This window comes from Mycobacterium sp. C31M, assembly GCF_053345865.1.
In genome coordinates, this window is the sequence record NZ_JBKFAX010000003.1 from 168,656 (window position 1) to 226,326 (window position 57,671).

The 57,671-nt window shown below is 67.4% G+C and carries 45 protein-coding genes (1 of these 45 cut by a window edge); 15 read left to right on the top strand and 30 right to left on the bottom strand.

Going from position 1 to position 57,671, the window contains the following annotated elements:
- Positions 1-146, top strand: the end of a protein-coding gene (locus tag ACLBYA_RS05705) for a TIGR03564 family F420-dependent LLM class oxidoreductase (RefSeq protein ID WP_447708382.1). 769 nt of this gene lie to the left of the window's left edge; the window shows 146 of its 915 coding nt (coding positions 770-915); its start codon lies beyond the left edge, outside the window; its stop codon occupies positions 144-146.
- A 250-nt stretch (positions 147-396) separates the two neighbouring features.
- Entirely contained in the window at positions 397-705 is a 309-nt protein-coding gene (locus ACLBYA_RS05710; RefSeq protein ID WP_447708383.1) for a helix-turn-helix domain-containing protein, read from the top strand.
- On the opposite strand, the gene ACLBYA_RS05715 is transcribed toward ACLBYA_RS05710, so the two are convergent.
- The 3 genes from ACLBYA_RS05715 to ACLBYA_RS05725 form a co-directional block, all read right to left on the bottom strand.
- Complete coding sequence (locus ACLBYA_RS05715; RefSeq protein WP_447708384.1) at positions 687-1,292, bottom strand: ClpP family protease; 606 nt, start codon at positions 1,290-1,292, stop codon at positions 687-689. The genes ACLBYA_RS05710 and ACLBYA_RS05715 overlap by 19 nt on opposite strands.
- Positions 1,289-1,888, bottom strand: a complete 600-nt coding sequence (locus ACLBYA_RS05720; protein WP_447708385.1) for a ClpP family protease — start codon at positions 1,886-1,888, stop codon at positions 1,289-1,291. Before ACLBYA_RS05720 ends, ACLBYA_RS05715 begins: the two co-directional genes overlap by 4 nt.
- Before the next feature lie 184 nt (positions 1,889-2,072).
- Positions 2,073-3,908, bottom strand: coding sequence for an acyl-CoA dehydrogenase (locus ACLBYA_RS05725; protein ID WP_447708386.1), 1,836 nt, complete (start codon positions 3,906-3,908; stop codon positions 2,073-2,075).
- A 259-nt stretch (positions 3,909-4,167) separates the two neighbouring features.
- Here ACLBYA_RS05725 and ACLBYA_RS05730 point away from each other — a divergent pair, with 259 nt between their 5' ends.
- Positions 4,168-5,247 carry an NAD(P)H-dependent amine dehydrogenase family protein gene (locus ACLBYA_RS05730; protein WP_447708387.1) on the top strand — a complete coding sequence of 360 codons (1,080 nt, stop codon included), beginning with the start codon at positions 4,168-4,170 and terminating at the stop codon, positions 5,245-5,247.
- Between the two features lie 60 nt (positions 5,248-5,307).
- On the opposite strand, the gene ACLBYA_RS05735 is transcribed toward ACLBYA_RS05730, so the two are convergent.
- The gene (locus ACLBYA_RS05735) at positions 5,308-16,209 is read right to left on the bottom strand and encodes an SDR family NAD(P)-dependent oxidoreductase (RefSeq protein ID WP_447708388.1); all 10,902 of its coding nucleotides are present in this window, start codon (positions 16,207-16,209) and stop codon (positions 5,308-5,310) included.
- Between the two features lie 368 nt (positions 16,210-16,577).
- On the opposite strand from ACLBYA_RS05735, the gene ACLBYA_RS05740 reads away from it, so the two are divergent.
- The 3 genes from ACLBYA_RS05740 to pe are packed head-to-tail and all read left to right on the top strand — an operon-like array spanning position 16,578 to position 22,135.
- Positions 16,578-17,999 (top strand): condensation domain-containing protein, encoded by a 1,422-nt coding sequence (locus ACLBYA_RS05740; RefSeq protein WP_447708389.1) that lies wholly within the window; start codon positions 16,578-16,580, stop codon positions 17,997-17,999.
- A gap of 36 nt (positions 18,000-18,035) precedes the next feature.
- Positions 18,036-21,005, top strand: a complete 2,970-nt coding sequence (locus ACLBYA_RS05745) for an MMPL/RND family transporter (protein WP_447708390.1) — start codon at positions 18,036-18,038, stop codon at positions 21,003-21,005.
- Entirely contained in the window at positions 21,002-22,135 is a 1,134-nt protein-coding gene (gene pe / locus ACLBYA_RS05750; RefSeq protein WP_447708391.1) for an acyltransferase PE, read from the top strand. Before ACLBYA_RS05745 ends, pe begins: the two co-directional genes overlap by 4 nt.
- Before the next feature lie 3 nt (positions 22,136-22,138).
- Here pe and ACLBYA_RS05755 read toward each other — a convergent pair whose 3' ends face one another.
- Both ACLBYA_RS05755 and ACLBYA_RS05760 read right to left on the bottom strand, forming a co-directional pair.
- Complete coding sequence (locus ACLBYA_RS05755) at positions 22,139-22,774, bottom strand: GAP family protein (RefSeq protein ID WP_447708392.1); 636 nt, start codon at positions 22,772-22,774, stop codon at positions 22,139-22,141.
- Between the two features lie 10 nt (positions 22,775-22,784).
- Positions 22,785-24,497 (bottom strand): fatty-acid--AMP ligase, encoded by a 1,713-nt coding sequence (locus tag ACLBYA_RS05760; protein WP_447708393.1) that lies wholly within the window; start codon positions 24,495-24,497, stop codon positions 22,785-22,787.
- 44 nt (positions 24,498-24,541) lie between these two features.
- On the opposite strand from ACLBYA_RS05760, the gene ACLBYA_RS05765 reads away from it, so the two are divergent.
- Both ACLBYA_RS05765 and ACLBYA_RS05770 read left to right on the top strand, forming a co-directional pair.
- Complete coding sequence (locus tag ACLBYA_RS05765; protein WP_447708394.1) at positions 24,542-25,549, top strand: isopenicillin N synthase family dioxygenase; 1,008 nt, start codon at positions 24,542-24,544, stop codon at positions 25,547-25,549.
- 13 nt (positions 25,550-25,562) lie between these two features.
- Positions 25,563-26,045 carry a flavin reductase family protein gene (locus ACLBYA_RS05770; protein ID WP_447708395.1) on the top strand — a complete coding sequence of 161 codons (483 nt, stop codon included), beginning with the start codon at positions 25,563-25,565 and terminating at the stop codon, positions 26,043-26,045.
- On the opposite strand, the gene ACLBYA_RS05775 is transcribed toward ACLBYA_RS05770, so the two are convergent.
- The 5 genes from ACLBYA_RS05775 to ACLBYA_RS05795 all read right to left on the bottom strand — a co-directional run bounded on the left by ACLBYA_RS05775 (position 26,042) and on the right by ACLBYA_RS05795 (position 30,212).
- Positions 26,042-26,203, bottom strand: coding sequence for a hypothetical protein (locus tag ACLBYA_RS05775; protein ID WP_447708675.1), 162 nt, complete (start codon positions 26,201-26,203; stop codon positions 26,042-26,044). The two genes, ACLBYA_RS05770 and ACLBYA_RS05775, sit on opposite strands and share 4 nt — an antisense overlap.
- Positions 26,204-26,359: 156 nt before the next feature.
- On the bottom strand, positions 26,360-27,109 hold the full coding sequence (locus tag ACLBYA_RS05780; RefSeq protein ID WP_447708396.1) for a succinate dehydrogenase/fumarate reductase iron-sulfur subunit: 750 nt from the start codon (positions 27,107-27,109) through the stop codon (positions 26,360-26,362).
- Between the two features lie 3 nt (positions 27,110-27,112).
- On the bottom strand, positions 27,113-29,020 hold the full coding sequence (locus ACLBYA_RS05785) for a fumarate reductase/succinate dehydrogenase flavoprotein subunit (RefSeq protein ID WP_447708397.1): 1,908 nt from the start codon (positions 29,018-29,020) through the stop codon (positions 27,113-27,115).
- Positions 29,021-29,051: 31 nt separating this feature from the next.
- A complete protein-coding gene (locus ACLBYA_RS05790; protein WP_447708398.1) occupies positions 29,052-29,873 on the bottom strand; it encodes a hypothetical protein in 822 nt (273 codons plus the stop codon).
- Between the two features lie 45 nt (positions 29,874-29,918).
- Positions 29,919-30,212, bottom strand: coding sequence for a hypothetical protein (locus tag ACLBYA_RS05795; protein ID WP_447708399.1), 294 nt, complete (start codon positions 30,210-30,212; stop codon positions 29,919-29,921).
- 115 nt (positions 30,213-30,327) lie between these two features.
- Here ACLBYA_RS05795 and ACLBYA_RS05800 point away from each other — a divergent pair, with 115 nt between their 5' ends.
- The gene (locus tag ACLBYA_RS05800; protein ID WP_447708400.1) at positions 30,328-31,086 is read left to right on the top strand and encodes an isocitrate lyase/PEP mutase family protein; all 759 of its coding nucleotides are present in this window, start codon (positions 30,328-30,330) and stop codon (positions 31,084-31,086) included.
- 198 nt (positions 31,087-31,284) lie between these two features.
- On the opposite strand, the gene ACLBYA_RS05805 is transcribed toward ACLBYA_RS05800, so the two are convergent.
- Complete coding sequence (locus tag ACLBYA_RS05805) at positions 31,285-31,698, bottom strand: Hsp20/alpha crystallin family protein (protein ID WP_447708401.1); 414 nt, start codon at positions 31,696-31,698, stop codon at positions 31,285-31,287.
- Between the two features lie 199 nt (positions 31,699-31,897).
- On the opposite strand from ACLBYA_RS05805, the gene nirB reads away from it, so the two are divergent.
- On the top strand, positions 31,898-34,465 hold the full coding sequence (gene nirB, locus ACLBYA_RS05810) for a nitrite reductase large subunit NirB (RefSeq protein WP_447708402.1): 2,568 nt from the start codon (positions 31,898-31,900) through the stop codon (positions 34,463-34,465).
- Positions 34,462-34,833 carry a nitrite reductase small subunit NirD gene (gene nirD / locus ACLBYA_RS05815; protein WP_447708403.1) on the top strand — a complete coding sequence of 124 codons (372 nt, stop codon included), beginning with the start codon at positions 34,462-34,464 and terminating at the stop codon, positions 34,831-34,833. Before nirB ends, nirD begins: the two co-directional genes overlap by 4 nt.
- On the opposite strand, the gene ACLBYA_RS05820 is transcribed toward nirD, so the two are convergent.
- The 14 genes from ACLBYA_RS05820 to ACLBYA_RS05885 all read right to left on the bottom strand — a co-directional run bounded on the left by ACLBYA_RS05820 (position 34,799) and on the right by ACLBYA_RS05885 (position 47,137).
- Positions 34,799-35,059 (bottom strand): Fur family transcriptional regulator, encoded by a 261-nt coding sequence (locus ACLBYA_RS05820; RefSeq protein ID WP_447708404.1) that lies wholly within the window; start codon positions 35,057-35,059, stop codon positions 34,799-34,801. The genes nirD and ACLBYA_RS05820 overlap by 35 nt on opposite strands.
- A gap of 46 nt (positions 35,060-35,105) precedes the next feature.
- The gene (locus ACLBYA_RS05825; RefSeq protein WP_447708405.1) at positions 35,106-35,813 is read right to left on the bottom strand and encodes a sirohydrochlorin chelatase; all 708 of its coding nucleotides are present in this window, start codon (positions 35,811-35,813) and stop codon (positions 35,106-35,108) included.
- Positions 35,810-36,958, bottom strand: coding sequence for a uroporphyrinogen-III synthase (locus ACLBYA_RS05830; RefSeq protein WP_447708406.1), 1,149 nt, complete (start codon positions 36,956-36,958; stop codon positions 35,810-35,812). The genes ACLBYA_RS05825 and ACLBYA_RS05830 overlap by 4 nt, the downstream gene beginning before the upstream one ends.
- A 198-nt stretch (positions 36,959-37,156) precedes the next feature.
- Entirely contained in the window at positions 37,157-37,732 is a 576-nt protein-coding gene (locus tag ACLBYA_RS05835) for a GNAT family N-acetyltransferase (RefSeq protein WP_447708407.1), read from the bottom strand.
- Positions 37,733-37,779: 47 nt separating this feature from the next.
- Positions 37,780-38,658 carry a 5-oxoprolinase/urea amidolyase family protein gene (locus tag ACLBYA_RS05840; protein WP_447708408.1) on the bottom strand — a complete coding sequence of 293 codons (879 nt, stop codon included), beginning with the start codon at positions 38,656-38,658 and terminating at the stop codon, positions 37,780-37,782.
- Position 38,659: 1 nt separating this feature from the next.
- On the bottom strand, positions 38,660-39,316 hold the full coding sequence (locus ACLBYA_RS05845; RefSeq protein WP_447708409.1) for a 5-oxoprolinase subunit B family protein: 657 nt from the start codon (positions 39,314-39,316) through the stop codon (positions 38,660-38,662).
- A 74-nt stretch (positions 39,317-39,390) separates the two neighbouring features.
- Positions 39,391-40,077, bottom strand: coding sequence for a queuosine precursor transporter (locus ACLBYA_RS05850; RefSeq protein WP_447708410.1), 687 nt, complete (start codon positions 40,075-40,077; stop codon positions 39,391-39,393).
- Positions 40,078-40,089: 12 nt separating this feature from the next.
- A complete protein-coding gene (locus tag ACLBYA_RS05855) occupies positions 40,090-41,031 on the bottom strand; it encodes an ABC transporter substrate-binding protein (RefSeq protein ID WP_447708411.1) in 942 nt (313 codons plus the stop codon).
- Positions 41,032-41,119: 88 nt separating this feature from the next.
- Positions 41,120-42,214, bottom strand: a complete 1,095-nt coding sequence (locus ACLBYA_RS05860; RefSeq protein ID WP_447708662.1) for a YeiH family protein — start codon at positions 42,212-42,214, stop codon at positions 41,120-41,122.
- 172 nt (positions 42,215-42,386) lie between these two features.
- Positions 42,387-43,157, bottom strand: a complete 771-nt coding sequence (locus ACLBYA_RS05865; RefSeq protein WP_447708412.1) for an ABC transporter ATP-binding protein — start codon at positions 43,155-43,157, stop codon at positions 42,387-42,389.
- On the bottom strand, positions 43,133-43,993 hold the full coding sequence (locus ACLBYA_RS05870) for an ABC transporter permease (RefSeq protein ID WP_447708413.1): 861 nt from the start codon (positions 43,991-43,993) through the stop codon (positions 43,133-43,135). The genes ACLBYA_RS05865 and ACLBYA_RS05870 overlap by 25 nt, the downstream gene beginning before the upstream one ends.
- Positions 43,994-44,012: 19 nt before the next feature.
- Complete coding sequence (locus ACLBYA_RS05875; protein ID WP_447708414.1) at positions 44,013-45,080, bottom strand: ABC transporter substrate-binding protein; 1,068 nt, start codon at positions 45,078-45,080, stop codon at positions 44,013-44,015.
- 10 nt (positions 45,081-45,090) lie between these two features.
- A complete protein-coding gene (locus tag ACLBYA_RS05880; RefSeq protein ID WP_447708415.1) occupies positions 45,091-46,449 on the bottom strand; it encodes an LLM class flavin-dependent oxidoreductase in 1,359 nt (452 codons plus the stop codon).
- A 91-nt stretch (positions 46,450-46,540) separates the two neighbouring features.
- Positions 46,541-47,137, bottom strand: a complete 597-nt coding sequence (locus ACLBYA_RS05885) for a TetR/AcrR family transcriptional regulator C-terminal domain-containing protein (RefSeq protein WP_447708416.1) — start codon at positions 47,135-47,137, stop codon at positions 46,541-46,543.
- Between the two features lie 79 nt (positions 47,138-47,216).
- On the opposite strand from ACLBYA_RS05885, the gene ACLBYA_RS05890 reads away from it, so the two are divergent.
- Positions 47,217-48,197 carry a nitrilase-related carbon-nitrogen hydrolase gene (locus ACLBYA_RS05890; RefSeq protein WP_447708417.1) on the top strand — a complete coding sequence of 327 codons (981 nt, stop codon included), beginning with the start codon at positions 47,217-47,219 and terminating at the stop codon, positions 48,195-48,197.
- Positions 48,194-49,195, top strand: coding sequence for an agmatine deiminase family protein (locus ACLBYA_RS05895; RefSeq protein WP_447708418.1), 1,002 nt, complete (start codon positions 48,194-48,196; stop codon positions 49,193-49,195). The genes ACLBYA_RS05890 and ACLBYA_RS05895 overlap by 4 nt, the downstream gene beginning before the upstream one ends.
- A gap of 60 nt (positions 49,196-49,255) precedes the next feature.
- Here the strand turns inward: ACLBYA_RS05895 and ACLBYA_RS05900 are convergent, their stop codons facing one another.
- Positions 49,256-49,660 carry an organic hydroperoxide resistance protein gene (locus ACLBYA_RS05900; RefSeq protein WP_447708419.1) on the bottom strand — a complete coding sequence of 135 codons (405 nt, stop codon included), beginning with the start codon at positions 49,658-49,660 and terminating at the stop codon, positions 49,256-49,258.
- A gap of 111 nt (positions 49,661-49,771) precedes the next feature.
- Between ACLBYA_RS05900 and ACLBYA_RS05905 the strand changes: the two genes are divergently transcribed.
- Together ACLBYA_RS05905 and ACLBYA_RS05910 are read left to right on the top strand one after the other, a co-directional pair.
- The gene (locus ACLBYA_RS05905; RefSeq protein ID WP_447708420.1) at positions 49,772-50,230 is read left to right on the top strand and encodes a MarR family winged helix-turn-helix transcriptional regulator; all 459 of its coding nucleotides are present in this window, start codon (positions 49,772-49,774) and stop codon (positions 50,228-50,230) included.
- Positions 50,231-50,251: 21 nt separating this feature from the next.
- Entirely contained in the window at positions 50,252-51,796 is a 1,545-nt protein-coding gene (locus ACLBYA_RS05910; protein WP_447708421.1) for an FAD-dependent monooxygenase, read from the top strand.
- 1 nt (position 51,797) lies between these two features.
- On the opposite strand, the gene ACLBYA_RS05915 is transcribed toward ACLBYA_RS05910, so the two are convergent.
- From ACLBYA_RS05915 to ACLBYA_RS05925, 3 genes are all read right to left on the bottom strand, one after another.
- The gene (locus ACLBYA_RS05915) at positions 51,798-52,823 is read right to left on the bottom strand and encodes an alcohol dehydrogenase catalytic domain-containing protein (protein WP_447708422.1); all 1,026 of its coding nucleotides are present in this window, start codon (positions 52,821-52,823) and stop codon (positions 51,798-51,800) included.
- Position 52,824: 1 nt separating this feature from the next.
- A complete protein-coding gene (locus ACLBYA_RS05920) occupies positions 52,825-54,723 on the bottom strand; it encodes a flavin-containing monooxygenase (RefSeq protein WP_447708423.1) in 1,899 nt (632 codons plus the stop codon).
- A gap of 178 nt (positions 54,724-54,901) precedes the next feature.
- A complete protein-coding gene (locus ACLBYA_RS05925; RefSeq protein ID WP_447708424.1) occupies positions 54,902-57,487 on the bottom strand; it encodes an Ig-like domain-containing protein in 2,586 nt (861 codons plus the stop codon).
- Positions 57,488-57,671 lie beyond the last annotated feature (184 nt).

The following is a 57,671-nucleotide window of genomic DNA, read 5'->3' on the forward strand; positions in this document are numbered from 1 at the left end:
TGATCGGCGACGAGACGACGGTGACGGCCCGCGTCGAGGAGCTGCGGGCCGCCGGTGTGGACGAGTACGTGGGTGTCGTTTTCGACCCGTCGCCAGAGGTCAGGGCACGTACCCGGGCACTGCTGCGGGCACTCGACCAGGTCTGAGAATTACCCCTGGTGTGATGGTCATCACAGGCGTACAGTCGACCGCACGACGGGTTCGGGAGTGACTGATCCAGAGAGCCGGGACCGAGGTGAAACGCCGGCCGCGCGAGATACCGGAAGGTATGTGTAGACGCCCTCGAGGTTGAGAAACCGAATGTCCTCCCGAACCCGCCCACCATGTGTTCAGTCTGTTCTTCAGCTGATGGTGAACGACCTCCCCTCACGCCGCTGCGGCGGCGATGATGCTGACATGGGCGAGGTCATCCGTTTCGAGCCGGGCCGTAAGCGGCTGGATCCGCTGTGGCGCGAGGTGCTGGGCCGACGGTTGCGTGACACCCGGCGCGCCAAGGGTGAGCGTCTGGTCGACGTGGCCCAGCGTGCAGGCGTGTCCCCGCAGTACCTGTCCGAGATCGAACGCGGCCGCAAGGAGCCCTCCAGCGAGATGATCGCGGCGGTGTGTGGGGCGCTCGGCATCGAGCTGGGCCGTCTGCTGGGCGGCATCTCGGCCGATCTGACGCGCGCCCCGCGCCCGGCGCAGCCTCAGCTGCTGGTGGCCTGACCGCGTTCCTCGAGCACGTGATCGGCCAGTCCGTAAGCCACCGCGGCGGCCGCATCGAACACCCGGTCGCGGTCGGTGTCGTGGCGTAGCTGCTCGGTGCCGCGGCCGGTGTGTCGGGCCAGGATCGCCTCCAACTGGTTACGCATCCGGACCACCTCGTCGGCCTGCAGGATCAGGTCGGGGATGGTGCCGCGACCCTGGGCCGCCGGCTGGTGCAGCACAACCCTGGTGTGCGGCAACACGGCTCGACGTCCCGGAGCGCCGGCCGCCAGTAACACCGCACCGGTCGCCACCGCCTGCCCGATGCACGTGGTGGCCACCGGCGCCTTGATGAACCGCATGGTGTCGTAGACGGCCAGCATGGCCGACAGATCGCCGCCCTCGCAATTGATGTACAGCGCGATCTCCTGCTCGGGGTTGTCGGCCTCCAGATGCAGCAGCTGCGCGATCAGCGCGTTGGCGACGCCGGAATCGATTGCGGTGCCCAGGTATACGATGCGTTCGGTCAGCAGGTGCGAGTAGACGTCCATGACCCGCTCGCCCCCGGTGGTGCGGGCGATGACGTTGGGGATGGTGTAAGTGCTCATGCATGGATTCCCAACTGTTGCTTCCGGTTCGGTGCGATCTGACTGAAATCGCCGACGATGTGGTCGATGAAGCCGTACGCACGCGCCTGGTCGGCGGTGAACCACCGGTCGTGCAGCGAATCGACGAAGATGCGTTCGACATCCTGGCCGGTATCGGCGGCGATGATCCCGAGCACGGTGTCGCGGGTATGCCGTAGATCGTCGGCCTGAACCTCGACCTCGACGGCAGATCCGGCGATACCCGCCGAGCCCTGATGCATCAGGATGCGCGCGTGCGGCAGTGCGAACCGCTTGCCCGGTGTCCCGGAGGACAACAGGAATTGCCCTGCACTGCAGGCCAACCCGAGGGCCAACGTGGACACCGGCGCCGGGATCAGACGCATCACATCGCGGATCGCGAGCATTGCGGGCACCGAACCACCGGGAGAGTGGATCCACAGGGCGATATCGTCGTCGGAATCCGCGGCCAAGGTCAGCAGCTGGGTGACCAGCACCGCGCCGTTGTCATCGTCGAGGGCGCCGTCGAGGACGAGAACCCTCTTGCGGAACAGATCCTCACGTAGTTGACGGCCGAACAGGGGTGGCTTTTCACTCATGCCTCCGAGCCTGCCGGTTCGGTGCCCCAGCCCGCACACCACGCTGCTCTCAGCAGAACGCCCCGTCCGTTGACTCTGCGTCCACGGCGCGAGTCACTCGCACTTTTGCGCCGTCAGCGCAGAGTCAACGAGCCGGGAACACAAGAGCCCCCGGCGCATCCGCCGGGGGCTCTTGGTCAGAGACTCAGAACGAGGCTTCGTCCAGCTCCATCACTTCGTTGTCGAGATTGTCGAGCACCACGCGGGTGCTGGTCAGCAGCGGCAGGAAGTTCTTCGCGAAGAACGATGCGGCAGCGATCTTGCCCTCGTAGTAGGCCTTGTCGGCACCGGTGGCACCGGCGTCGAGCTTCTCGATCGCGACGGCGGCCTCACGCTGCAGCAGCCAGCCGACCAGCAGGTCGCCGACCGAGAGCAGGAACCGCACCGAACCCAGACCCACCTTGTAGATGGCGGCCGAATCTTCCTGCGAGGCCATCAGATAACCGGTCAGGCTGGCAGCCATGCCCTGGACGTCCTCCAGTGCGGTGGCCAGCAGGGCACGCTCGGCCTTCAAACGACCGTTGCCGGTGGCGTTCTTGACGAACGTGTCGATCTCACCGGCGACGTAGGCCAGCGCCTGGCCCTTGTCGCGGACGATCTTGCGGAAGAAGAAGTCCTGTGCCTGGATGGCGGTGGTGCCCTCGTACAGCGAGTCGATCTTGGCGTCGCGGATGTACTGCTCGATCGGGTAGTCCTGCAGGAACCCCGAACCTCCGAAGGTCTGCAGCGACTCGGTCAGGTAGCGGTAGGCGGTCTCCGAGCCGAAGCCCTTGACAACCGGCAGCAGCAGGTCGTTGATGCGCACCGCCAGGTCGTGGTCCACGCCGTGCAGCGCCTTGGCGACCTCGTCGTCCTGGAAGGTGGCGGTGTACATGTACAGCGCGCGCATGCCCTCGGCGTAGGCCTTCTGGGTCATCAGCGATCGACGCACGTCCGGGTGGTGGGTGATGGTGACGCGCGGCGCGGTCTTGTCGGTCATCTGGGTCAGGTCGGCACCCTGCACGCGGTCCTTGGCGTACTCCAGGGCGTTCAGGTAGCCGGTCGACAGGGTGGCGATGGCTTTGGTGCCCACCATCATTCGCGCCTGCTCGATGACGTCGAACATCTGGGCGATGCCGTTGTGCACCTCGCCGACGAGCCAGCCGACGGCGGGCTTGTCGTGCTGGCCGAAGGACAGCTCACAGGTGGCCGAGACCTTCAGGCCCATCTTGTGCTCGACATTGGTGACGTACACACCGTTGCGCTCGCCGAGCTCACCGGTCTCGAAGTCGAACAGGAACTTCGGCACGAAGAACAGCGACAGACCCTTGGTGCCCGGGCCGGCGCCCTCAGGGCGGGCCAGCACCAGGTGCGCGATGTTCGGGAACAGGTCGTCGGCATCGGCGGAGGTGATGAAGCGCTTCACACCGTCGATGTGCCAGGAGCCGTCCTCCTGCTTGACGGCCTTGGTGCGGCCGGCGCCGACATCGGAGCCTGCGTCGGGCTCGGTGAGCACCATGGTGGCGCCCCAGTTGTTCTCCGAGGCGATGGCTGCCCACTTCTTCTGCTCTTCGGTGCCGTTGTGCGCGAAGATCTGCGCGAAGCCGGCGCCACCGCTGTACATCCAGACGGCCGGGTTGGCGCCGAGGATGTGCTCGTTGAGGGCCCACAGCAGCGCCTTGGGGGCCGGCATGCCGCCGAGCTCCTCGTCGAGGGCGACCTTGTTCCAGCCGCCTTCGATGGTCGCGTTGACCGACTTCTTGAACGACTCTGGGATCTTCACGGTGTGGGTGGCCGGGTCGAAGACCGGCGGGTTGCGGTCGCCGTCGGCGAACGACTCGGCAATCGGGCCCTCGGCCAGTCGGGCCATCTCGTTGATCATCTCGCGTGCGGTGTCGGGATCGAGATCGCTGAACGACCCCGCGCCCAGCGCCTTGTCGAGACCGAGCACATCGAACAAGGTAAATACCTGGTCACGGACGTTGCTCTTGTAGTGGCTCACGTTTTCTCCTCGGTGAGATCGAAGCTGTCGGTTGGGTACTCGCTTGCGGACTGCGCCAAGTTACCCACCAGTAACTACCCAGAACTATACCGCCCGGTAACCGCATCGCAAAGGGGTGTCGAGCAAATTGTCGCCAGCGAACCAACCGCCTGGTTGATTGGGCGGGGTGCGGACCCGTTTTATGCCCTCTGAACTGCGATTTCGACCAATATGTGATGCTCGCCACGAATGGTCCTGTCAAACCTCTAGGGTGAGGCGCATGAGGCGTGTGGTGGTGTGGGGAACGGGAAACATGGGCTCGACGGCGGTCCGCTCGGCGGTCGCCTTTCCGGGTCTGGAATTGGCGGGTGTCATCACGTCGACGGCGGAGAAGGCCGGCCGCGACGCCGCGGACTTCGCGGGGCTGGCCGAACCGACCGGGGTGCAGGCCACCACCGATATCGATGCCGCACTCGCCGACGCCGATGCGGTGGCCTATATGGCCTCCGGTGATATCCGCCCGGAAGAGGCCATCGCCGATATCGAGCGCTGTCTGCGAGCCGGCAAACATGTGGTGACGCCGTCGCTGTACTCGCTCTACGACCCGGCCTCGGCCCCGGCCGAATGGGTCGAGCGGCTCACCGCGGCCGCCGAGGAGGGTGGTGCGACGCTGCTCGTCAGCGGGGTCGACCCGGGCTGGGGCAACGATGCGCTGGCGGTGACGGCGGCGAGCCTGTGCACCCGGATCAACACCATCACGTGTCAGGAGATCTTCGACTACTCCACCTACAACCAGCCGTTCGCGGTGAAGGTGTCCTGCGGATTCGGCGGTTCGATGGACGAGACCCCGATGATGCTGCTGCCGAGTATCCCGACCATGGTGTGGGGCGGCAACGTCCGGCTGATCGGACGTGGGCTGGGCATCGAGATCGACGAGATCACCGAGGAGGTGCAGCGCTTGCCGTTGGAGCAGACGGTCGACACCGTGATGGGCCCGTTCGAAAAGGGCACCCAGGGCGCGTTCTTCCTGAAGGTCATCGGCTGGTCCGGCGGTAGGCAGCGGGTGATCATCGAACACATCACCCGGATCCACTCGAGCTGTGCACCCGACTGGCCGCAGCCCGACGAGGGCCTGGGCGATCATCGCGTGATCGTCGACGGCGACCCGCAGCTGACCATCACCACCCGCGCCGATGTGCCCGGCGGTACCCGCGCCGACGGTGGCAACACCACCGCCGCCAACCGACTGCTCGGCGCACTGAACTGGCTGGCCGAGCAGAAGCCGGGGATCTACGACGGGTTACAGGTGCCGCTGCGCTCGGCGCTGGCACCAGAGGCCGAAACCGCCCGCTGGGCCTGACGAGATTCACACCAGGGACGCCCGACGCGCGAAAGGCGTCCCTGAAGTGAATCTCGTTGCTCAGCTTTGTGACTCGGCCGGCGCCTCACCCTCGGCATCGGGCAATTGCGACACCAGATGCTCGCCGAGCTCCCCGATGGTCGGGTAGTCGAACACCGCCGTCGGGCTGATGTCGAACTTCCCGCCGAACTGGCCGAACAGTCGGTTGCGCAGTTCGACGGCCATCAGCGAGTCGGTACCCAGGTCCAGGAACCGGCTGGTCGCCGCGGGCGGCTGAGCCAACCGCAGGAAGCCCTGTACCTCGCGCTGCAGGAACTCGGTGATGAAACCGGCCCGTGCCGCCACCGGCAGCTCCTGTAACTGACGCAGCAACTCGCTGTCGCCACCGGCGGCCGCGTCGCCACGGGGCAACACCTGATCGAGCAGCGGCGGACGGATCCCGCCGAGCATCTTCGCCGTGCGCTGCCAATTCGCCTTCAGCACCGTGGACTGCCCCACACCGTGACGCATCGCTTCGCCGAGGGCCGCCAGTGCGGCCGAGGGCTCCAGCGGCATCATGCCCTGCGCGCTGAGGTTGGCGACGGCCGCCTGCGAACTGGCCATACCGCCATGACCCCACGGCCCGAAGTTCACCGCGGTCGCCGGCAACCCGGCCGCCCGCCGTGCCGCCACCAGACCGTCGAGCAGCGCGTTGGCGGTGGCGTAATTGGCCTGCGACGGCGAACCGAGCACCGCCGAGGCCGACGAGTACACCACGAAGAAGTCGAGGTCGTCGCCCGCGGTCAACCGGTGCAGATGATGGGCGCCGTAGGCCTTGGGACCCAACGTCGTCCGGAACCGGTCCAGGTCCTGCTGCGGTAGTAGGGCGTCATCGAGCACACCCGCGAGGTGGGCGATACCTGCCAGCGGCGGCAGCTCCGTACGGATGCGATCCAGCAGCCCGGACACCTCGGCTTCGGCACCGATATCGGCGGTGAAGACGTGCACCCGGCAGTGGTAGCGCTCGGTGATGGCGTCGATGGCCTGCTGCGCCTCGGCGTCGGGGGAGCGTCGGCTGGTCAGCACGATGTTCCCGGCACCCAGCTGAGCCAGATACGCCGCAGTGTGCAACCCGAGTGCACCCACGCCGCCGGTCACCAGATACGTCCGGTCACCGTGCGGCTGAAGCGGGTTCGGCATCTGCACCACGATCTTGCCGATATGGCGGGCCTGCTGCATCCGGCGGAAGGCGGTCCTGGCCTCGGTCAGCGGATAGACCTCGGCGGGCACCGGGGTCCACTCGCCGGTGGCCAGACCGTCGGACACCTCGTTCATCAACCGCTGGATGTGGTCGGGATCGCTCATCATCGTGACATCGAGCGCGACGATCTCGTAGTCGATGTCCGGACGCGCCGCGGCCATCTGCGTCGTGGTCCAGATATCGCGCTTGGCGATTTCGGCGAACCGACCGCCCTGGGCGGTTGCGCGCACCGTCGCCTCGATGAACCCGTCGTTGGTGAGGCTGTTGAGCACCACATCCACACCGGCACCGTCGGTGTCGGCCAGGATCTGATCGGCGAAATCGGTGGTGCGCGAGTCGTATACGTACTCGACACCCATCGCGCGCAGCGTGGCCCGCTTATAGGTGCTGGCGGTGGCGAACACCGTCGCACCGTGCTGTCGGGCCATCTGCACCGCGGCCAACCCGACACCACCGCTGGCGGCATGGATCAGGACACGATCGCCGGGCTTGAGCTTGGCCCAGTCGAAGGCGAGCCGAACCGTGAGCGCCGCAGCGGGAATCGTGGCGGCGTCGACCGCGCCGACACCGTCGGGCACCGTCGCCAACAGCTGTGCGGGCACGTTGAGCCGGCTGGCGAACGCCCCCTGCATGGAACCGAACACGCGCTGGCCGACCTCGAAATCGGTGACGTCGTCACCGACCGCGGTGACCACACCACACAGGTCACCGCCGATCGGGCCCGGATCACCCGGGTAGAGCCCCAGCACGTTGAGCACGTCGCGGAAGTTGAGCCCGGCCGCTTCGATGCGGACCTGCACCTCGCCGGAATCCGGTGCAGTGACGTCCTTCTCGGTGAGTCGAAGGTTGTCGATCGCACCGCGCTCGGTCGGTGCCAGCTCGTAATCGTCGGAGCGCGGCACCGGGAGATAACCGTTGCGGGCCCAGTGCAGCAGTCGCGGCACCAGGAACCGGCCCTGCCGGACCGCCATCTCCGGTTCGGTGACCGGTGTGCCCAGGGCCCCGGCCAGCCAGGCGCCCGAATCGGCGGCCTCGCTGTCGATCATGCGCACCCGTAGCGTCGGCTGCTCGGCCACCAGCGTGCGGCCGAAGCCCCACAGCGCGGCCTGCACCGGGTCCACCGGCTCACCGGGTTCGGTGGCCACCGCGCCCTGCGTGACGATCCACAGACCGCCGGCCAGTGTGCTCTTCTGGTCTGCCACCGCGGTCTGGGTCGCCGCGAGCAGCGCCGACACCTCGGCCTCCAGGCGGGCGGCCAACTCCGGGGTGGACTCGTCAACACCCGGCGCGCTGCCACTGCGCCACACGATTCCGGTGACCGGAGCGCCCCGCTCGGCGGCGGCGGTGAACGCCTGCTGCCAGGCCTGCGGATCGGTGACCGCATCGACGGTGACGGCACCCGGCCGCTCGGCCGACAGCGTGTCGAACCCGGCGATCAGCCAGGTTCCGCCGGCGTCCTGCTCGGCGGTCTCCGGGGCAGCGGCCTCATGCCAGCCGAGGGTGTAGAGCAGGCGGGTGGAGTCGCCGCCGAGGCCGCGCAGCAGCGCCTCGCGCGGGGCCCGCTTGACGGTGAACTCGCGGATCCCGCCAAGGATGTGCCCGTCGCGGTCCACAAAATCGATGTCGAACACCAGGGTTTCACTGTTGAGCGGGCCTTCGTGCCAGCGTGCCCGGCAGTAGAACCGCTTCGGCATCTTCTCGGCCAGTTGCACCTGGCCGTACCGCAGCGGCAGGAACAGATCGTGGATGCCCTGCTCGGCGGCCAACACCGCCGGGAACGACGGGAAGGCCACACCGGTGCACAGGTCCAGCAACACCGGGTGAATCGGTTCGCTGCCCAGGTGCTCGGCCAGCTCGTCACCCACCGACACGTCACCGATGGCCTCGCCGTCGCCCACCCACAGCGAGCGTAGTGACGTCGACCAGGTCGGGCCCCAGGCCAGTTCGAGATCGTTGAAGATGTCGAACAGCTCCTGCGGCCGGGTCCGGTTCATGTGCTCGATCGCCTCGTCCGGTGGCGTCACGGCCTCGTCCGGTTCGGTGATCTCGACCCCGGAGACCAGGGTGCCGTCGGCGTTGAGCGACCATTCGGATTCTCGGACGCCGTACGGGCGGCTGTGCACCTGGAACTTCCAGCCGTCCACGACGGCGGTGCCGTCAGACAGCCCTTCAGCGGTCCGCAGGGTCAGCTGTACCTCGCGGGCGGCCTTGTCCGGCAGGATGATCGGCTCGTAGAAGTACACATCGGTCACCCGGGCCGGTGCGCCGGCCGCGGCCAGCGCCATCGACGCGTAGGTGGCGCCGGGCACCACCACGGTGCCGTAGATGACGTGATGGGCCAGCCACGGCTGGGTCTTCACCGAGAACACATTGCTGTACACGGTGTCGCCGGAGGCCAGATCCTTCGGGCTGCCCAGAATTCCGGACGTCGCGGTACCGCCGGAGCTCATGACCGCGGAGGCCTTGGGCCAGAAGCGACGACGCTGGAACGGGTAGGTGGGCAGTTCCAAACGGCGACCGGGGGTGTGGAAGCGGGCGGCGAAATCGGGGCGGTGGCCGGTGATGTAGGTGGTGGCCAGAGCCTCACTCATCTGACGCTGGGCGTTGGCGCCCTTACGCAGCGACACGATGGTCTTCGGGGTCGCGGCCGAATCCGGCCAGGACTGCAGCGCGGCCGCGGTCAGGATCGGCTGCGGACCGATCTCCATCAACACCGAGCAGCCCAGCCCGGCGACGGTCCGCACGCTCTCGGTGAACTGCACCGGCTGCCGTGAATGCCGCCGCCAGTACAGCGCGTCGATCGGGTTCTCGGCGGTCAGCGCCGCACCGGTCCGGTTGCAGACCAGCGGCCGGGTCGGTACGGCGTACTCGAATTGGGCTGCGAACGACTCGAATTCGTCGAGCACCGGATCCAGCAGTTCGGAATGGAAGGCGTGGCTGGTCTCCAGCCAGGTGCACCGGGCGCCGTCCTGGCTGCAGTTGGCGACGATCTGTTCCAGATCCTCACCGGGACCCGACAGCACCGTGTTGCGGCCGTTGTAGGCGCCGACCGACACCCGGGCGAAGGCCTCGGCGGCCCGCTCGACGTACTCGGGGTCGGCGAACACCGCGACCATCCGGCCGCCGGCGGGCAGGCTGCCGAACAGCCGGCCGCGTTCGGCGATCAGCCGGGCACCGTCCTCCAGGCTGAACACCCCGGCGACACACGCCGCCGCGTACTGGCCGACGCTGTGGCCCAGCACCACATCGGGTTCCACACCCCAGGACTGCCACAGCCGGGCCAGCCCCATCTCGACGGCGAAGATCGCCGGCTGCGCGAAGGAGGTGTGCTTCAACGTCTCGGCGGCCTCCCGGCCGGAACCGAAGAGCACCTCCAGCAGCGGCTGCGGAAGGATGCCGTCCACGGCCTGCGCGCAGCGACGCACGGTATCGGCGAAAACCGGTTCGGTGTCGAACAATTCGCGGGCCATGCCTGGGTACTGGCTGCCCTGGCCGGGGAAGAACCAGGCGGTGGTCGGCGGATCGGTGCACTCGCCGCGCACGACACCCGGTCGCAGCCGGTTCGCCACCAGATCCTCCAGCAGCATCTTGGCCTCGGCCGTCGAGTTCGCGACGACCGCGGCGCGGTGCTCGAAGTGGGCGCGCCCGGCCCCGGCGGTGTGGGCGACATCCGCGATCGCGGTGTCCGGGTGCGCATCCAGCCAGGCACCGTACCGCTGCGCCAGGGCGGACAGCCCGGCCGCCGACCGTGCCGACAGGGGTAACACGTGCAGCGGTTCCTTGGGTGATTCGGCCGGCTCGGCTGCGGGTTCGGCAACCGCCGGTGCCTCTTCGAGCAGCACGTGGGCGTTGGTGCCGGTGAACCCGAAGGAGCTGACACCGGCGCGGCGGGGCCGCCCGTTCGTCTGCCACGGGGTGGCCGTGTCGACGACCTTGACCGCCAGGCTGTCCCACGGGATGTGCGGCGACGGATTGTTGAAGTGCAGGTTCTGCGGCAGCATCTCGTTCTGCAGCGACAGCACCACCTTGATCAGCCCGGCGACACCCGCCGCCGATTCCAGGTGACCGATGTTCGTCTTCGCGGTACCCATCAGTAGCGGGCGACTTGCCTCGCGCCCGTCGCCGTAGGCGGCCGCGGCGGCCTGCACCTCGATCGGATCGCCCAGCGGCGTGCCGGTGCCGTGCGCCTCGAGGTAGTCGACATCACCGCCGTTGAGTCCGGCTCGATTCAGCGCGGAGGCGATGAGCCGTTGCTGTGCACCACCATTGGGCACGGTAAGGCCGCTGGAGGCGCCGTCCTGGTTGACTGCGCTGCTGCGGATCACCGCGGCGATCCGGTCACCGTCGCGCTGGGCGTCGGACAGCCGCTTGAGCACCAGGACACCGCAGCCCTCGCTGCGGACATACCCGTCGGCGGCGGCGTCGAAGGTCTTGCAGCGGCCGTCCGGGGACAACATCCGGGCCTGTGACGCGGCGACGATCGACGCCGGACTCAGCAGCACGTTGACACCGCCGGCCAGGGCCAGGTCGCAGTCACCGGCGTGCAGCGCCTGGGTGGCCTGATGCACGGCCACCAGCGAGGAGCTGCAGGCGGTGTCCACCGCCATGGCCGGACCCTCCAGTCCGAGGGTGAACGCGACGCGACCGGCGATGGCGTTGAGCGCATTACCGGTGATGAAGTGCGCCTCGAGGTTCTCCACCGAATCACCCGACAGCAGATGTGAGTACTCGTTGGCACCGACTCCGACGAAGACACCGCTGCGGCTGCCACGCAGTGATGACGGCGCGTATCCGGCGCGTTCCAGTGCCTCCCAGGCGATTTCGAGCATCAGGCGCTGCTGCGGGTCGATCCAGACGGCCTCGCGGGGTGAGATCCCGAAGAACTCCGGATCGAAACCGTCGACGCTGTCGAGGTAACCACCGTTGCGGGTGTAGATCTTGCCCGGGGTCTGCTGATCGGGATCGTAGAAATCGTCGACGTCGAAGCGGTCCTCGGGGATCTCCCGGATGGCGTCGACGCCGCCGGCCAGCAGGTTCCAGTAGGCATCCGGGTCGGCCGCCCCCGGGAACCGACAGGCCACCGCGATGACCGCGATCGGTTCATCGGTGGCCGCCGAGGCCAACGACTGCAGTTGCACGGCGGCCTTGGCTCCGGCCTTGTCGTTGAGCTTGAGCACATCGCCGAGCAGGTAGTCGGCGACATCGGTCAGCCGCGGGTAGTCCATCGCCAGTGTTGCCGGAAGTTCCTGGCCCACAGCACGTTCCAGCCGGCGGCGCAGCTCCACCGCCATCAGCGAGTCCATTCCCAGATCGAAGAAGCCGGCCTCCTCGCGGACCTCGGCGGCCTCGACCTGGGTTACCTCGGCGACGGCGTCGCGCAGGTACTCCAGCACCAGCTTCTTGCGCTGCTGCACGGGTGCGGCGGTCAGCTGCTCGACCAGTCGGGTCGGTCCGGAGCCGGCGGCCGGTGCGGACGCCGCCTCGGGAACCTCGCGGGCCACCTCGCTGAGCAGGGCCCGTGCCCCGGTCTGCAGGTAGACCGGCAGGAACTTGGACCAGTCGATGCGGGCCACCACCCCCGTCGGCGGTCCCACCAGCACATCGGCCATCCCGGCCAGTGCATCGACCGGTGGCAGGGTCCGGACGCCACGGCGGTCGAGCTGGGCCCGGGCTTCCGGATCGGCCATCCCGGCCGACCAGGGACCGAAGTTCACACTGAATCCCGCAATGCCCTGCTCACGCAGACGCCAGGTCAGCCCGTCCAGGAAGGCGTTGGCGGCGCTGTAGGCGCTCTGCCCGTAGCTGCCCCACACCGCGGAGATCGACGACGTGCTGATGAAGAAATCGAGCGGCATCCCGGCGATCGCCTCGCTCAGATACCAGGCGCCCCAGACCTTTCCGGAGAACACCCGGTCCAGCTCGGCGGGTTCCAGGGTGTTCAGTCCGGTGGTGCTGTTCTCGCCGGCGGCGTGCACGATACCGGCCAGTGGCGGCATCTCGGCAGACACCGTGGCGATCAGATGCGCGATATCGTGCGGATTGGCCACATCGGCGGTGATGGCCCGCACCGTACAGTTGTGCTGCGCGGCAATGGCATCGATGCGCTGCTGGGTCGCTGCAGTCGGCTCGCGCCGGCTGGTCAGGACCAGCTGCCGGGCACCGTGCGCCGCCAGGTGTGCGGCGATCTCGATACCCAGTGATCCCAGCCCACCGGTCACCAGATAGGTGGCATCGGAGCGCAATTCGAGCGGTGTCGGATTCGGCTGACCGGTACGCCGGACCAGTCGGGGAACCCAGACGGTCCGCCCGCGCAGCGCGATCTGGTCCTCGCCGCGGCTGGCCGCGAGCACCTGCCTGATCAGCTCCGGCCACTCCTCGGGGCTGCCGGAGACGTCGGCCAGGCCACCCCACACCTGCGGGTATTCCAGGGCGGCCGCCCGGCCGAAGCCCCACAGGCTGGTCTGCTCCGGAGACACCGTGTCGGTCTCGGTGACCCGCTGCGCCCGGTGGGTCAGCACCCAGATCGGTACGCGCAGTTCGGCATTGGCCGCCGCACGGAAGAGGCGCTGGGTGCCGTCGAGAATGCGGTGCTGCATGCGCAGCAGCGTCTGCATCGACGGGGTGGTCGGTGCCGCCAGTGCGGCGATGTGCACGATGCGCAGGTCCGGTTCGGCCTCGACCGCGGCCTGCAGTTCGGTCGCCAGTCGCTGTTCGTCGGCGTCGGACACCGGAAGTGCCAGCACGCGGTGCCGGTGGCCCTGTGCCGTCAGTGACTCGATCAGCGGGGCGGATACCGCCGCGTCATCGCCGATCAGCAGCCAGGCGCCACCGGCGCCGGTCGTCGGGGCGCTGCCACCGGCCTGCCAGCGGACCTCGTAGCGGGCATCGGCGATCGACTGCGCATCACGCTGCCGGTTGTGTTGAGCGGCAAGCTTGTTCAGTGCGTCGATGGTCGCCGGGTTGGCGTCCGCGCCGTCGAGCAGCGCGGCCAGTTCGGCGATGCGGCCGTCTTCGAGCAGTCGAACCGCCTCGGTGCGGGCGGAATCGGTCTTGGTGGTCGGCACCTGCTTGTCCCGGAACCAGTACTGCCGGTGCTGGAACGGGTAGGTGGGCAGGTCGAGCTTGCGGGCGGTGGGCTGGGCCACCGCCTCGAACTTCGGGAGATGTCCGGTCACATAGGTATTGGCGAGGGCATCGACGATCTGCCGGTGGTCGGCGCCGTTCTGGCGCATCGACGCGATCGCCCGCGGTGCGCTGGCCGGATCGGGCCAGGCGCGCATCGCGGCGGCGGTCAGCACCGGCTGCGGGCCGACCTCGAGCAGTACCGCGCAACCGAGTTCGGCCAGGGTGGCGACACTCTTGGCGAACTCGACGGGCTGGCGGGCGTGCCGGCGCCAGTAGGCGCCGTCCAGTTTCGCGGTGCGGCCCAGTGCCGCGCCGGTGCGGTTGCAAACGAGTATGCGGTGCGGCGCCTTGAATTCGAACTGATCGGCATAGGCCTCGAAGGCATCCAGCGCCGGGTCGAGCAGTGCGGAATGGAAGGCATGGCTGGTGTCCAGCCAGTCACAGCGCACACCGTCGGCGGCCAACCCTGCCACCGCCTGCTCCAGATCCTTTGCCGGGCCGGACAACACGGTGTTGGCGCCGTTGTAGGCGGCCACCGACAGGCTGGGGTATTCGTCGGCCAGCCGCTCGACGCGATCGGCATCGGCGAAGATCGCCGCCATCCGGCCGCCTGCGGGCAGGTTGCCGAACAACCGGCCACGCTCGGCCAGCAGCCGGATCCCGTCCTCCATGCTGAACACACCGGCCACACAGGCCGCCGAGTACTGGCCGACACTGTGTCCGAGCACCACGTCGGGTTCGTAACCCCAGGATTCCCAGAGCCGAGCCAGACCCATCTCGACCGCGAAGATCGCGGGCTGGGCGTACTGAGTCTGCCGCAGTGTGGCGTCGCCGTCGGGAGCATCGAAGATCAGGTCCAGCAACGGAATATCGAGCACATCGGCCAGCCGGGTCATGGTCTCGGCGAACACCGGCTCGGTCTCGAAGAGCTGCCGCGCCATCCCGGCGTACTGGCTGCCCTGTCCGGGGAACAACCAGGCGGTCTTCGGGGCGTCGGCGCACTCGCCGCGGACCAGTCCCGGGGCGGGCCGGTCATCGGCCAGCGCACCGAGCAGCTCGCGGGCCGATTCGATCGAGTTGACCACCAGCGCGGCCCGCTGTTCCAGGTGGGCGCGGCCGGCCCCGGCGGTCAGGCAGACATCGGCCAGCGAGGCCTCCGGATGCTCGCCCAGCCAGTCGCGGTACTGCTCGGCGGTCTGCACCAGCGCGGCGGGTGTGCGCGCGGACAGCGACAGCAGCATGAAGCGCTGGTCATCGATGGTGGCCGGGGCCGCCGCGACAGCAACCGGGGACTCCTCGATGATGACGTGGGCGTTGGTGCCGGAGAAGCCGAAGGAGCTGACACCGGCGATGCGCGGGCGCTCGCCACGCTCCCAGGAGGTGGCCTCGTCGACGACGCGCACCGGGATCCGGTCCCAGGGGATGTGCGGTGACGGGTTCTGGAAGTGCAGGTGCTTGGGCAGCTGCTGGTTCTCCAGGGCCAACACGACCTTGAGCACGCCGGCGATACCGGCGGCCGCCTCCAGGTGGCCGATATTGGTCTTGGCCGAACCGATGAGCAGCGGTTTGTCGGCGTCGCGTCCTTTGCCGAGCGCGGCGGCGGCGGCCTGCACCTCGATCGGGTCGCCCAGTGAGGTGCCGGTGCCGTGCGCCTCCAGATAGCCGACCGCGCCGGGGGCGACGTCGGCCCGATCCAGCGCCTCGGCGATGACCCGCTGCTGGGCGACGCCGTTGGGCACCGTCAGACCACCGGATGCGCCGTCCTGGTTGACCGCGCTGCCGCGGATCACGGCCCGGATGTGGTCACCATCGCGGAGCGCGTCCTCGAGTCGCTTGATGACGATGACACCGCAGCCCTCGCCGCGCACATAACCGTCGGCGGCCGCGTCGAACGTCTTGCACCGGCCGTCGGGGGCGAGCATGCGCGACTGCGAGAAGGTGATCATGGTCGCCGGGCTCAGCAGCACGTTGGCACCACCGGCCAGCGCCATGTCGCATTCGCCGAGCTGCAGCGCCTGGCAGGCCTGGTGGATTGCCACCAGCGAGGAGCTGCAGGCGGTGTCGACGGTGACGGCCGGGCCGTGCAGGCCCAGCCGGTAGCTGATCCGGCCGGCGCCGGCGGCCCCCGACGTGCCGATGGCCAGATAGGCCTCGACCTCGTCATAACCGAGCTCCGAGGAGGCCATGCCCAGGTAGTCGTGGGTGGACAGGCCGACGAACACACCGGTCTTGGTGTTCGCCAAAGCCGTTGGCGCCGTACCTGAATGCTCCACCGCGCGCCATGACGTCTCCAGCAGCAACCGGTGTTGCGGGTCCATCAGGCGGGCCTCGCGCGCGGACACGCCGAAGAACGGCGCGTCGAACCCGGTCACATCGTCGACGAACCCGGCCCGGCGGGTCACCACCTTGCCGGGGGCGCCGGCGTCGGCATCGAAGAACTGGTCGACGTCCCAGCGGTCCTGCGGGATCTCGGTGACGGTGTCACGGCCATTGCGCAGGACGTCCCAGTACCCGTCGGCGTCGGCGGCGCCGGGCAGGCGGGCGGCGTAACCGATGATCGCGAAGCGTTCGCCGCTGCCGTGTTGGGTTGATGCCATCAGGTGTGCTCCCCGCGTCGATCTCATGAACTGCCGATGGTGTGGAGTATCGGTGTTTGGAGGGGGCCGCACAGGGCCAGGGGGCACCGTTCACAGCGGCCTCGGGCCCCCGACAGCCACGGCCGGCTCCTTACTCGGCAGTCAGTATTGCATGTAGGTTGCTGACCGACAGGGTTTCGGGGTCGGGTTGGGGAGTAGGCGAGATGGTTACAGCGGCTGGCAAACAGTCGTCTGACCATGTCATCTTCGCCCGGCTGTGAAGCCGCACAGATGTGTCGGCGACCTCGACGGTGACAGCGGTTATCGTGAAGTCGCCGCTGATGTCGCTGATCCGTAGCCGTCGCTGCACACACCCCGGAGGAAAAACCTTGCAGATCGGGAAGATCACGATCGGCACGATCGACGATTGGTCGCCGAGCACCGGCGTCGTCACGTCCTGGCACCCGACCGCAGCGGCCGTCGCCTCGGCGCGGCAGGCCCCGGTCAGCACCGTGCCGGTCAGCTATATGCAGGGCCAGCACATCCGCGGTGTCTACGAGCAGGACGCCAAGGGGCTCGACTACTCCCGCCAGATCATCGCCACCTGCGAAGTGCCCGGTATCTGCGACATCGACGCGATGAACCACGCGTTGAACGCATATCTGCGCCGGCACGACACCTATCGCAGCTGGTTCGAATACGAGGGCACCGGGGAGATCGTGCGGCGCACCATCACCGACCCGCAGGACATCGAATTCGAGCCCGTCAACAACGGCGAAATGGCCGCCGAGGACGCCCGTAAACACATTGTCGATATCCCGTCCCCGCTGGAGTGGGGCTGCTTTTCATTCGGAATCGTGCAGGGCGCCGATCATTTCGATTTCTACGCCAGCATCGATCATGTGCACGGTGACGCCGCACTGATCGGTATCACCATGCTCGAAGCGCACGGAATGTACACCTCGTTGACCACCACGGGGCAGCCGATGCCGTTGCCGGAGGCCGGGCATTTCGACGATTTCTGTGTTCAGGAACGGGAACGGACGGCGGAATTGACCGTCGATTCGCCCGAGGTGCAGTCCTGGATCGAGTTCGCCGAGAACAACAACAACAGCATGCCGGAGTTTTCGCTGCCGCTGGGTGATCCGTCGCAGCCGACGGTCGCCGATATGGTCGGGGAGATGCTGCTCGACGCCGAACAGACGGCCCGGTTCGACGAACTCTGTGTGGCGGCGGGCGTCCGCTTCGTCGGCGGACTGTATGCCTGCACGGCCATGGTCGAGCACGAGTTGACCGGTGCGGCAACCTATTACGGTCTGACCCCGCGCGACACCCGCCGGACGTCGGACAATTTCATGACCCAGGGCTGGTTCACCGGCCTGGTGCCGTTGACGGTGCCGATCGCCGCGACGACGTTCGCCGAGGCGGCCTGGTCGGCGCAGACCTCCTTCGATTCCGGGCTGAATCTGGCGCGGGTGCCGTATTACCGGGTTCTGGAATTGGCGCCGTGGCTGGACAAGCCGGGCCCCAACTTTCCGGTGTCGAATTTCCTGCACGGTGGCGCCGCCCCGCTGAACGCGGTGTTGGCGGCCGCCGAGATGGGTTATTCGAACAATATCGGCATCTACTCCGACGGCCGATTCTCCTATCAGTTGACCATCTACGTATTCCGATATGACAAGGGAACGGCAATGGCGGTGATGTTCCCGGACAACGAGGTGGCCCAGAAATCGGTCACCCGGTACATCGCGACGATGAAATCGGTGATCCAACAGGTGGCCGACGGCGGGGACTGGGGTCATTTCGGGTGACCCGGAGTATCCGTCCGGCGAAGGGGCAGTGACAACGTGCGACGGTTAGCCGATTTTGTGGTGCGCTGGCCGCTGGCCGTGATCGGTATCTGGGTGGCGCTCGCGGTGGCATTGCCGCTGACGGTGCCCAGTCTCAACGAGATGGCGCAGAAGAACCCATTGTCGATGCTGCCGGGCGACGCGCCGTCCAGCGTCGCGGCCCGCCAGATGGAGGAGGCGTTCCAGGAGCCGGGCACCGATGACCTGCTGCTGGTGGTGCTCACCGATGAGGACGGGCTGGGACCCGAACACGAAGAGACCTACGCCAAGCTGGTGGACGCGCTGCGCGACGACCAGCAGAACGTCGTCATGCTGCAGGAGTTCATCGGAACACCCGCGCTGCGTTCGACTTTGACCAGCAAGGACGAAAAATCCTGGGTGCTGCCGGTCGGTCTGGCCGGGGCGTTGGGCACACCGCAGTCCTATCAGTCGTTCAACCAGGTTTCCGATCTCATCGAACGGACCACCGCCGGCGGCCCGCTGGAGGTGCACCTCGCCGGTCCGGCGGCCACCGCCGCCGACCTCACCGTCGCCGGGGAGAACGACCGGCTACCCATCGAGATCGCCATCGCGGTGCTGGTGCTGCTGGTGCTGCTGATCGTCTACCGCAACCCGGTCACCATGCTGTTGCCGCTGGCCGGCATCGGGATGTCCCTGGTCATCGCGCAGTCGACGATCGCCGCGCTGTCGGAGTTCACCGGGCTCGGGGTGTCCAACCAGGCGATGATCCTGCTCAGCGCCATCATCTTCGGCGCGGGCACCGACTACGCCGTCTTCCTGATCAGCCGCTATCACGACTTCGTGCGCAAGGGGGAGGACTCGAACGACGCCGTCCGGGAGGCGCTGGGCTCGGTCGGCAAGGTCATCTCCGCTTCGGCGGCCACCGTCGGCGTCACCTTCCTGGCCATCAGTTTCGCCAAGATGGGCGTGTTCTCCACCGTCGGCGTGTCCTCGGCGGTCGGCGTCGGGGTGGCCTACCTGGCCGCGGTGACGCTACTGCCGGCGCTGCTGACGCTCATCGGACCGCGCGGCTGGATCACGCCGCGTAAGGAACTGACGTCGCGCTGGTGGCGACGCTCGGGCACCCGGATCGTCCGCCGGCCGTGGGCGCACCTGATCGGCAGTCTGCTGGTGCTGTTCCTGCTCGCCGGTCTGGCCGGTTTCGCGACGTTCAACTACGACGACCGCAAGGCCGTCGCGGACTCCGAGCCCAGCTCGCTGGGTTACGTCGCGCTGGAGAAGCACTTCGACATCAACCAGTCCATCCCGTCCTATGTGCTGATCCGGTCCCCGAAGGATCTGCGTAATCCAGAGGCGCTCGCGGACCTGGAGCAGTTGGCCGAGCGGATCACCCAGCTACCCGATATCCAGATGGTCAGCGGGATCACCCGGCCCCTGGGCTCGGTGCCTCCGGAGTTCCGGGCCACCTATCAGGCGGGCATTGTCGGCACCCGACTGGCCGACGGCGCCAAGATGATCAGCGACGGATCCAAGGATCTGGACCGGCTGTCGACGGGCGCCAACACCCTGGCCGGCGGCCTGAGCGATGTGCGCGGCCAGATCACCGATATTGCAGGCAGCCTGCAGCAGATGGTCGACGCGTTCGCGGCACTGCGTGGCCAGTACGGCGGCGACAAGCTGGTCCGCAACGTCGACGTGGCCGCCAAGCTGGTCGCCAGCATCAACCGACTCGGCAACTCCATGGGCGTGAACCTGATGGCCACCCGCGACATGTTCGCCTGGGTGCCACCGGTGCTGACCGCGCTGCACGGCAACGTGGTGTGCGACCTGGACCCGTCGTGCAGTCAGACCCGCATCCACCTGTCCCGGCTGGCCGCCGCCCGCAACGACGGCACGCTGGCCGAGATCGAGGATCTGGCCGGGCAGTTGGAATCGCTGCAGGACCGGCAGTCACTCAACGCGGCGCTGCAGCAGGTCGGTACCGCGTTCACCCGGCTCACCAACGCCATGACCGCGATGGGTCTGGACAGCCCGGCCGGCGCCGAGGCGACGCTGGCCCAGCTGCAGCAGGGCGCCGAAAGCTCGGCCAGTGGCAGCCGTCAGGTCGCCGACGGGGTCGACCAGATCGTCGATCAGATCCAGGTGATGCGCACCGGACTCGACCAGGCGGCGGCCTTCCTGCTGACCATGGCCGAGAACGCCGGGTCACCGGCCATGGCGGGGTTCAACATCCCGCCCGAGGTTCTGCAGCTGCAGGACTTCCAGATGGCCAGCAAGGCCTACGTCTCGCCGGACGGGCACTCCGCGCGCTATCTGGTGTTCACCAAACTCGACCCGTTCGGTCCCGAGGCCATGGATCAGGTCAGCGCCATCGAGGACGCCGCCCGCAGCGCACTGCCGAATACCGAGCTGTCGGACGCCTCGGTCTCGATGGGTGGGTACCCGGTCGCGCTGGCCGACACCCGCGACTACTACGAGATGGACATCCGCTACATCGTCATCGTGACCGTCATCGTCGTGTTGGCGATCCTGATGCTGTTGTTGAGGGCGGTGATCGCTCCGCTGTATCTGGTTGGCTCCGTGGTGATCTCGTACTTCGCCGCGCTCGGCCTCGGGGTGCTGCTGTTCCAGGTCATCCTGGGACAGCAGCTGCACTGGTCGGTACCGCCACTGGCGTTCGTGGTGCTGGTGGCCGTCGGTGCCGACTACAACCTGCTGCTGGTGTCCCGGATGCGCGACGAGGCCCCGCTGGGCAGATTCGGCATCGTCCGGACGCTGAGCTCGACCGGTGGTGTCATCACCGCGGCGGGCGTGATCTTCGCGGCCTCGATGTGGGGGCTGTTGTTCTCCAGCATCGGTACTGTGGTGCAAGGCGGGTTCGTCATCGGCATCGGCATCCTGTTGGACACCTTCCTGGTCCGAACCGTCACCGTGCCCGCGATGGCCACGCTGGTGGGTAGGGCGAACTGGTGGCCATCACGACTGACAACGCGGAGTAGAGCATGAAGAAGTTACTCGCTGCGGCAAGTGCTTTCGTGATCGTCGGCGCCACCGGTCCGTTGGGTGTCGGTATCGCGACCGCCGACGAACCGCCTCCGGGCCCGGCCGTGCCCGGCCCGGCCGGCCCCGGCCACGCCCGCACCATCGAGGGCCGCGGCTACGCGCTCGGCGGTGCCCACGTGCTCGGCATCCCGTATGACGAATACATCATGCGCACCGGTGCCGAGTGGTTCCCGGACCTCAACCGGCAGATCGTCGACTACCCGGCGGGTCAGGTGCAGGGTCACACCCTGGAGCGGCTGTTCCCGGGCATCGGGCGCCTCGACGACAGCTTCCCGGGACTCGGTATCGACGGCCCGAGCTACGGCGAGTCCATCGATGTCGGCGGGCCCAACCTGCTGGCGGCGATCCGCGCGGGCGGCCCGGGCATGGCGGTCGGGTTGTCCGAGGGCGCCTCGGTGCTCGACGATGTGCGGGCCCGGCTGGCCAACGATCCGACCGCCCCGCCGCCGGATCAGCTGGCGTTTGCGACCTACGGCAACCCCGTCGGTAAGCATGCCTTCGGCGAGAGCTTCCTGAGCCAGAACTTCCCGGTCGGCAGCGTGGTGCCCTCGCTGGACTACCGGATGCCTGCACCGGTGGAGAGTCAGTACGACAGCCACCTGTTCGTCTCGGCCTACGACAGCATCGCCGACTGGCCGCAGCGCTCGGACAACTGGATCTCGGTGGCGAATGCCATCGTCGGTCTGGCCACCGGACACACCGCCGTCGCGTTCACCAACCCGAGCATGGTTCCACCGCAGAACATCCGGACCACCGTCAACTCGCGCGGCGCCAAGACCACGACGTACATGATCCCCGAGGAGCACCTGCCGCTGGTGCTGCCGTTCAAGTACCTCGGCGTCGACCAGAAGACCCTCATCGAACTCGACCGGGTGCTGCAGCCCTACGTCGACGCCGGCTACACCCGCAACGACGATCCGGCGACGGCGCCGATCACGGTCGACCCGATCAACGGGTACGACCCGGCCGAGGTCACCGCGCCGGCCACCCAGGCCGCCTTCGGTGGTGGCGCAGATCCGGTGTCGCAGTTGATGGCCGGCCTGCAGTATGTGTTGAACAACCCGCCCAAGTAGCCGCTACAGCCCGGCGAACCCGACCGCCAGCAGCACCACACCCACCACGGCGAGCAGGGCCGCCACCGCACGCCGGCCCTTGGCGCGCAGCCAGTCGTTGAACGTCGACAGCGTCACCCGGGTACGTTCGGGTGCCAGAAGGTAAGCCACCAGCGGGATCTCGATGAGGGCGAAGGCGACGATGTTGAATATCAGCAGTGCCGTCAGTCGGGTGGCGGTGCTGACATCGGCCGCGCCGATGACGGCCAGCGCGGCCAGATAGTCGATCGAGGGCAGCGCGATACCGAAGCCCGCGGCACCGGCCACCCACAGCGATTGACCGTCGAGCAGTCGGCGCAGCCAGTCCGGCTGGGTGCGCGGTCTGCCCTTGGTCACGGCGATGATGGCCGCCGCCAGCAGGGCGCACGCGCCGATCACGATCTGCACCTTGGGCAGGGTGAACCGCGTCGAGTCGGGCAGCCGGGCCTCCAGGACCAGCAGCACCACGCTGCCGACGGCCAGGCCCATCACAAAACCACCGGCCAGCAACGCCGCCAACTGCAGTTGCGGCCGTGGCCGATTCAGCATCAGCACCGACATCCCGATGCGGAACGGCTCAAGGCTGACCGCGAGGGCCATCACCAGCAGCGTGATCCACATCGAGGGACGGTTACCCGTCCAATCGGACGAACTGCCCCTGCTGGTACTGCTGCACACACGCCGATCGGCGGATCTTGCCGCTGGTGGTGGTCGGCAGCGAGCCGGGTTCCACCAGGACGATATCGGCGACCTGGACACCGTGGGCCCGCGAGATCGCGGCCACCACATCGTTCTTCAGCGTGTCCAGATCCTGCTCGCGGTTCTTGATTTCGACGACGGTGACCAGCTTCTCGGCCTGCTCGTCGGCGACCGCGATGGCCGCCACCCGGCCCCGGGTGTACTCGGCGACCGTCGACTCGATGTCCTCGGAGTAATGGTTGCGGCCCCGCACGATCAGCATGTCCTTGATGCGGCCGACGATGAACAGGTCACCCTCGGAGAAGAACCCCCGGTCGCCGGTGCGCAGCCAGCCGCTGTCGGGGTGGCCCTGTTGGGCATCCAATAGCGTTGCAGCGAAACCGGTTCCGGTATTGTCCGGTTTCTGCCAGTAACCAGCCGAGACGTTCTCGCCGTGGGTCCAGATCTCACCGACGGTCCCGTCGGGACACACCCGGCGGGTATCGGCGTCGACGATGCGGATCAGCGGTGACGCCGCGGGCAGGCCGTAGCGCAACAGCGGAGCGCCGCCTGGCTTTCGGATGGCGTTGCCCTGCGACAACTCCTCGGGATCGAACTCGACGGCCTCCGGCACCCGGCCGCGGCTACCGCTGGCCACAAAGACCGTCGCCTCGGCAAGTCCGTAGGACGGCATCAGCGATTCGGGGCGAAAACCGTTGGCGCCGAAGCGCTCATTGAACCGCGCGACGGTGGGCGGGTGTACCCGTTCGGCACCGCAGATGATGCTGTCGACACCGCTGAGATCCAGTCCTTCGAGTTCTTCGTCGATGGTGCGCCGGGCAGCGAGGTCCAAGGCGAAGTTGGGCCCGCCGGACACCACCATCGGATGGCGAGCCAGCGCCTGCAACCAGCGAACCGGGCGGGTCAGGAAGGCGATGGGGCTCATCAGGTCGGCCTCGGCGCCGCCCAGGATCGGCGCCGCGACACCGAGCATCAGCCCCATATCGTGATAGAACGGCAGCCACGACACGAGCGCACCGCCCGGCGGGAACTCGCCGCCGTGCTGGGGCAGGTAGTCCGGCATCAGCTGCTCGAAGTTCGCGATCAGGTTGCGGTGGCTGATCATCACACCGGCCGGTGCCCGGGTCGATCCCGAGGTGTATTGCAGGTAGGCGATATCCGGCCCGCCGTCGGGGGGGGCGGCCGGGGCAGGGGCCGCGGAGTCCAGGTCCAGGCTGTCCACCGACACCACCGCGGTCATGGCGGCACCGTCGTCGACGTACTGGGCCGCGATGTCGAACAGCGCGGCCGTCGTCAGCACCACCGACGGGGCGGTGTCGGTCACCACGGCGCTGGTGCGCTCGTCGTGCGATCCGGGGACCGGCACCGACAGCGGTACCGCGATGAACCCGGCCTGCATGGCGGCCAGGAATGCGACGATGTACGGCAGCCCCTGCGGCGCGATGATCAGCGCCCGGTCGCCGACGGCCCCGTGCTGGCTGATCTCGTCGGCCAGGTTGAGAGTGCGGCGGTACAGCTGCGCCCAGGTCAGGGTTTCCACGGTACCGTCCGGGTCCCGGTCGTAATCGGTGAACCGGAACGCAAGCTCGTCGGGTGTCACGCCAGCGCGATCCCGCAGCACGGTCAGGATGGTCGCGTTCGGCATGGAGGTCAGGCTACTCAAAGGTTGAGTTCAGGCTGAGCGTGACCATGGCTGACGGCCGCATCTGCGGGAATGATGTAGGCGTGGTTTCTGTGCAGACGGCGCTGCCCGTCGTCGACCTGCGGGCCGAACCGGCGGCGCTGCGGGCGCAACTGCGCCAGGTCGCCCACGAGGTCGGCTTCTTCTATCTGACCGGGCATGGGGTGCCCGAGGAGTTGATCGACCGCCTGCTGGCGCAGGCTCGTGGCCTGTTCGGGTTGCCGCAGGTCGCCAAGGATGCGATCGCCATGGTCAACAGCCCGCACTTCCGCGGGTACACCCGGCTCGGCGGCGAGCTGACCGGTGGCACGGTGGACTGGCGTGAACAGATCGACATCGGTCCCGAGCGGGTGCCACTGACCGATCCGGCCGAGCCCTATCTGCGGTTGCAGGGGCCGAATCAGTGGCCCGCCGGGTTGCCAGGGTTGCCGGCCGTGGTCGCGGAGTGGGACGCCGTGCTGGCCGCGGTGGGTCGGACACTGTTGGGGCACTGGGCGGCGGCGCTGGGTAATCCGGCCGATGTGTTCGACGCTGCCTTCGCTGACACCCCGGCCACCCTGATCAAGGTGATCCGGTACCCGGGGCGGGCGGACAGCGATCAGGGTGTGGGGGCGCACCGCGACGCCGGGGTACTGACGCTGTTGCTCGCCGAACCGGGCAGCCGAGGGCTGCAGGTGCGGACCGAGCGGGGTTTCGTGGATGTCGACCCGCTGCCGGGTGCGCTGATCGTCAACATCGGCGAGATGCTGGAGATTGCCAGCGGCGGTTACCTGCGGGCCACCGAACACCGGGTCCGGATCTACGATGGGGAACGCCTGTCGGTGGCCTACTTCTTCAACCCCCGACTGGACGCGACGATCCCGGTGCTGCGGTTGCCTGCGGACCTGGCGGAGCGCGCCCGAGGTGTCAGCGTGGACACCGCCAACGACCGGATTTACGCGGTATACGGCCGCAATGCGTGGAAGAGTCGACTGCGGGCGCACCCCGACGTCGCCGCCGCGCACCATTACGTGTGAAGATGGATTTGTTATGAGCGACACAGAACTGAGCCCGGCCTCGCTGCGCGAGGCGTTCGGGCATTTCCCGACCGGTGTCATTGCCATCGCCGCCGAGGTGGACGGCGTCAAGGTCGGTCTGGCGGCCAGCACGTTCGTGCCGGTGTCGCTGGATCCGCCGCTGGTGTCGTTCTGCGTGCAGAACTCCTCGGAGACCTGGCCCAAGCTGAAGGGTCTGCCGTCGCTGGGCATCAGCGTGCTGGGCGAGTCGCACGACGCCGCCGCGCGCACGCTGGCCGCCAAGACCGGTGACCGGTTCGCCGGCCTGGAGACCCATTCCAAGGACAGCGGCGCGGTGTTCGTGCACGGGACCAGCGTGTGGTTGGAGAGCACCATCACCCAGGAGGTGCTGGCCGGCGATCACACCATCGTGGTGCTGCAGGTCAGCGAGATCGTCGTGCATGACGTGCCGCCGATCGTCTTCCACCGCAGCACGTTCCGCAAGCTCGGAACCTAGGGGCGGGACCCGAGTTTCTCGCGGTACCCCGCGACCCGCTGATCCAGCTCGGCCGCATCGGCCGGCCGGCCCTCCTTGCGGGCGAGGTCGGCGCGGGCCGACAGTTCCCGGATCGCGTTGCGAATGTCGTTGACGCTGGTGATTTCTCCCATTGCCATCGCTACCTTTCGACGTTGATTGGCCGCTGTCACGAGCGTACGCGCGATGGCCCATGTCGGCACCGCCCCACACTTTTGCGCGAAACTCGCGTACCCGTCGCTCTCGCGCACGGCAGAACGACCGGTACGCGAGTTTCGCCAAGGGGGACGGGGCGGTTACCGCCGGAAGAGCTTGTTCCCCAGCCACACGATCGGGTCGTACTTGCGATCGGCGACACGCTCCTTCATCGGGATCAGCGCATTGTCGGTGATCTTGATGTGTTCGGGGCACACCTCGGTACAGCACTTGGTGATGTTGCACATGCCGAGCCCGAACTCGTCCTGGGCCATCTGCTGACGGTCCACGGTGTCCAGCGGGTGCATGTCCAGCTCGGCGATGCGCATGTGGAAGCGCGGGCCCGCGAAGTTCTCCTTGTTCTCCTCGTGGTCACGCACCACGTGGCAGACGTTCTGGCACAGGAAGCACTCGATGCACTTGCGGAACTCCTGGCTCCGGTTCACGTCCTCCTGCTGCATCCGGTACTCACCGGGCTGCAGATCTTTTGGCGGGGTGAACGACGGGATCTGACGCGCCTTCTCGTAGTTGAACGACACATCGGTGACCAGATCGCGCATCACCGGAAAGGTCCGCAGCGGCGTGATCGTCACCGTCTCGGCCGGATCGAAGGTCGACATACGGGTCATGCACATCAGCCGCGGGCGGCCGTTGATCTCCGCCGAGCACGACCCGCACTTGCCGGCCTTGCAGTTCCACCGCACCGCCAGATCACCGGCCTGGGTGGCCTGCAGCCGGTGCACGATGTCGAGCACCACCTCGCCGTCGTTGACCTCGACGGTGTAGTCCTGCAGGTCGCCGCCGCTCTCGTCGCCGCGCCAGACCCGCATCTTAGCGTTATAGGCAGCCATGTCTCAGCCCTTCCGGTCCGGGTGTTCGGCCAGTTGGTCGTCGGTGTAGTACTTCTCCAGCTCGGACAGTTCGAAGGTGGCCAGCAGATCGGCCCGCATCACCGGCTGCTGCTCTGCCTCGACCGAGACGTCCGGCACCACCCCGCCGCCGACGGTCCGGCACACCAACAACTGATTGCGCCAGTGCGAATCCATCTGCGGGAAGTCGTCGCGGGTGTGCCCGCCGCGGCTCTCGGTGCGCGCCAGCGCGGCCTTGGCCACACACTCGCTGACCAGCAGCATGTTGCGCATATCGATCGCCAGATGCCAGCCCGGGTTGAAGAAGCGACCGCCCTCGACGACGACGTTGGCATACCGCGCTTTGAGCTCGTCGATCTTGACCAGCACCTCTTCGAGTTCACGCTCCTTGCGGATGATCCCGGCCAGGTCGTTCATCGACTGCTGCAGCTCGGCGTGCAGGGTGTATGGGTTCTCCGGATTGGCCTTGGGTGTGAACGGATCCAGCGCCAGGTCGGTGGCCGAATTCAAGGCCTCTTCGGTGACCACCGGCCGGGCGTCACCGAGCGCCCGGACATAGTCGGCGGCACCCAGCCCGGCGCGGCGGCCGAACACCAGCAGATCGGACAACGAGTTGCCGCCGAGCCGGTTGGAGCCGTGCATGCCGCCGGAACACTCACCGGCGGCGAACAGGCCCGGGGTCGCGGCACCGCCGCTGTCCGGATCGACCTCGATACCGCCCATCACGTAGTGGCAGGTCGGACCGACCTCCATCTCGTCCTTGGTGATGTCGACCTCGGCCAGCTCGATGAACTGGTGATACATCGACGGCAGCCGGCGCTTGATCTCCTCGGCCGGCATCCGCGAGGCGATGTCGAGATACACGCCGCCGTGTGGTGAGCCGCGGCCCGCCTTGACTTCCTCGTTGATGGCGCGGGCCACCTCGTCGCGGGGCAGCAGGTCAGGGGTGCGCCGCGCCGAGTCGTTGTCCTTGAGCCACTGATCGGCTTCCTCTTCGGTCTCGGCGTACTGCCCCTTGAACACGTCGGGGATGTAGTCGAACATGAATCGCTTGCCCTCGGAGTTCTTCAGCACTCCGCCGTCACCGCGCACACCCTCGGTGACCAGGATTCCCTTCACCGACAGCGGCCAGACCATGCCGGTCGGGTGGAACTGGATGAACTCCATGTTGATCAGGCCCGACCCGGCGCGCAGTGCCAGCGCGTGCCCGTCGCCGGTGTACTCCCACGAGTTCGACGACACCTTGAACGACTTGCCGATACCGCCGGTGGCCAGCACCACCGCCGGGGTTTCGAACAGGATGAACTCACCGGTCTCGCGCCAGTACCCGAAGGCGCCGGCAACTCGTCCGTTGTCGAGGATCAGCTCGGTGATCGAGCATTCGTGGAAGACCTTGATGCGGGCCTCGTAGTCGCCGAGTTCACGCTTGTCCTCCTGCTGCAGCGAGACGATCTTCTGCTGCAGGGTCCGGATGATCTCCAGACCGGTGCGGTCGCCGACGTGGGCCAGCCGCGGGTAGGTGTGGCCGCCGAAGTTGCGCTGGCTGATCCGGCCGTCTTTGGTGCGGTCGAACAGTGCCCCATAGGTTTCCAGCTCCCAGACCCGGTCCGGGGCCTCCTGGGCGTGCAGTTCGGCCATCCGCCAGTTGTTCAGGAACTTGCCGCCGCGCATGGTGTCACCGAAGTGCACCTGCCAGGAGTCCTTGGTGTTGACGTTGCGCATCGCCGCCGCGCAGCCGCCCTCGGCCATCACCGTGTGCGCCTTGCCGAACAGCGACTTCGTCACCACCGCGACGCGCAGGCCGCGTTCCCGGGCCTCGATCACCGCGCGTAGCCCCGCCCCGCCGGCACCGATCACGACGACGTCGTAGGTGTGCCGTTCCAGGTCACCCATTCAGAATCCTCACTAATCCGTAATTGAGTTGTCAGCCAACGAATCTCAGGTCGCTGATGGTCCCGCTGGCGAGCAACATGATGTAGAAGTCGGTGAACATCAGGGTGCCCAGGGTGATCCACGCGTACATCTTGTGGCGGGTGTTCAGCTTGCTGATCTGGGTCCACATCCAGTACCGCACCGGGTGTTTGGAGAAATGCTTGAGGCGGCCGCCGGCCACGTGCCGGCAGGAATGGCAGGACACCGTGTAGGTCCACAGCAGCAGCACATTGATCACCAGGATCAGGTTGCCCAGGCCGAAGCCGAATCCACCGCCGGGCTTGGCGAACGCGATGATCGCGTCGTAGGTGTTGATCACCGAGATCACCACCGCGAGGTAGAAGAAGTACCGGTGGGTGTTCTGCATGATCAGCGGGAACTTCGTCTCGCCGCTGTACTTGGCGTGCGGCTCGGCCACCGCGCACGCGGTCGGGGACTGCCAGACCGAGCGGTAGTAGGCGCCGCGGTAGTAGTAACAGGTCAGCCGGAACAGCAGCAGGAACGGCAGGGACACCGCGGCGTAGGGCAGCCACCAGACATCGGGCAGGAACTGACCGAAGTGGCTGGCCTCGGGGACACAGCCGGTACTGACGCACGGTGAGTAGAACGGCGTCAGGTAGCCGTACTCGGCGACGTAGTAGTTGTTCTGCAGGAACGCTCGCACCGTCGCGTAGATGACGAACGCGGCGAATCCGAGATCGGTGATCAGCGGCGATTTCCACCATGCGTCGGTGCGCAGGGTGCGCGGCTTGATCTGTGCTCGGGTGGGTGAGAAGACGCCGGTACCTTGACGATTCGAGGTCGGTGCGCTCACTACAGTCCTCTTCTTCTGTTGTTGCGGGTCAAACCCCGTGTGGGGTCAGCGGCTGCCGCCGAGCCCCTCGTCATCGACGCCGCTCCAGAAGTCTCTGGAGTAGTCGGAATCGGGGATGGTGATCTTCTCGCCAGGTCGGGCCTGGGTCGAAGTGCCACGCATCTCCAGTTCGGCGGCGTCGATGTCCAGCCGGTCGATATCGTTGAGCATGCGTTCGGCGTCGTTGACGATGCGGCGCATCGCCGGGGTGTCGCCGTACCGCGCACGCAGCGATGTGACGCAGCGTCGAAGATTGCCGATGAGTTCGTGCAGTTCGGCAAGCTCAGTCGTGGTGGACAAGGGTGACCTCCTTGGGCTGAAGGGTGTCAAGGATCACATTACGCATTCGATGTTAGCCACAACACGCGGTTTGGGAGTGAGACAGATCACGTCTACGTCAACGGAAGGCTCATAAATGTCGAAGGACGATCTGCAGCAGAAGGCCGCCGCGCTGCTGGCCTTGCACAAGCCGGGGGACCCGGCGATCCTGCCGACGGTGTGGGACGCGTGGTCGGCGAAGACCGTGGTGGACGCCGGATTCGCGGCGTTGACGGTGGGCAGTCACCCGGTGGCCGACTCGGTCGGCAAGCCCGATGCCGAGGGCATGAGTTACGACGATCTGGTGACCCGGGTCGCCCAGATCACCGCCGCGGTCGACGTTCCGGTGTCGGTGGACATCGAGTCCGGCTACGGCGAGTCGGCGGCCCGGCTGATCGACGGTCTGCTGGCGGCGGGCGCGGTCGGGCTCAACATCGAGGACACCGTGCACTCCGAGGGCGGCCGCACCCGCGCCGACGAGGACCACGCCGCGCTTGTGGGCGAGCTGCGCAAGGCCGCCGACGCGGCCGGGGTGCATGTGGTGATCAATGCGCGCACCGACCTGTTCCTGCGTCAGATCGGCGACGAATCGGACCGTTTCGAGCGGGCGGTCCGGAAGTTGACGCTCTGCGCCGAGGCGGGCGCGGACAGTCTCTACCCGGTGGGCCGCCACGACGACGACACCTACCGCCGATTGGTGGAGGCGCTGCCGCTGCCGATCAACGCGATCGCCCTGCCCGGCCAGGACGATCCCAAGCACTTCGCCCCGCTCGGTGTCGGTCGCATCAGCTTCGGCCCGTTCCTGCAATTCGCACTGACCGAGCGGATCAAGGAGCTCGTCACGCCCTGGTCGTGACACCTACTTGCCGCCCAAACGAACAAACGGGCGGGAAAGTGCGAGTGATTTCCGCCGAAACGTCAGTCTCGGCATGCAGACGACGAGGCCCCGCGGTAGCCCGCGGGGCCTCGTTGTGTGTCACCCAGATTGACGTTCTGGCGCGATCTTCCTGGGTCTTTTGCGCCCATTTGTTCGTTTGGGCGGTGGTGAAGCGCGCTACTTGGTGGCGATCTCGATGCGCTGCGGTTCGGTGCCGGCGTACACGCCTGCCACCCGGACCGTCAGCACCCCGGCGTCGTAGGACGCCGATACCGCGTCCCCGCTGACCTGGGCGGGCACCTTGAAGGTCCGGCGGAACGCGCCGTAGCGGACCTCGGACAGGGTGCGATCCTCGGCGTGCTGGTCACGCCGATCACCGCGGATGACGAGCTGACCACGGTCGAGTTCGACGGTGACATCGGCGGTCACGTCGACACCCGGCAGCTCCAGATGCACGACGGCGTCGTCACCGTCGCGGACGACCTCGGCGGCCGGGTTGAAATCAGCCGCGACGGGTGCCGTGGTGGCGAAGAAATCGCGCAGCCAGAAATCGACCGGCGAGGTGGCGCGGGTGCGCACTGCGTTGCTCATGTGTCTCCTCCAGATGTGGTGACCGGCCCTGCGCCGATCCGCTGCCTAGATAACTTGAGCGCACCACGCTGAAGTTCCATCTGCGGTTTCGCCGTCAGCGAAGCACTCACAGACTGCCGGGCCGATATGTGAGAACACCGTGACGGCCGATTCACACGAGGGCACATTCCGGCAATATCGGGTTCCTACCGTCTGGCATATGCAAGCAGCCAAGCATGTGGTCGTGGTCGGACACGGCATGGTCGGACACCGCTTCGTCGAGGCACTGCGCGCCCGGGACACCGACGGCGCGTGGCGCATCACGGTGTTGTCCGAGGAGGCCGACGCCGCCTACGACCGTGTCGGACTCACGTCCTACACCGAGCACTGGGATCGCGCGCAACTGGCGCTGCCCGGTAACGACTACGCCGGCGACGACGGTGTGACCCTGCACCTGGCCCAGCCCGCCCGCGAGATCGACCGCGCCGCCAAGACCGTCACCACCGCCGACGGCCAGTGCCTCAGCTACGACGCCCTGGTGTTGGCCACCGGCTCGTATGCGTTCGTGCCGCCGGTGCCCGGGCACGACCTGCCGCACTGCCACGTGTACCGCACCCTCGACGATCTGGATGCCATCCGGGCCGGTGCCCAGGCCGCGGTCGGCACCAAGACCCCGGTCGGCGTCGTCATCGGTGGTGGCCTGCTCGGCCTGGAGGCGGCGAACGCCCTGCGCGGCTTCGGCTTACAGACCCACGTGCTGGAGATGTCGCCGCACCTGATGGCCGCCCAACTCGACCCCGCCAGCGGCGCCCTGCTGTCCCGGATGATCCGCGGGCTCGGTATCGAGGTGCACACCGGTGTCGGCACCGAGACCATCGCCCCGGCCCAGCGCAACAAACCGCTGCGCAAAGCGGCCGCCGATGATGCGGTGCGCCTGTCGCTCAACGACGGCTCCAGCATCGACGCGAGTGTGGTGGTGTTCGCCGCCGGCGTGCGCCCCCGTGACGAACTCGCCCGCGCGGCCGGCCTGGAGATGGCCCAGCGCGGCGGGGTCATGACCGACCTATCCTGTGTGACAAGCGATCCCAGCATCTACGCGATCGGCGAGGTGGCCGCCATCGAGGGCCGCTGCTACGGACTGGTCGGCCCCGGCTACACCAGCGCCGAGGTGGTCGCCGACCGGCTGCTCGGCGGTGAGGCCGAGTTCCCCGAGGCCGACATGTCGACCAAGCTCAAACTGCTCGGTGTCGATGTGGCTAGTTTCGGTGACGCACAGGGGCGCACCCCCAATTGCCTGGACGTCGTCGTCAATGATCCGGTGAAGCAGACCTACGCCAAGCTGGTGCTCTCCGATGACGCCAAGACGCTGCTGGGTGGCATCCTGGTCGGCGACGCCTCCTCCTACGGTGTGCTGCGGCCGATGGTGGCCAGCGAATTGCCCGGTGATCCACTGTCGTTGATCGCCCCGGTGTCCGATGGCGCGCCGGCCGGCCTCGGTGTCGGTGCGCTGCCCGATATCGCACAGATCTGCTCGTGCAACAACGTCACCAAGGGTGATCTCAAGGAAGCCATCTGCGGTGGCTGCAGCGATGTCCCCGCACTCAAGAAGTGCACACTGGCCGGCACCTCCTGCGGATCCTGCGTCCCGCTGCTCAAACAACTGCTCGAAGCAGAGGGTGTCGAGCAGTCCAAGGCCCTGTGCGAACACTTCAACTACTCCCGCGCCGAGATGTTCGAGCTTGTCAACGCCACCTCGGTCCGGACGTTCTCGGGCCTGATCGAGCAGTACGGCACCGGAAAGGGTTGTGATATCTGCAAACCCACCGTCGCCTCGATCCTGGCCTCCACCAGCTCCGAGCACATTCTCGACGGTGAACAGGCCAGCTTGCAGGACTCCAACGACCACTTCCTGGCCAACATCCAGAAGAACGGCAGCTACTCGGTGGTGCCGCGGTCACCCGGCGGGGAGATCACCCCCGAGCAGCTCATCCTGATCGGTGAGATCGCCCGGGATTTCGGCCTCTACACCAAGATCACCGGTGGTCAACGCATCGACATGTTCGGCGCGCGGGTGGACCAGCTGCCCGAGATCTGGCGCAGGCTGGTCGACGGCGGCATGGAATCCGGTCAGGCATACGGCAAGTCGCTGCGCACCGTCAAGAGCTGCGTGGGTAGCACCTGGTGCCGGTACGGGCAACAGGATTCGGTGAACATGGCCGTTGAGATCGAGAAGCGTTACCGCGGTCTGCGTTCCCCGCACAAGATCAAGATGGCTGTCTCCGGCTGCGCCCGGGAATGTGCCGAGGCGCAGAGCAAGGATGTCGGCGTCATCGCCACCGAGCAGGGCTGGAACCTTTACGTGTGTGGCAACGGCGGTATGTCCCCGCGGCACGCGCAGCTGCTGGCCGGTGATCTCGACGACGAGACCTTGATCCGCTATATCGACCGGTTCCTGATGTTCTACATCCGCACCGCCGACCGGCTGCAGCGCACCGCGCCGTGGCTGGAGGCGATGGATGGTGGCCTGGAGCATCTGCGTGAGGTGGTCTGCGATGACTCGCTGGGGCTGGCCGCCGAGTTCGAGGCGGCCATGGCACGGCACGTCGGCGGCTACTCGTGCGAGTGGAAGGGTGTCCTCGACGACCCGGAGAAGCTGTCGCGCTTCGTGTCCTTCGTCAACGCCCCCGAGGTCGCGGACCCGACCATCGAGTTCACCGAGTCCTTCGGGCGCAAGGTGCCCGTGGCGATCGGTATGCCGAAGTTCAAGCCCGAGGAGGACGCGAAATGACGCTCACCGATGACCGTAAAGATGTTGCCGCCGAAGTGGACTCGATCTGGACCACGGCGTGCGGCCTGGACCGGCTGCTGCCGTGTCGCGGGGTGGGTGTGCTGTTGCCCGGCGGTGTGCAGGTCGCGTTGTTCCGTCTCGACGACGGCTCGTTACATGCGGTGGGAAATATCGACCCGTTCTCCGGCGCGGCCGTGATGTCGCGCGGTATCGTCGGCGACCGCGGCGGCCGGGCCTGTGTGCAATCGCCGATCAAGAAGCAGGCGTTTGCGCTGGATGACGGTGTCTGCCTTGATGATCCGCAGAAGTCGGTGCCGGTCTACCGGACCCGGGTCACGCCGGACGGTCTTGTGCAGATTGCTGCGTGATCGCCAGCGCCCAGTAGGCGTCTCGGCCGGGGCCGGGGTGGCGTGCCACATCGCCCCGCCGCTGTAACACAGTCAGGTTGCGGTAGACCGACTCGATCACAGCCTTCGAATTGCCCTGTCGCAGCACATGATCGCGCAGATCGGCGGTCGTCATGGGCGCCTCGGTATCCTGCAACGCCGTCAGCAACTGCGCGCGCAGCCGCTCACTTTCCCCCAACGAAGCCATTTGCACGATCCTAGCCGAGGAATCGTGCTGCCCTCGAATCGGCAGGTCAGGCCGCGACGGGCAGCCGTACCGCGTCCGCGCGCCGGAACCGGCCGGCGATCAGTCGGACCATCCCGGGGTGCAGGCCCAGCGGCTCGGTGACCAGGTCCGCCCCGGCGTCACGCAGCCGGTCCTGGAACAACCCGTCGGCCAGCAGGTAGGAGGCGATCGTGACGCGCCGGGCACCGTGGGCCCGGGCGGCCTGCACGGCGGCAGCCACCGTCGGCGCGCCGGTGGCGGCGTAGCCGAGCTCCACCCGGTCCCCGATCAGGGCCGACAACATGGCCGCAGTCTGGCGCAGATCGGACTGGGCGCTGCGGTCCGAGGTACCGGCGGCGGCCAGGATCACCGAATCCCCGCAACGCCAACCCGATTCCTGTAACCGATCGGCCAGCACCCGGACCGAGCCGGCGCACGGACCGAGCGGGCGGGTGACGGTCACCGCCGGGTGTGTGCTGGCCTGGACATGGGCGGGCACGTCGACGCGGACGTGATAACCGCCGGCCAGAAAGGCCGGCACCAGCACCGCAGGCCGATCGTGCGGCAGGCCGTCGAGCACCTGCGACGGGGTGGGGCCCAGCACGTCGACGAACGCGACGTGCACCTTCCGGCCCAGCACCACGGCGACCCGGTCTGCCAGCTCGTGGACCATGCTGACACCACCGGGTTTGCGGGTGCCGTGGGCGACCAGCACCGCCGAAGCCTGCCGGTTCATGAGACGCCCAGCGGATGTTCGTCGATGGCCAACCGGTAGCCGCGTTTGACCACCGTGGACACGATGTTCTTGTCGCCCAACGCGGTTCGCAGGCGCAGCACGGCGGTCTCGACGGCATGGGTGTCGGTGCCGCCACCGGGCAGCGCGCTGAGCAGGTCATTGCGGGACACCACCGCACCCGGCCGGTGCGCGAGTGCCCGGATGGTCGCCATGCTGGCCGGCGGCAGCTCCTTGACCACATCGTCGACCAGCACGCAGGTACCGCGGATCTCCAACACATGCCCGGCGACGTGCATCCGGCGGGACTGCAACAGCGGCAGCTCATCGGTGATGTGACGGGCCAGCGCACCGAGGCGCATCCGCTCCGGGGCCGAGGTCGGCACACCGAGCCGGACCAGCGGACGGGCGGTGATCGGCCCCACGCACATGGCGTGCACGTTGGTGCGCAGCGCGTCCAGGACGGCGGGCTCCACACCGAGATCCTTGGCGCGCAGCAGCAGCGCGGCCACCGCCGGTGCGGAGGTGAAGCTGACGGCGTCGAAGCGTTGATCGGCGATGCCGAGCACCAGCTGGTCGAACGGCCCGTTGCGGGGCGCGGGGTTCCAGCGGTACACCCGGATCGGGACGACGTCGGCGCCGGCGGCCCGCATCTCGTCGAGGAACTCGGGGAACGGATCCCAGTCGTCGTTGGTGCCGTGCAGCTGCACGGCGACCCGCATCCCGACGATGCCGCCCTCGAGCAGGTAGTGCAGCAGCTCGCGCGAGGACTCCGATTCCGGTGACCACTCCTCGGGCAGCCCGGCGGCCCGTAGCGCCCCGGTGGCCTTCGGCCCGCGTGACACGATGCGCGCGTTGCCCAGCGCGGCCGTCAGATCGTGGGCCAGCCCCCACCCGTCGGCGGCGGCGATCCAGCCGCGCAAGCCGATGCCGGTGGTGGCGATGACGATATCGGGCGGGCTCGCGATCAGCGCCTCGGTGTTGGCGCGCAGCTCGTCGTCGTCGGGCAGCGGCACCATGCAGATGGCCGCCGCGCTGGTCACGTCGGCGCCGCGCCGGGTCAGCAGCGCGCCGAGCTCCTCGGCGCGGCGTGCCGAGGTGACCGCCACCCGGAACCCGGTGAGCGGTGCCCAATCGGGTCCGGTCATGTCACCTGTGTATTCAGTCGGTGTTTCTTGGTTGTTACTCCGCGGTTGCGCGCGGGTGTCGCAGTGGGCTGAACTGCTTGAGACATTGGCAAGAGGCTAGGAGTCGTTTGTTGCGCGAACGCTGCTGTCGATAACCCGGCCGTGAACTTCCGCTCACCGCGGATCAGGGTCGGCTGTGAGGTCCTGAACTGGTGTTTTCTACCAGACGTCGCCGTCGCGCCAATCACAACTCAGTTCCGCCTCGGTGTCCAGCTCCACCGATATCGGCAGCACGAACACCCCACCGTCGTCCTCGGGGGTGCGCACCCGGCCGGTGGGAGACAGCACCGACAACGGGCCCGTCCACTGCTGCCACCCGCGCGGCGGATACAGTCGGCGACCGTCCTCGGAGGCGCCGAGGGCACCCAGCTGATAGGCGCCGCGCAGCACCTGCTCCAGGGCGTCCATGATCGCGGTCGCCAGACCCTGCCCGCGCCAGTCCTCCCGGACCGCGACGGCCTCGATGTAGCCGCAGCGCAGCGCGGTGTCGTTGTGGAACAGGCGACGCTGCACCACCGCGCCGTGCGCGATGATGGCGCCGCGGTGACCGATCAGGGCGTGCATCCCGCCCAGCGCGTGTTCCCAGTCGGCCTCGTCGAAGTCACCTTCGAAGGCGTCGACCACCATCCGGTGCGCGTCGCTGTGCGTCTCGGTGTCCAGATCGGCCGTGTGGATCAGGCGGGCGGTATGGATCTCCCGCACCGCACCGGGTACCGGCTGCGTGTGACTGCGCACCTCATTTTTCTACCACCAATCCAAGCGGGCGGCTTTTACCACCAAAATCAGATGGGTCGGCGGGGCCGCGACCAGTGCAACCGAACTGTCTGGCCCGGACGCACCTGGCCCAGCTTGTCGATGTCGGCGTCGGTGACCACGCCGATCACCGGATAGCCGCCGGTCACCGGGTGATCCGGACCCAGGATCACCGGAAAACCGTTGGGCGGGACCTGGATCGCACCGCGGGTCGCACCCTCGCTGGGCAGCTGCCGGTCCGGCCAGCGGTACTCCAGCGGCATCCCCATCAGCCGCATACCGACCCGGTCGCTGCGGTTGGTCACCAGCCAGTTGGTGCGCACCAGGTAATCGGGGTCGACGAACCAGTCGTCACGCGGACCCGGCACCACCTGCAGTTCCAGGATCTCCGGGGCGATCGCGGCGACCGGCGCCTGGTCGAGCTCGGGGAAATCGTCGGTGTGCACACCGACGGGCAGCACATCACCGGGCCGCAGCGGTGCCGGCCCGATCGCCGACATCACGTCATAACTGCGCGAGCCCAGCACCGGTTCCACGTCGATCCCGCCGCGCACCGCCAGATAGCTGCGCAGCCCGGCATGCGGTGCGCCCAGCGAGATCACCTCGCCGTCGCGCACGTAATGGATGCTGTTGGTGCCGAAGGGAACTCCGTTGACCGCCGGGTCGGTGTCGGCACCGGTGACGGCGATCGCCACATCACCGCCGCGGACCCGGGCCGAGAAGCCGCCGAAGGTGACCTCCACGGTGGCCCGCTCGCTCGGATTGGCCACCAGCCGGTTGGCCAGCGAATGTGCCCGCCGGTCGGCCGCCCCCGAACGGGAGACACCCATATGCGCCATACCCGGTCGGCCGAGGTCCTCGACGAGAGCCATCGGGCCGGTCCGCAGGATTTCCAGCGTCACACTCATGTCAGGCCTCCCGGAAGGCGACGGTCATGCCCGGCGTCAGCAGGGCGGGTTGGGGTCGGGTGACGTCGAACAGCACCGCCTCGGTGCGGCCGATCAGCTGCCAGCCGCCGGGGGATTCCCGCGGGTAGACACCGCTGAACTCTCCGGCCAGGCCGACCGACCCGGCCGGGACCCGGGTGCGGGGCTCGGCCTTGCGCGGTACCTGCAGCCGGGGATCGCCGCCGACCAGATAGGCGAATCCCGGTGCGAAACCGCCGAATCCGACCTGCCAGAGGCTGCCGGTGTGGGCCGCGACGACCTCGGTGCGGCCCAGGCCGGTGAGCTCGGCGACATCGTCGAGATCGGCACCGTCATAGGTCACGTCGATCACCACATCGGGTTGTGCGGCTTTCGCCATGTCCGCGACGGCCTCGTGCAGTGCCAGCTTCTGCAGCCGTTGCCGTGTGGGCGCCAGGTACTGCGGGCCTGCGAGCTTGCACAGCACGGTGCGCGAGGCCGGGACGATGTCCAGGACACCGGGCAGGCCGGCGCGGGCCAGGGTGTCGGTCCAGGCCAATACCGCCGCGGTGCTGTCGAACTCGAGCAGCAGCGCCTGATCCCCATAATCGCGAATGACGCCCAGTGAAGCGGGCACTTGAATCTCCGTTGTCACGGTCATCTACCGAAGCTACCGCCGAGTAAGTTGATTTACGAGGCGTCTGATCGCTTTGCCAGAGGAGCCTTAGAGCCTCTTCAGATCGCGGGCTGATACGTCGGTTCGCGACGCTTGACGATCGCGATCACCCGGTAGGTGATCGGCAGCATGACGACCTCGACGATGGTCTTGTAGAACCAGCCCTGGGCGGTGTAGATCAGGAAGTCACTGAACGACGAGATGCCGATGACGCCGGCCGCGATGGCACAGAACACCACGGTGTCGCCCAGCTGCCCGACGAACGTCGAGCCGACCAGGCGCGCCCACAGATGCTTCTCCTTGGTCCGTTCCTTGATCAACACCAGCGACCAGGCGTTCAGCGTCTGCCCGACCAGGAAACCGGCCATCCCGGCGATGATCAGCCCCGTGTAGGAGCTGACGATGTTCTCCAGGTGTTCCTGGTTGGGATAGAAGTCGGCGGCGGGCAGATAGACGGTGGCCCAGAAGACCACGGCGGCCAGGATGTTCATCGCGAAGCCCAGCAGGATCGCCTTGCGCGCGGCCTTGAAGCCGTACACCTCGGAGAGCACATCGCCGATCACATAGGTCAGCGGGAACACCAGGAACCCGCCGTCGGTGATGATCGGGCCGAATTCCACACCCTTGGTGGCGGTGACGTTGGAGATGATGACCAGCGCGGTGAACACCGCGACGAAGATCGGATAGTAGGCCGAACCGACCTGGGCGTAGGACGGGCGATCGGCGGTGTCGGTCGGGCTGCTCACCTGAGTATCTTCTCAGGCCAGTGCGGTGCCCAGCATCGGCGGCAGCTGGTCGGCGACCGCCGGCAGCGACAGCGGCGAGCTGAAGGCGATCGCGGCGGCCAGGTCGCGGCCGGTGAACACATTGCGCCGGCCCTGCTCGGCGACGATCGGGTCGGCGGTCAGCGCGGCGGTCTCGGGGTCGTCGGCGCACCAGATGAGCACATCGGCGCTCTCGAGCACCTGCGCCATCTCGGCGCGCGGCACCACCGGGTCGATCTCGGGTGTCTCGAACCCGAGCTGGGTGAGGAACTCGGTGCGCCACCCCGGTGGTGTGGTCACCAGATCACCGTCGTCGAGGCTGCCCTGCAGCAGCAGCGCCCGCTTGCCCTTGAACTGTTCGGTGGCCTGCGCGGTGAATCGGTTGTCGATATTGGTGATCAGCTGCTGCATCTCGTCGTGTTTGAACACCGCCGCACCGATCGCGGTGGCCTGATCCCGCCACGGCTCGAAGAACGCCTGCGTCCCGGACTGCGCGATGGTCGGGGCGACCGCGGACAGCCGGGTGTAGGTGTCGCGGTCCAGCCCGGCGTTGGTCGCGATGATCAGATCGGGGTTCAGCGCGGTGATGGCCTCGAAGCTGATGCCGTTGTCGAGGTTGAGGACGGCGGGTTGGGCTGTTCCGAGGGCACCGATCGCCCACGGCCACACCGCGAACGGTTGCCCGCCGAACCACTCGGTGACCCCGACGGGGCTGACACCGACGGCCAGCAGGCAGTCCTGGCCGGTGAGCCCGGCGCTGACCACCCGAGTGGGTAGCGCCGCAATCCTGGTCTCGCCGAAGGCATGTGTGACGGTGACCGAGCCGTCGTCGGCGATCTCGCCGGTGGGTGGTTTGGACGTGCAGGCGGTCAGCGCGGCTGATGTCCCGGCGGCAAGCGTCAGCAGGAACCCTCGCCTCGACCAGGATGCCGGCACGTGCGTGAGCGTACTTCGCCGCGAGCGGCCGTGTCTGTACAGCGCCACGCCGACGCCGCGGACAGTATGCGGTCGTTCGCGGATGGGATTACAGCGTGAAGTTCCCGAAGAGCAGTGTGGCCAGACCGAGCGCCGCCACGATGTTGACCACGGTCGCCGACGCGAACAATACGACGGGCCGCCAACCCGCCTCACGCAGGCCACGAAGCGAGAACTCCAGCCCGATGGCGACGAACGCGAAGATCAGGAACCAGGTGCGCAGGTCGTTGACGGTCGTGATGTCGGCCTTGTCGCCACCGAACTGCAGATACAGCGTGCCGATGATCGATGCCGCGATGAATCCGAGCACGAACTTGGGGAAGCGGTCCCAGAACTCGCGCAGGGATGGGCGTGCTTGGGCCCCGGTCTTCCGTTCGACCTTGAGGGCGAAGTAGGCGGTCAGTGCGATCGCGACGACGCCGATCAGGGCGTTCTGGGTCGTTTTGACGATGGTGGCGATCTGCAGCGCCTCCTCGCCGGCGATCGCACCGGCTGCGGCGACGGCGGCGGTGGTGTCGATGTTGCCGCCGATCCAGGCCCCGGCCACCGCGTCGGACAGCCCGAAAACCTGCGCCAGCCAGGGCAGCAGGAAGATCGAGGGCAGCGCGAAGATGATCACCAGCGAGGCGGCGTAGGCCAGTTGTTCACGTTTGGCCTGTACGGCGCCGGCGGCGGCGATGGCGGCACTGACGCCGCAGATGGAAACCGCCGATGCCAGCAGCGCGCGCAGCTTGTCGTCGAGGCCGAGCTTGCCGCCGAGCCACCAGGTGAAGCCGAACACAATGGTGATCAACAGCAGCGCCTGGATGATCGCAGGCCCGGCGGCGGTGACCAACAGCTTGAGATTGATCGACGCGCCGAGCAGTACCAGTCCGGTCTTGATGAAGAACTCGGTGCGGAAGCCGCGGGAAAGCGCCTCGCGCAGAGCCAGTTTGGACAGCAGGTAGTTGCCGAGTAGGCCGAGTGCGATGGCATAGATCGGGAACTCGATCGACTTGGCGACCTTGGCCAGCGCTGTGTCGGCGGTCCAGCCCGGGACCTGCTGCTCCAGGAATCGGGTAGCCGCACCGAGCGCGATCACCACCAGCACACCCGCGACGGCGTAACTCAGTTTCGACGAGCGAGCGTCGGCGTCGGTGCTGATGTCGGTCTTGTCGGTTTCGGTCACGGGATCACGCTGCCCGGGATCGCGCCGGCCAATACCAGAGCGAGCAGGGTCAGGCCGACGATCACGGCCAGCCAGTCCTCGTTCAACTTCGCGGGTTGAGCCATTTGCCGACCATAGGGCGGGCTCGGTGGAGGGTCAGGGGTTGCGCTCAGTGCGAGTCGAACGTGACACCCAGCGCGCTCAGCAACGCCTCGCGATGCGCGACGAACTGCGGATTGCGGTAGTCGCGTTCTTGCTCGCCGTGGAAGTCCAGGGTGCGGTCGGCGACAAAACGGCCGTTGTCGAGCACCAGCACCCGGTCGGCGAGCACCACCGCCTCGTCGACATCGTGGGTCACCAGCAGCACACCAGGCCGGTATTTGGCGCACAGATCCTGTAGCAGCGTGTGCATCCGGATGCGGGTCAGCGCGTCCAGCGCACCGAACGGTTCGTCGGCCAGCAGCAGCGCCGGGTTACGGACCAGTGAGCGGGCCAGCGCGACACGCTGCTGCTCACCGCCGGACAGCGCGTAGGGCCAGGCGCGTTCGCGGCGGGGCAGCCCGACATCGGCCAGCACGGTGGCGCCGCGGTCACCGACATCGCGACCGGACAGTCCGAGGGTGACGTTGTCGAGCACCCGCGCCCATGGCAGTAGCCGGGAATCCTGGAACACCACCGAGACATCGCGGGAGACGTAGAGGTCCCCGTCGCCGGCCACGCCGTGATCGAGTCCGGCCAGCGCCCGAAGCAGGGTGCTCTTGCCCGATCCGCTGCGACCCAGCAGCGCGACGAACTCGCCGCGGTGGATCGTCAGGTCGACTCTGTCGAGCACCTTCTTGTCGCCGAAGGAGCGGGTCAGGGTGCGCACCGCCGCGACCGGGTCGCCGTAACCCGTGACGGCGCCGGATTTTTCGATCAGGTCCCGAGTGCCCGTCGCCATGACAGCGCCCTCCTTTCGATGGCGCGCACGATGTAGTCACCGGTCAGGCCGAACATCGCGTAGACCACCAGTCCGACGACGACGATCTCCAGCTGCCCGTACAGCCGGGCCTGGGTCATCAGGAAGCCGATGCCCTCGGTGGCGTTGACCTGTTCGACGACCACCAGTGCGGTCCACGAGATCGTCACCGCCAGGCGCAATCCGGTGAAGAACCCGGGCAGCGCACCCGGGATCGCGACCTTGCGGATGAACTGCGCACGCGTCAGCCCGACCGTCTCGGCCAACTCGACGTGGCGCAGGTCCACGCCTTTGAGCTGAGCGGTGGTGTTGATGTAGACCGGGATCAGCACGCTGGTGGCGATGATGATGATCTTCATGGTGTCGCCGATACCGAACCAGATGATGGCCAGTGGGATGATCGCCAACGTCGGCACCGCCCGCTTGACCTGGATGGGCCCGTCGACGACGGCCTCGCCGATGCGGCTCAGCCCGGAGATCAGCGCCAGCACCAGGCCCAGCGCCACACCGATGGCCAGGGAGACAGACGCCAGTTTGAGGGAGGCGAGGATGTTGTCGGGCAACCGGCCGTCGGACCAGAGTTCGGCCGCGCTGCGGGCGATGTCGAACGGGTGCGGCAACGTGCCGGGATCAAGGACCCCGGTTTCGGAGGTGACGAACCAGATGGCCAGCAGCAGCAGCGGGCCCAGCGCCAGCGCGCCGGGGATGGCCCGGCCCGGCCCGAGCCGGCGGCGTCGGTTGGTTCCCGAACGGTGTTCCAGGTCCGGGAATTCGCCGGCGGTGTTCGGTGGTGCCGGTACGGTCCGCGTGCTGGTCATGGTGTTCCCCCGATGCCGACTACTGCGTCGCTCCGGCGGGCAGTGGCGCGTTGGGCGTCAGATCGCCGAAGCGGATGTCGAATTCGTCACGCGCCACAAGATCCTTGCCCTTGAACGCGCCGGCGCTCTGCAGAAGATCGATGGTCTCCTGCTGGGTGTTGATCACGTCGTCGGTGAATCCCGGGACGCTGCTCATACCGTCGGACTCGGCGATCGCGGCGGCGTCTTCGGGTGACACCTTCTGATCCTTGATCAGGTACTCCTGGATCCAGACGTCCTTGTTGTCGTTGAGCCACTGTTCGGCGCGGTACCAACGGATGACGAACTCGCGGACCGCGGCGGCCTGCGCCGGATCCTGCAGGGCCACATTGCTGGCGTACACGTGGTACAGACCCGGGTTGGCGCCGGGAGCGTTGGGAATCTCCTTACTGCCCTTGCCTTCTGTGGAGGCCAGGTACCGGAATCGGTCGGGCTGTTTGAGCACCGCCGCGTCGACCTGGTCGGCGCGCAGACCGTCGGCAAATTCGGCCAGGCCCAGGTTGATCGGTGCGACATCCTCGATGGACAGGCCGGCGGCCTTCAGATTGCGCAGCACGATGGCCTGCTGGGCGGTGCCCTCGTTGATGGCGATGCGCTTGCCGGCGAGGTCTTCCAGGGTGTTGATGCCGGATCCAGGCGCGGTGGCCAGGGTGGCCCCGGGTCCGTCATAACGAACGGTCCCGACGGTCGGCACGCCCGCATCGGAGAACTGCGCCAGGATCGGTGGCACGTCTCCGACGCGGCCGAGTTGGGCGTTTCCGGACCGGATGGCTTCCAGCCGCAGCGGTCCGCTGCTGAAGTTGGCGTAGCTGACCTCGGCGGTCAATTTGTCCTGCTCGCCGGACAGGGCGAACAACGTCTTCATCCGGTTGGCATCGTCGGCCACCACCAGTTTGGTGCCTGCAGGTACCTCGATCGGCAGCGTGGCGTCGGCGGCCAGCGCCGCACCGGCCGGTTTGTCGGTGTCGGCCGAACCGCACGCGGTCAGCGTTCCCACCGTCACGGCGGTGACGGCCGCGAGGCGGAACAGGGTGGACAACGGACGCATGAGGTGGCTCCTAGCTGGCAGCCGATACGGAAGACCCCGCACCGGTGCTGAAACGGTTGGTCGGACGCGGCAGGCCCAGGTGCTCGCGCAGGGTGCTGCCGGTGTACTCGGTGCGGAACAGGTTGCGGCGCCGCAGTTCCGGCACCACATGGTCGACGAACGCGGCCAGCGACGAGGGCAGTGCGGGCGGGATGAGGTTGAATCCGTCGGCGCCGCCGGTGGTGAACCACTCCTCGATGTCATCGGCGATCTGTTCGGGCGTGCCGGCGATCAGTCGGTGTCCGCGTCCGGAACTCAGGCGGAGCAATAGTTCCCGCACCGTCAGATCCTCGGTTTCCACCAGCCGCTTTATCAGCGCGTAGCGGCTCTTGATGAAATGGGTTGCGCTGTCCTGGTTCTCCGGGAACTGCAGGGGCCGGTCCAGATCATCGTGGGTTACCGGGAAGCCGACGATGCTGCTGAGCTGCTCCAGGCCGTAGTCCGGCACGGTCAGCTCTTCGAGTTGACGCTGCAGGGCCTGCGCCTCGGCCTCGGTGCCGCCGATGATCGCCGACAGGCCGGGCAGGATGTGCACGTTGTCGGGGTTGCGGCCGTGGGTGCGCACCCGGTTCTTGACGTCGGTATAGAACTCGCGCGCCTCGGCCAGCGTGGGTTGCGCGGTGAAGATGGCCTCGGCGTAGCGTGTGGCGAACTCCTTGCCGGGTTCAGAGGACCCGGCCTGGAACAGCGCCGGATGGCCCTGCGGTGAGCGCGGCACCTCCAGCGGTCCGGTGACCGAGAAGTGTTCGCCGACATGGTCGATGCGGTGGATCTTGGCGGGGTCGACGAACCGTGGCGCGTCCTTGTCGCCGACGATCGCGTCGTCCTCCCAGCTGTCCCACAACTGCAGGGCGACCTGTAGGAACTCGTCGGCGCGGCGGTAGCGGTGGTCGGGGTCCGGGTGATTGGGATAGCCGAAGTTGGCGGCGGCGGACGCGTTCGCGGTGGTGACGATGTTCCAGCCGGCACGGCCCTTGCTGACATGGTCCAGCGTGGCGAACCGCCGGGCCAGACTGTACGGATCGTTGTAGGTCGTCGACGCGGTGGAGACTAGGCCGATCTGGCGGGTGACTCCGGACAGCGCGGTCACCAGGGTGAACGGGTCCAGGGCGTCGAACGGACGAAACTCGGTCTTGTCCTTGAGTACCGGGTGGTCGGCGAAGAAGATCGCGTCCAGGGTGCCGCGCTCGGCGGTGCGGGCCAGGTCGATGTAGTGATCGATGTCGGTGACGCCCGAGATCTGGGTTTCGGGCAACCGCCAAGCGGCCTCGTGCTGACCGATGTTTCGGAGGAACGCGTTCAGGTGCAGTTGTCGTGGCTGCGCTGCCATGGTGGAGCGTCCTCAAATCAGGTTGGGGGTGGGTCGACTCCATTCGACGGGGCGGTGCAGGCGGGGTGAACAGTTTGGATCAGCGAAATTTTCAGTGTTCACCCAGCCCGCGGAGCAGCACGGCCAGGCCGTATTCGAAGGCATCGTCGGCGCGGTCGGTGGTGGGCGTGCCGGTGGCCAGGGCTTGGGCGAGTTCCGGGCCGACCTCGGGGCTGTCACCCCAGGGCGCCTCCGGTGCCGCGGCGTCCAGCGCCGAACCGAGGACGAAGCTGTCGATCAGGGTGAGGACGCGCAGGGTGTCCGCGGCGTCGAAACCGGCCCGGGTCAGCGTGGCGGCCAGCGCGTTGTACATGGTCACCGCGTGCGCGCTGCCGACCGGATACGCGGTGAGCAGCGGAATGAGTCGTGGGTAGCGGGCGTAGCTGCGCCGGTAGGAGCGCATGATCGCGGCGAGCACGTCGAGCCACGGGCCGTCCAGTTCGGGCAGGTCGACGGTGCTCATGGCCTTGTCTCGTAGCAGTTCGACGATCTGCTCCCGGCCGGCGACGTGGTTGTACAGCGAGGACGGGCTGACCTTGAGCTTGCGGGCCAGCTCGGGAATGGTGAAGCCGCCGGTCGCCTCGACCAGCTCCATTGCGGCGTCGGCGATCCGGTCGCTCGACAGGATTGCGACCTTGGGTCGTCCCATCTGATTTTCTCCCAGCTCTTGCCAACGGTGTCGGTTCATTACACAATAAACGAAACACATTCGTTTTAGGAGTGCCGACATGCTCACCCTGATCGCCGAACCCGCCCCGCCGCTGTCCCGGACCACCGCGTCCGATCGCCCACCGCTACGCGTCGGGCTGGTGCAGCACCGCTGGCGGGCCGATGCCGCGGAACTGACCGGTGTGTTGAACGACGGCATCGCCCGCGCCGCCGATGCCGGTGCGGCCGCGGTGTTCCTGCCCGAGATCACGCTGCTGCGCTACCCGGCCGATGTCCAGGCCGGCCCGAATCCCGGTGACGCCGCCGAGGATCTGCTGGAGGGTCCGACGTTCGCGCTGGCGGCCGAGGCCGCGCGCCGGCACGGGATCTTCGTGCACGCCTCGCTGTACGAGAAGGCGCCGGCCGCCGACGGTCTCGGCTTCAACACCGCGATCCTGGTCTCGCCGGCCGGGGAGCTGGCCGGCCGCACCCGCAAGATGCACATCCCGATCTCGGCGGGCTATTACGAGGACACCTACTTCCGCGCGGGTCCTCCCGAGGAGGCCTACCCGGTGTATTCGCCCGACGGTCTGGGTGCCCGCATCGGAATGCCGACCTGTTGGGACGAATGGTTTCCCGAGGTGGCCCGCAACTACGCACTCGGCGGGGCCGAGATCGTCGTGTACCCGACGGCCATCGGGTCCGAACCGGTGTTCCCGGATTTCGACACCCAGCCGCTGTGGCAGCACGTGATCGTCGGGCACGGGATCAGCAACGGCTTGTTCATGGTGGTGCCGAACCGCACCGGCAACGAGGGTGCGCTGTCCTTCTACGGGTCGTCGTTCATCTCCGATCCCTATGGCCGCGTGCTGGTTTCGGCGCCGCGCGATGAGGAGGCGGTGCTGGTCGCGGACCTGGATCTGGATCAGCGCCGTGACTGGCTGGAGCTGTTCCCGTTCCTTCTGACCCGGCGGCCGGACAGCTATGGATCGCTGAGCGCACCGGTCGATCCCGCGCAGCCGTATGGTGTCGGGCACGAGGCGACGGCGGTCGTCAAATGACCTACTCGATGCCCGCCGAGGGCGCACCGCAGGACCGGGTGTGGATGGCTTTTCCGTCCGCGGGCTACTCGCTGGGCGACACCGAGGCCGAACAGCACGAGGCCCGGGCCACCTGGGCGGCCGTGGCCCACGCGATCGCCGAGTTCGAACCGGTCACCCTGGTGGTCGATCCGGGCGAGGTTACCTACGCGAAGAAGTATGTGTCCCAGGACATCGAGATCATCGAAGCGCCGCTCAACGACGCCTGGATGCGCGATATCGGGCCGACCTTCGTGCATGCCGACGACGGGTCGGTGGCCGCGGTGGACTGGGTGTTCAACGGCTGGGGCGGCCAGGACTGGGCGCAGTGGGATCGCGACGCCAAGATCGGCGCGCTGGTCGCCGAGTCGGCCGGGGTGCCGGTGGTGTCCTCACCAATGGTCAATGAGGGCGGCGGAATTCAGGTCGACGGGTGCGGCACGGTGCTGGTGACCGAGACCGTGCAGCTCGATCCGGGCCGCAACCCGGATCTCGGTAAGGCCGAGGTGGAGGCCGAGTTGGCCCGCACCATCGGCGCCACCGACGTGGTCTGGCTGCCGGTGGGGCTGACCCGAGACTCGGAGCGCTTCGGCACCCGCGGCCACGTCGACATCGTCGCCGCGTTCACCGAGCCGGCCCGGCTGCTGCTGCACACCCAGGCCGACAAGAACCACCCGGATGCCGAGGTGAGTCGAAAGATTCGGGCGTCACTGGGGGATCGGTTCGAGATCGTCGAGATGCCGGCCCCGACGGTGCTCACCGATGACGAAGGTTTTGTCGACTACAGCTATATCAACCATCTGGTGGTCAACGGCGGGGTCATCGCGTGCAGCTTCGGCGACCCGCGTGATGCCGATGCCGCGGCGATCCTGGCCGAGCAGTACCCCGGCCGCAAGGTCGTGTCTGTCGATGCGCGGCCACTGTTCGCCCGCGGTGGCGGCATCCACTGCATCACCCAGCACCAGCCGTCGGCGCGTTAGACGCCGAATGGCCGGTCACCGCAGGGAAAGTGCGATGACCGGCCATTGGGCTGCGGGGAATCAGACGAGGGTGATGGTCACCGGGATGTTGCCGCGGGTGGCCTTCGAGTAGGGGCACACCTGGTGTGCGCCGTCGATGATCTGCTGGCCGACCTCACGGTCGACGCCGGGGATGGTCACGTTCAGGCGCGCCTCCAGGGAGAAGGCGCCATCGGTGTTCACCAGGTCCACCTGCGCGTCCACCGCGGTCTCGGCGGGCAGCTTCACGTTGTGCTGACCCGCGACCAGGCCCATCGCGCTCAGGTAGCAGGCCGACCATCCGGCGGCGAACAGCTGCTCGGGGTTGGTGCCGGTGCCGCCCGCGCCGGGCGCGGTCAGCTGGATGTCCAGATTGCCGTCGGAGCTGTACGACTCGCCCTGGCGTCCGCCGGTGGTGTGGGTCTCGGCGGTGTACAGAACGGACATGGTGGTCTCCTTCAAGTTCTCGTCGGTCGGTCGCTCCGGCCTGACTGTTCGGTGTAACTGCTCGGCTCATTGAATCATTCCCGATTAAATCGTGCGCGCTACAGTATGAACATGAGCTCTACGCCGTCGAAACGTTCCGGGCTGCCGCAGCTATCCGACTTCCTGTGCTTTGCCGTGTACTCGGCCAACCTCGCCTACGGCAAGGCCTACAAGCCGATCCTCGACGAGCTCGGCATCACCTACACCCAGTACCTGGTGATCGTGGCGTTGTGGGAACAGGATCACCAGACCGTGAGCGGGTTGGGCGAGAAGCTCTTCCTGGAGTCGAACACCCTGACCCCGATCCTCAAGCGTTTGGAGGCGACCGGCTATCTCACCCGCAAGCGCTCGGCCGAGGATGAACGGCAGGTGGTCATCAGCCTGACCGACGCGGGCCGGGAACTGCGCGAGCGGGGACTGGAGATGGACCTGGTGGCGGCCACCGGGCTGGAACCCGACGAACTGCGCGCGATGCAGAAGGGGATCGCGACACTCCGCGACAATTTGCGTAGGCACGTACACGGAAACTGACGCTCGGGCATAATTCGCGGCGTGACCGACGTACTCATTGCGGGCGCCGGCCCGATCGGCCTGACCGCCGCGATCGAACTGGCCCGCCGCGGCGTTGCCGTCCGGATCGTCGACCCGTTGCTCGAACCGCCGCAGTACGCCAAAGCCGTTGGTGTGCAACCGCGGACGCTGGAAGTCTTCGAGCGGATGGGGATCCTGCGGCAGGTGCTCGACGCTGCCGTGCACTTTCGCGGGCAGATCGCCTATGTGAACGGCGAGCGGGTGGGCGAGATCGAGCTGGCGTTGCCGGCCGATGTGCCGTTCAAGTTCGTCGGCCTGCCGCAGTACGAGACCGAGCGGATCCTGCGCGATGAGTTGGCGACCCGCGGGGTGCGGATCGAACGCGGTGTGCGGTTGACCGGGTTCGAGCAGGACGCCGACGGGGTCACCGCGATGCTGGACAACTCCACGCCGGTGCGTGCGCAGTATCTGATCGGTGCCGACGGGGCGCACTCCATCGTGCGCAAGACCCTCGGATTGCGCTTCGACGGCGCGGCATTCGAGGAGCAGTACATGCTCGGCGATGTCGAGGTCGACTGGTCGCTGCCGCCTGGCTACACCGTGCGCTGTATGCATCAGAGTGACGGCAAGATCGACGATCTGCTGGTGTGCATCCCGCTGCCCGGCCGGGGCCGGTACCGGATGTCCATGTTGGTCCCGCCCGAACTGTCCATTCCCGGCGGTGGTGTGCAACACGGATTCGGTGACGGCGCGAAACCGGAGCTACACCACATCCAGGCGGTGCTGGACCGGCTGTCGCCGGCGCCGACGACCGCGCAAAACCTGCGCTGGTCCTCGGTGTTCCGGATCAGTCACCGCATCGTCGACAGTTACGGCCGGGGCAGGGTGTTCGTCGCCGGGGATGCCGCGCACATCCACCCGCCGACCGGCGCGCAGGGCATGAACACCGGGATTCAGGACGCCTACAACCTGGCCTGGAAGTTGGCGCTCGCGGTCCGGTTGGAGGCCGCCGACGGTCTGCTGGACAGTTATGACGCGGAGCGCCGCCCGATCGGTGAGGAGGTGGTCGGTCGCACCGTGCGCAGTGCGCGCGAGGGGATCGGCGCCGACTCCGCCGATCCGGATTTCATCATCCGCCGTGAGGCCCAACTGTTGGTCAGCTACGCCGGCAGTCCCATCGTGGGCGACGGTGCCGGCGGGCGTGCGCCGGATGCGCGCGGGTTGGTGCGCGACGCCGCCGCCGACCCGGTGCGGCTGTTCTCGCTGCTGGCCGGAACCCGACACACCCTGCTGCTGTACGCCGGTGCCGACGAGGGATTCGAGGCCCTCGAGGAGGTGGCCGCCGCGGGTCGTGGGCTGCTCAATGTGTACGTGATCGCGCACCCCGATGCGCCGGTCGAGCGCACCGTTCTGCCGTTGGTCCGTGATGCGGCAGGGGATTTCGCGCGTGCGTACCCCGTCGACGAGTCCGCCGCCTTCGTGGTGCGACCGGATGGGCATCTCGGTTATGCGGGACCGGCCGATGCCGGTCTGATCGCCGCGCACCTGAAGGCGACGTTCCGCTGAGCTACGGAATCAACTGCACCTTGAGGTGATCTCCGCCGCGGGACATCGCTGCCGCGTAGCCGGCAGCGGCATCGTCCAACGGCATTGTGGTGGTGAAGATTTCGTCCACCTCGAGGCGGCCGTTCTGCAGCAACGGGATCAGTTCCGGCCATGTCTGCTGCACCGGCGCGGTGGTCAGCCGGATGGTGAGGCTGCGGATCAGGCAGGCCAGCGCAGGCAGCGGATAGGGCTGCAGGTCGTGCACACCGACGATGGACACCGTGCCGCCGGTGCGGACGGTGTCGATGGCGTCGTTGATGGAGGTGTCGGTGCCCACGGCGTCGATCACGGCATCGACACCGAGGCCGCCGGTCGCCTCGCGAACCGCCTGTGCGGCAGGTGGTTCGACAGGTGTGGCACCCCAGGTCTGGGCGCGGTCGCGGCGGGTCTGCACGGGGTCGACGGCGTAGACGGTGGCCGCACCCAGAGTCAGTGCGCTACGCACCGCGCACATGCCGACCGCGCCGAGTCCGAGCACCGCGACGGCTCCGCCGATCGGGATGTCGGCGCGCTTGGCGGCGGCCCATCCGGTAGCCAAGTTATCGGTGAGCAGCAGGGCCTGTTCGGTGCTGATGCCTTCGGGCACCTTGAGCAGTTGGAAGTCGGCGGCGGGCACCGCGAGCAGTTCGGACTGGGCGCCGCCGAGCGCGCCGGACCCGAAGATCTGCGGGCCACTCACGCAACGGATGGGGTCGTGGGTGGCACAGCCGGAGCAGTGCCCGCAACCGGCCACCGAGGACACCAGGACCCGGTCGCCCTGGTCGAAACCGGACACCTCCGAGCCGGTTTCGACGACGGTACCGACGGCCTCATGGCCCAGTGCCACCGGGTCGAAGATCGGGTAGTGGCCCTCCAGGAAGTGCAGATCCGAGCCGCAGATCGCGGTGGCCTCGACCGCGACGATCGCGCCGTCGGGTCCGGACAGTTCCGGGTCCGGGCGGTCGGTCACCTGAATGGTGCCGGTGGAATCGATGACGACGGAACGCATCTCAGGTCTCCTGGTAGTCGGACCAGACGGGGTGCAGCACCGCGTCGTGGTAGGTGCTCAGCCGCCAGGGGCTGACGGTGTGGATCTCGCCGTCGGCGTTCTTGAAGTACGAGTGCTTGATCGACGGGTGTGCCCACACCGTCTTGCGGATCTCCTCCTGGGAGCGGCGGTGCCATTCAGCGGTCGGTTCGGGCAACGGTTCCAGGGTGCGCAGCTGGTGTGTGATCAGGCGTTCCAGGCACTGGTTGATATAGCGCATCTGCAGTTCGGAGTTCAGGATCAGGCTGCCCCCGTGTGCCAGGTGTGCGCCCGGGCCGTAGGTCATGAAGAAGTTGGGGAAGCCCGGGACGGTGATGCTGCGGTAGGCGTAGGGGCGGGTGCCCCACACCGCGTGCAGCTCGGCGCCGTCGCGGCCGGTCACGGTGATCGGGAACAACACCTCGGTGGCACGGAAGCCGGTGGCGTACACGATGATATCAACGTCGTGGACTGTGCCGTCGGCGGTGATCACACCGGTCGGGGTGATTCGTTCGATGGGGGTGCGGACGAGTTCGACATTGTCGCGTTTGAGGGTGGACAGCCAGCTGCCGTTGTCCTGCAGGGTGCGCTTGCCGGTGGTCGGGTAGTCGGGCAGCACCTTGGCGAGCAGGTCGGCGTCGTCGCCCACCTGGGTGGTAATCCAGTCGGTGAACATGATGCGGGCGATGGCGTTGATCTCACTGACCGCATTGGCTTGGTCGGCGTAGTCGGGGTCGACGATCGCGGCGTCCAGGCCCTTGTCGGCGCCGGGCCACAGCAGCAGGAAGCGGTACCAGCGGCCGTAGTAGGGCAGGTGTTCCATGGCCCAGCGGACGCCGTCGGCGACGGGCTCGTGGTACATCGGGTTGGGGAACATCCACTGTGCGGTGCGCTGGAACACCGTCAGGCTCTGTACTTTTCCGGCGATGGCAGGGGCGATCTGGAAGCCGCTGGCCCCGGCGCCGATCAGGGCCACCCGCTTGCCGGCGACATCGACACTGTGATCCCACGCGGCGGAGTGAAAGGCCGGTCCGGCAAAGGTTTCCGCGCCGGGGATGTCGGGCAGGCTGGGCCGGTTGAGCTGGCCGACGGCGGTGATGACGGCATTGGCTTGCAGTGTTCCGTGGTCGGTCATGACGGTCCAGCGGTCGCCGTCCCAGCTGAGGGACCTTGCTTCGGTGTTGTATTTGATGTGCGGGGCGAGGTTGTGCCGGTCGACCACGTCGGCGAAGTACTGGCGCAGTTCAGGTTGCTCGGCGAAGAAGTGTTCCCAGTGGTTACTGGGTTCGAAGCTGTAGCAGTAGAAGTGGTTGGCGACATCGACCCGGGCGCCGGGATAGCTGTTCTCCCACCAGGTTCCGCCGGGCCCGGCGTTCTTCTCCACAATGGTGAAGTTGATACCGGCCTGTTTGAGTCGGACGCCGGCGAGCACGCCGGATTCGCCGCAGCCTATGACGATGACGTGAAAGTCACCGCTGTCGTCGAGGTGGGCGGGGCGGCGCGGGTCGCTGCCTTCGAGGTCAAGTTCCTCCAGCACCAGCGCCAGGTTGTCGTCGCCGACGTGTTCGCAGGCGGCCCAGTCCAGCATCTCGCGGACCAGCTCGGCCGACAGTGGCTTGGGGACGGGGCAGCCGGCGTCGCGGTAGGCGGTGACGACCGGCAGGGCCTCGGCACGAGCCCGGGCTTTGTCCTCCTCGCACATGAAGCCTTGGACTTCGTTGAGGAACAGCCCGGCCTGTTTGTAGTCGTGGATGAACCGCGGGTCACCGGTGATGTGCACCAGCGACAGCAGCAGCGTGGGGATGCTGACCTGCTCCAATGCGGCCGAGATATCGGCATCGGAGGTGTCGAACGGGCTGCCGGCGTGGAAGCTGCGGGTCACGGGTAGTTACGCTACGGCGCGTTGCGAAATGAGGCAAGGGTGTCACGTGGTCGCTGTTGTCGCCGTCGTCGTCGCCGGCCGCCGCCGCTGTCGATTCTCAAACTGCGTGTCATTTCTCATCCGAGATGTCATCGAATGTCCCAAGTGACGCCTGGATGAGAAAGGCCAAGGCAGGAGGCTACATGTCAGCAGTCGTGTCTGGCGCGACGACGAGAATGGCGTGCCCAGAGCCAGATGCCAGATCGATGTACCGTACGCCGGCCGGCAGCTCCGCTATCTTATTGCCTCCTGCCAGTGCTACCGCGGTACCGTCTGAGCGCAACAGGAGGGTGTCGCTCGGCCCGGCCGCCACGTCGGTGTAGGTCACTCCGTCGGGCAGCGGCGGGATATCGATCTGCCCGTAATTGTTCGCGCCGATGCCCACGGCTGTGCCGTCTGACCGCAGGAGCACTGTATGTGCGTTACCTGCACTGACCGCGACGTAGGTCACTCCATCGGGCAGCGGCGGGATATCGATCTGCCCGGCGTCGTTAGCCCCGAAGCCGACAGCCGATCCGTCGGAGCGCAGCAGCACGGTATGGGCCCTGCCGCCACCAGCCCCGACGTAGGTCAAGCCGGCCGGTAGATCGGGGATGTTGATCTGGCCGGAGTCGTTGCGACCGAAGCCGATTGCGGATCCGTCCGAGCGCAGCAGCACCGTGTGATACTCGCCGCCCTCAGCGTCGGTGTAACGCAGGCCTTCCGGGAGTTCTGGCACATCGATCTGTCCTTCGGCGTTGTTGCCCGATGCCACCACCTCGCCGTCGGACCGCAGCAACAGAACGTGGTAGTAACCCGCCGCCACCTTCGTGTAGACCGTGCCCTCTTGTGGTGCAGCGACGGGCGCGATGTATCCGACGGTGTCCGCGTGGCCGTCGGACCGCAGCAGAACCGACATGTGCGTGCCGCTCGCGGCGCTGACATAAGTCACACCGGCTGGTAGCGCGGTCACATGATTGCCCTGGTACGGGTAGATCCAGGCTGACTGCATCGCGTTGTTCGCCGATCCTATGGCGATATCGTTGAGGACTGTGCTTGCGCCGGTGGTATCAGTTGCGCTCACCGTAACAGACACTGCCGCACCGGGATTCGCCCACGCCCACCCCTGGCTGACGGTGACATAGGTGCGACCCTCCGACACTTCGACGACGACGTTCGGATTGGATGAACTCACCGCGACACTCACTGCATCGCCATTCGGATCATCGGCATCTACGGCGATGATCCACGTGTTTCCCGAACCTAATTGGGATACAACGCTGTTAATGATGGGTGCGGAATTGACGACACTAACGGAGACAGTCGCCGAATCGGTGTGGCTCTGGCCCGGTGCGTGGATACGGAATCCGTTACCCGTGTCGCTGGCGATCAGGGTGAAGCTGTCGGTGCCGGTGTATCCGGCGTTCGGGTTGTAGGTAACGGTGTTGCCGACGATGGTGACGGTGCCGTTTGACGGGCCGTGGCGGGGGTCGATGCTGTAGGTGAGGGTGTCGCCGTCGGTATCGGTGGCGGGCAGGACCCCGATGGGGTTGTTGGCATTACCGGCGGGGACGACGAGATTGATTGTTTCAAAACCGATCTCGGGGCTGCGGTTGGCGAACGTGATGTTGGCCTGCCGCCGTGTCCAGGCCAACATCCCCCACAACAGGGCGTTCTCCAGCGGGCCGCCAGGACCGACGACCGGTTCGAATGCTCGTACAACCGCTTCGACGGTGGCCACGAACAGCGTGGCCGGGATCGCCAAGAGTTGGTCGACCACCGAGGGTGTCCGTGCCGCCGAGGGTGTGAGCGCACCGGTGGTCGGGGTGGCCGCAGCAGCCAGAAGCGTGGACTGCCCGGCGTCAGCGGTCTCGGCGTCGTGGGTGTTGACCGGTGCAGTGCCGTCTGACACAGCAGATCCCGCAGCGGGCTCGTCAGTGTCGTCGTCGGTGGTGGCGGTCGGGCTCTGTGCGTCGCCCCGGGTCCCGGTGGATGGTTGCGTGGTGGCTCTGTCGCGGTTGGAGCCACTACCAGTAGCTGAGGGCGGGGTGGCGGCTTCTGGTGCGGTCGGCGTGACAGGGACCTGTATGGGAGTGTCTGGATCGTCGGTCTCTTCCGCGAGGGGGCCTTCACCACCTGGGTCGGTGACCGGCACCTCAGGCACCGCAACAGCCTCGTCAGCGGGTGCGGTCGTCTCGGCAGGCTGCTCGGTCTGCTCGTGCTCGGCGGGTATTGTCGCCTCTGGCGAGGATTCAGCTGGCGCACCGTTCGAGGGGTTGGTGTGCGCGGGTGCTGGGGTGTCGGTGTCCGGGCTGCCCGAGGCGGACACTGCGGATTCAGAATCGTTGTCTGCAGCATCAGGGCTGGAATCGCTCCCTGCGGAACGGGTCTGCGCAGAGCTGCCACCACGGATGGGTTTCTTGTCTGCGATGCTGCGGGAGCCGCGCCTGCCCGTGGCCGTGTCGTCGTCTCCGTCGTCTCCGTCGTCACTGGAGGCGGACACCGAGGTATCGCGTGTGGTGCGTCCGGGCCTGGTCGTACCAGCGGAATCGGTCGTGGCGGCGTTGGTGCGGGGTCCGCTCGATGAGGTTGAGGAACTGTTGGCGGAGGTGCCGGAGGTTGAGGGGGATTCGCCGCTGCTCTGGTCGTCGGCCAGTGCGGTGGCGGGGTGGCCGGCCAAAGCGACCCCGACACCGAGTGCGATTGCCAGTGCGCCGACGCGACCGATGTAGTTCCCGTGTGCCATGCCCGCTCCACTCACCCGTCCAGTTGACGCGCCGCTGTGCGCGTTCCAGCTAACAGATACACCAGTCAAACACCGCCGTGGGGGCTACCTGTGAACCACCTGTACGGGTTTCAGCACACTCAATTCACGCCATCGTCAAAATCAACCGATGTCAGCGATGGGATCGGAGTGTCCCCGGCGATCG

Bases quoted from the DNA above. Each gene is read 5' to 3' on its own strand.
- ACLBYA_RS05715 (WP_447708384.1), bottom strand. From the start codon at position 1,292: ATGAGCACTTACACCATCCCCAACGTCATCGCCCGCACCACCGGGGGC.
- ACLBYA_RS05895 (WP_447708418.1), top strand. From the start codon at position 48,194: ATGACCTACTCGATGCCCGCCGAGGGCGCACCGCAGGACCGGGTGTGG.
- ACLBYA_RS05820 (WP_447708404.1), bottom strand. From the start codon at position 35,059: ATGGCTTCGTTGGGGGAAAGTGAGCGGCTGCGCGCGCAGTTGCTGACG.
- pe (WP_447708391.1), top strand. From the start codon at position 21,002: ATGAAGAAGTTACTCGCTGCGGCAAGTGCTTTCGTGATCGTCGGCGCC.
- ACLBYA_RS05905 (WP_447708420.1), top strand. From the start codon at position 49,772: ATGAGCTCTACGCCGTCGAAACGTTCCGGGCTGCCGCAGCTATCCGAC.
- ACLBYA_RS05845 (WP_447708409.1), bottom strand. From the start codon at position 39,316: ATGACCGTGACAACGGAGATTCAAGTGCCCGCTTCACTGGGCGTCATT.
- ACLBYA_RS05880 (WP_447708415.1), bottom strand. From the start codon at position 46,449: ATGGCAGCGCAGCCACGACAACTGCACCTGAACGCGTTCCTCCGAAAC.
- ACLBYA_RS05915 (WP_447708422.1), bottom strand. From the start codon at position 52,823: ATGCGTTCCGTCGTCATCGATTCCACCGGCACCATTCAGGTGACCGAC.
- ACLBYA_RS05900 (WP_447708419.1), bottom strand. From the start codon at position 49,660: ATGTCCGTTCTGTACACCGCCGAGACCCACACCACCGGCGGACGCCAG.
- ACLBYA_RS05755 (WP_447708392.1), bottom strand. From the start codon at position 22,774: ATGTGGATCACGCTGCTGGTGATGGCCCTCGCGGTCAGCCTTGAGCCG.
- ACLBYA_RS05870 (WP_447708413.1), bottom strand. From the start codon at position 43,993: ATGACCAGCACGCGGACCGTACCGGCACCACCGAACACCGCCGGCGAA.
- ACLBYA_RS05735 (WP_447708388.1), bottom strand. From the start codon at position 16,209: ATGGCATCAACCCAACACGGCAGCGGCGAACGCTTCGCGATCATCGGT.
- ACLBYA_RS05800 (WP_447708400.1), top strand. From the start codon at position 30,328: ATGTCGAAGGACGATCTGCAGCAGAAGGCCGCCGCGCTGCTGGCCTTG.
- ACLBYA_RS05875 (WP_447708414.1), bottom strand. From the start codon at position 45,080: ATGCGTCCGTTGTCCACCCTGTTCCGCCTCGCGGCCGTCACCGCCGTG.
- nirD (WP_447708403.1), top strand. From the start codon at position 34,462: ATGACGCTCACCGATGACCGTAAAGATGTTGCCGCCGAAGTGGACTCG.
- ACLBYA_RS05730 (WP_447708387.1), top strand. From the start codon at position 4,168: ATGAGGCGTGTGGTGGTGTGGGGAACGGGAAACATGGGCTCGACGGCG.
- ACLBYA_RS05885 (WP_447708416.1), bottom strand. From the start codon at position 47,137: ATGGGACGACCCAAGGTCGCAATCCTGTCGAGCGACCGGATCGCCGAC.
- ACLBYA_RS05825 (WP_447708405.1), bottom strand. From the start codon at position 35,813: ATGAACCGGCAGGCTTCGGCGGTGCTGGTCGCCCACGGCACCCGCAAA.
- ACLBYA_RS05765 (WP_447708394.1), top strand. From the start codon at position 24,542: ATGGCTGACGGCCGCATCTGCGGGAATGATGTAGGCGTGGTTTCTGTG.
- ACLBYA_RS05840 (WP_447708408.1), bottom strand. From the start codon at position 38,658: ATGAGTGTGACGCTGGAAATCCTGCGGACCGGCCCGATGGCTCTCGTC.
- ACLBYA_RS05830 (WP_447708406.1), bottom strand. From the start codon at position 36,958: ATGACCGGACCCGATTGGGCACCGCTCACCGGGTTCCGGGTGGCGGTC.
- ACLBYA_RS05865 (WP_447708412.1), bottom strand. From the start codon at position 43,157: ATGGCGACGGGCACTCGGGACCTGATCGAAAAATCCGGCGCCGTCACG.
- nirB (WP_447708402.1), top strand. From the start codon at position 31,898: ATGCAAGCAGCCAAGCATGTGGTCGTGGTCGGACACGGCATGGTCGGA.
- ACLBYA_RS05805 (WP_447708401.1), bottom strand. From the start codon at position 31,698: ATGAGCAACGCAGTGCGCACCCGCGCCACCTCGCCGGTCGATTTCTGG.
- ACLBYA_RS05770 (WP_447708395.1), top strand. From the start codon at position 25,563: ATGAGCGACACAGAACTGAGCCCGGCCTCGCTGCGCGAGGCGTTCGGG.
- ACLBYA_RS05760 (WP_447708393.1), bottom strand. From the start codon at position 24,497: ATGCCGAACGCGACCATCCTGACCGTGCTGCGGGATCGCGCTGGCGTG.
- ACLBYA_RS05925 (WP_447708424.1), bottom strand. From the start codon at position 57,487: ATGGCACACGGGAACTACATCGGTCGCGTCGGCGCACTGGCAATCGCA.
- ACLBYA_RS05780 (WP_447708396.1), bottom strand. From the start codon at position 27,109: ATGGCTGCCTATAACGCTAAGATGCGGGTCTGGCGCGGCGACGAGAGC.
- ACLBYA_RS05710 (WP_447708383.1), top strand. From the start codon at position 397: ATGGGCGAGGTCATCCGTTTCGAGCCGGGCCGTAAGCGGCTGGATCCG.
- ACLBYA_RS05720 (WP_447708385.1), bottom strand. From the start codon at position 1,888: ATGAGTGAAAAGCCACCCCTGTTCGGCCGTCAACTACGTGAGGATCTG.
- ACLBYA_RS05890 (WP_447708417.1), top strand. From the start codon at position 47,217: ATGCTCACCCTGATCGCCGAACCCGCCCCGCCGCTGTCCCGGACCACC.
- ACLBYA_RS05785 (WP_447708397.1), bottom strand. From the start codon at position 29,020: ATGGGTGACCTGGAACGGCACACCTACGACGTCGTCGTGATCGGTGCC.
- ACLBYA_RS05775 (WP_447708675.1), bottom strand. From the start codon at position 26,203: ATGGCAATGGGAGAAATCACCAGCGTCAACGACATTCGCAACGCGATC.